53 protein-coding genes and 1 pseudogene (2 of these 54 running past the window's edge) are annotated in these 57,497 nt (G+C 64.2%); 10 read left to right on the top strand and 44 right to left on the bottom strand.

Annotated features, from left to right (window positions below; all coding sequences use genetic code 11):
• From ABID59_RS20690 to ABID59_RS20545, 30 genes are all read right to left on the bottom strand, one after another.
• A protein-coding gene (locus ABID59_RS20690; protein WP_354084567.1) for an ABC transporter permease crosses the window boundary here: on the bottom strand, positions 1–697 show its 5' portion. It extends 197 nt beyond the left edge of the window; only the first 697 of its 894 coding nucleotides appear in the window; it begins with the start codon at positions 695–697; its stop codon lies off the left edge, out of view.
• On the bottom strand, positions 694–1,644 hold the full coding sequence (locus tag ABID59_RS20685; protein WP_354084566.1) for an ABC transporter permease: 951 nt from the start codon (positions 1,642–1,644) through the stop codon (positions 694–696). Before ABID59_RS20685 ends, ABID59_RS20690 begins: the two co-directional genes overlap by 4 nt.
• Before the next feature lie 86 nt (positions 1,645–1,730).
• Complete coding sequence (locus ABID59_RS20680; RefSeq protein ID WP_354084565.1) at positions 1,731–3,152, bottom strand: amidase; 1,422 nt, start codon at positions 3,150–3,152, stop codon at positions 1,731–1,733.
• A gap of 107 nt (positions 3,153–3,259) precedes the next feature.
• Positions 3,260–4,195, bottom strand: coding sequence for a carbohydrate kinase family protein (locus ABID59_RS20675; RefSeq protein WP_354084564.1), 936 nt, complete (start codon positions 4,193–4,195; stop codon positions 3,260–3,262).
• Positions 4,196–4,200: 5 nt separating this feature from the next.
• The gene (locus tag ABID59_RS20670) at positions 4,201–5,847 is read right to left on the bottom strand and encodes an FGGY-family carbohydrate kinase (protein WP_354084563.1); all 1,647 of its coding nucleotides are present in this window, start codon (positions 5,845–5,847) and stop codon (positions 4,201–4,203) included.
• Between the two features lie 38 nt (positions 5,848–5,885).
• On the bottom strand, positions 5,886–6,659 hold the full coding sequence (locus ABID59_RS20665) for an SDR family NAD(P)-dependent oxidoreductase (protein ID WP_148755537.1): 774 nt from the start codon (positions 6,657–6,659) through the stop codon (positions 5,886–5,888).
• 20 nt (positions 6,660–6,679) lie between these two features.
• Entirely contained in the window at positions 6,680–7,687 is a 1,008-nt protein-coding gene (locus ABID59_RS20660; RefSeq protein ID WP_354084562.1) for an ABC transporter ATP-binding protein, read from the bottom strand.
• 15 nt (positions 7,688–7,702) lie between these two features.
• On the bottom strand, positions 7,703–8,533 hold the full coding sequence (locus ABID59_RS20655; protein ID WP_148774067.1) for a carbohydrate ABC transporter permease: 831 nt from the start codon (positions 8,531–8,533) through the stop codon (positions 7,703–7,705).
• A 4-nt stretch (positions 8,534–8,537) separates the two neighbouring features.
• Positions 8,538–9,410, bottom strand: coding sequence for a carbohydrate ABC transporter permease (locus ABID59_RS20650; protein WP_354031979.1), 873 nt, complete (start codon positions 9,408–9,410; stop codon positions 8,538–8,540).
• Positions 9,411–9,498: 88 nt separating this feature from the next.
• A complete protein-coding gene (locus ABID59_RS20645) occupies positions 9,499–10,809 on the bottom strand; it encodes an ABC transporter substrate-binding protein (RefSeq protein WP_354084561.1) in 1,311 nt (436 codons plus the stop codon).
• A 266-nt stretch (positions 10,810–11,075) separates the two neighbouring features.
• Positions 11,076–12,026 carry a sugar-binding transcriptional regulator gene (locus ABID59_RS20640; RefSeq protein WP_148754706.1) on the bottom strand — a complete coding sequence of 317 codons (951 nt, stop codon included), beginning with the start codon at positions 12,024–12,026 and terminating at the stop codon, positions 11,076–11,078.
• A 6-nt stretch (positions 12,027–12,032) separates the two neighbouring features.
• Positions 12,033–12,689, bottom strand: coding sequence for an HAD family hydrolase (locus tag ABID59_RS20635; protein ID WP_354084560.1), 657 nt, complete (start codon positions 12,687–12,689; stop codon positions 12,033–12,035).
• A gap of 208 nt (positions 12,690–12,897) precedes the next feature.
• Positions 12,898–14,262 carry an amidohydrolase family protein gene (locus ABID59_RS20630; protein ID WP_354084559.1) on the bottom strand — a complete coding sequence of 455 codons (1,365 nt, stop codon included), beginning with the start codon at positions 14,260–14,262 and terminating at the stop codon, positions 12,898–12,900.
• Between the two features lie 85 nt (positions 14,263–14,347).
• Positions 14,348–15,724, bottom strand: coding sequence for a uracil-xanthine permease family protein (locus ABID59_RS20625; RefSeq protein ID WP_354031975.1), 1,377 nt, complete (start codon positions 15,722–15,724; stop codon positions 14,348–14,350).
• Between the two features lie 156 nt (positions 15,725–15,880).
• Entirely contained in the window at positions 15,881–17,071 is a 1,191-nt protein-coding gene (mmsB, locus tag ABID59_RS20620; RefSeq protein WP_148754702.1) for a multiple monosaccharide ABC transporter permease, read from the bottom strand.
• On the bottom strand, positions 17,068–18,645 hold the full coding sequence (gene mmsA, locus ABID59_RS20615; protein WP_354031974.1) for a multiple monosaccharide ABC transporter ATP-binding protein: 1,578 nt from the start codon (positions 18,643–18,645) through the stop codon (positions 17,068–17,070). The genes mmsB and mmsA overlap by 4 nt, the downstream gene beginning before the upstream one ends.
• Before the next feature lie 63 nt (positions 18,646–18,708).
• Positions 18,709–19,782: a multiple monosaccharide ABC transporter substrate-binding protein gene (chvE, locus tag ABID59_RS20610; RefSeq protein ID WP_354084558.1), complete on the bottom strand. Its 1,074-nt coding sequence runs from the start codon at positions 19,780–19,782 to the stop codon at positions 18,709–18,711.
• Positions 19,783–19,856: 74 nt separating this feature from the next.
• Positions 19,857–20,735, bottom strand: a complete 879-nt coding sequence (locus ABID59_RS20605; RefSeq protein WP_354084589.1) for an SMP-30/gluconolactonase/LRE family protein — start codon at positions 20,733–20,735, stop codon at positions 19,857–19,859.
• Positions 20,735–21,811: an aldose epimerase family protein gene (locus ABID59_RS20600; RefSeq protein ID WP_354084557.1), complete on the bottom strand. Its 1,077-nt coding sequence runs from the start codon at positions 21,809–21,811 to the stop codon at positions 20,735–20,737. The genes ABID59_RS20605 and ABID59_RS20600 overlap by 1 nt, the downstream gene beginning before the upstream one ends.
• 2 nt (positions 21,812–21,813) lie before the next feature.
• Positions 21,814–22,740 carry a Gfo/Idh/MocA family protein gene (locus ABID59_RS20595; RefSeq protein WP_354084556.1) on the bottom strand — a complete coding sequence of 309 codons (927 nt, stop codon included), beginning with the start codon at positions 22,738–22,740 and terminating at the stop codon, positions 21,814–21,816.
• Positions 22,733–23,512 carry a FadR/GntR family transcriptional regulator gene (locus tag ABID59_RS20590; protein ID WP_354031971.1) on the bottom strand — a complete coding sequence of 260 codons (780 nt, stop codon included), beginning with the start codon at positions 23,510–23,512 and terminating at the stop codon, positions 22,733–22,735. Before ABID59_RS20590 ends, ABID59_RS20595 begins: the two co-directional genes overlap by 8 nt.
• Positions 23,509–24,489 (bottom strand): galactofuranose ABC transporter, permease protein YjfF, encoded by a 981-nt coding sequence (gene yjfF / locus ABID59_RS20585; RefSeq protein WP_354084555.1) that lies wholly within the window; start codon positions 24,487–24,489, stop codon positions 23,509–23,511. The genes ABID59_RS20590 and yjfF overlap by 4 nt, the downstream gene beginning before the upstream one ends.
• Complete coding sequence (locus tag ABID59_RS20580; protein WP_354084554.1) at positions 24,486–25,478, bottom strand: ABC transporter permease; 993 nt, start codon at positions 25,476–25,478, stop codon at positions 24,486–24,488. Before ABID59_RS20580 ends, yjfF begins: the two co-directional genes overlap by 4 nt.
• Positions 25,475–27,016 (bottom strand): sugar ABC transporter ATP-binding protein, encoded by a 1,542-nt coding sequence (locus tag ABID59_RS20575; protein WP_354084553.1) that lies wholly within the window; start codon positions 27,014–27,016, stop codon positions 25,475–25,477. The genes ABID59_RS20580 and ABID59_RS20575 overlap by 4 nt, the downstream gene beginning before the upstream one ends.
• 118 nt (positions 27,017–27,134) lie before the next feature.
• Positions 27,135–28,100 (bottom strand): galactofuranose ABC transporter, galactofuranose-binding protein YtfQ, encoded by a 966-nt coding sequence (ytfQ, locus tag ABID59_RS20570; protein WP_354031967.1) that lies wholly within the window; start codon positions 28,098–28,100, stop codon positions 27,135–27,137.
• Positions 28,101–28,389: 289 nt separating this feature from the next.
• The gene (locus tag ABID59_RS20565) at positions 28,390–29,562 is read right to left on the bottom strand and encodes a fumarylacetoacetate hydrolase family protein (RefSeq protein ID WP_354084552.1); all 1,173 of its coding nucleotides are present in this window, start codon (positions 29,560–29,562) and stop codon (positions 28,390–28,392) included.
• A 134-nt stretch (positions 29,563–29,696) separates the two neighbouring features.
• On the bottom strand, positions 29,697–30,674 hold the full coding sequence (locus ABID59_RS20560) for a HEAT repeat domain-containing protein (protein WP_187435257.1): 978 nt from the start codon (positions 30,672–30,674) through the stop codon (positions 29,697–29,699).
• 2 nt (positions 30,675–30,676) lie between these two features.
• Positions 30,677–30,910 carry a 4Fe-4S dicluster domain-containing protein gene (locus ABID59_RS20555; RefSeq protein ID WP_008141081.1) on the bottom strand — a complete coding sequence of 78 codons (234 nt, stop codon included), beginning with the start codon at positions 30,908–30,910 and terminating at the stop codon, positions 30,677–30,679.
• 31 nt (positions 30,911–30,941) lie between these two features.
• A complete protein-coding gene (locus ABID59_RS20550) occupies positions 30,942–32,684 on the bottom strand; it encodes a fumarate reductase/succinate dehydrogenase flavoprotein subunit (RefSeq protein ID WP_148754689.1) in 1,743 nt (580 codons plus the stop codon).
• A gap of 100 nt (positions 32,685–32,784) precedes the next feature.
• A complete protein-coding gene (locus ABID59_RS20545; RefSeq protein WP_354084551.1) occupies positions 32,785–33,558 on the bottom strand; it encodes a ferredoxin--NADP reductase in 774 nt (257 codons plus the stop codon).
• A 199-nt stretch (positions 33,559–33,757) separates the two neighbouring features.
• On the opposite strand from ABID59_RS20545, the gene ABID59_RS20540 reads away from it, so the two are divergent.
• From ABID59_RS20540 to ABID59_RS20520, 5 genes are all read left to right on the top strand, one after another.
• A complete protein-coding gene (locus ABID59_RS20540) occupies positions 33,758–34,060 on the top strand; it encodes a gamma-butyrobetaine hydroxylase-like domain-containing protein (protein ID WP_354084550.1) in 303 nt (100 codons plus the stop codon).
• A 190-nt stretch (positions 34,061–34,250) separates the two neighbouring features.
• Positions 34,251–35,024, top strand: a complete 774-nt coding sequence (locus ABID59_RS20535; RefSeq protein ID WP_354084549.1) for a Crp/Fnr family transcriptional regulator — start codon at positions 34,251–34,253, stop codon at positions 35,022–35,024.
• Between the two features lie 165 nt (positions 35,025–35,189).
• Entirely contained in the window at positions 35,190–36,611 is a 1,422-nt protein-coding gene (locus ABID59_RS20530) for an ABC transporter substrate-binding protein (protein ID WP_187435256.1), read from the top strand.
• Positions 36,608–37,519, top strand: coding sequence for an ABC transporter permease (locus ABID59_RS20525; protein ID WP_148754685.1), 912 nt, complete (start codon positions 36,608–36,610; stop codon positions 37,517–37,519). Before ABID59_RS20530 ends, ABID59_RS20525 begins: the two co-directional genes overlap by 4 nt.
• Positions 37,516–38,388, top strand: coding sequence for an ABC transporter ATP-binding protein (locus ABID59_RS20520; RefSeq protein ID WP_187435254.1), 873 nt, complete (start codon positions 37,516–37,518; stop codon positions 38,386–38,388). Before ABID59_RS20525 ends, ABID59_RS20520 begins: the two co-directional genes overlap by 4 nt.
• A gap of 143 nt (positions 38,389–38,531) precedes the next feature.
• Here the strand turns inward: ABID59_RS20520 and ABID59_RS20515 are convergent, their stop codons facing one another.
• The 3 genes from ABID59_RS20515 to ald form a co-directional block, all read right to left on the bottom strand.
• Positions 38,532–39,590: a YeiH family protein gene (locus ABID59_RS20515; RefSeq protein ID WP_354084548.1), complete on the bottom strand. Its 1,059-nt coding sequence runs from the start codon at positions 39,588–39,590 to the stop codon at positions 38,532–38,534.
• A 110-nt stretch (positions 39,591–39,700) separates the two neighbouring features.
• Complete coding sequence (locus ABID59_RS20510; protein WP_148754682.1) at positions 39,701–39,919, bottom strand: hypothetical protein; 219 nt, start codon at positions 39,917–39,919, stop codon at positions 39,701–39,703.
• A gap of 322 nt (positions 39,920–40,241) precedes the next feature.
• Entirely contained in the window at positions 40,242–41,357 is a 1,116-nt protein-coding gene (gene ald, locus ABID59_RS20505) for an alanine dehydrogenase (protein WP_354084547.1), read from the bottom strand.
• Between the two features lie 133 nt (positions 41,358–41,490).
• Between ald and ABID59_RS20500 the strand changes: the two genes are divergently transcribed.
• From ABID59_RS20500 to ABID59_RS20490, 3 genes are all read left to right on the top strand, one after another.
• A complete protein-coding gene (locus tag ABID59_RS20500) occupies positions 41,491–41,970 on the top strand; it encodes an Lrp/AsnC family transcriptional regulator (RefSeq protein ID WP_187435253.1) in 480 nt (159 codons plus the stop codon).
• Between the two features lie 107 nt (positions 41,971–42,077).
• Complete coding sequence (locus tag ABID59_RS20495; protein WP_354084546.1) at positions 42,078–44,435, top strand: Orn/Lys/Arg family decarboxylase; 2,358 nt, start codon at positions 42,078–42,080, stop codon at positions 44,433–44,435.
• Positions 44,436–44,441: 6 nt separating this feature from the next.
• Positions 44,442–45,032: a GNAT family N-acetyltransferase gene (locus tag ABID59_RS20490; protein WP_354084545.1), complete on the top strand. Its 591-nt coding sequence runs from the start codon at positions 44,442–44,444 to the stop codon at positions 45,030–45,032.
• Here the strand turns inward: ABID59_RS20490 and ABID59_RS20485 are convergent.
• The 3 genes and pseudogenes from ABID59_RS20485 to ABID59_RS20475 form a co-directional block, all read right to left on the bottom strand.
• Positions 45,022–45,234, bottom strand: a complete 213-nt coding sequence (locus ABID59_RS20485; protein WP_187435252.1) for a hypothetical protein — start codon at positions 45,232–45,234, stop codon at positions 45,022–45,024. The two genes, ABID59_RS20490 and ABID59_RS20485, sit on opposite strands and share 11 nt — an antisense overlap.
• Positions 45,235–45,363: 129 nt before the next feature.
• A pseudogene (locus ABID59_RS20480) lies at positions 45,364–45,788 on the bottom strand (flagellar basal body rod protein FlgC).
• A 118-nt stretch (positions 45,789–45,906) separates the two neighbouring features.
• On the bottom strand, positions 45,907–46,956 hold the full coding sequence (locus ABID59_RS20475; protein ID WP_354084544.1) for a hydroxyacid dehydrogenase: 1,050 nt from the start codon (positions 46,954–46,956) through the stop codon (positions 45,907–45,909).
• 243 nt (positions 46,957–47,199) lie between these two features.
• Here ABID59_RS20475 and ABID59_RS20470 point away from each other — a divergent pair, with 243 nt between their 5' ends.
• Both ABID59_RS20470 and ABID59_RS20465 read left to right on the top strand, forming a co-directional pair.
• Positions 47,200–47,757 (top strand): thiamine pyrophosphate-binding protein, encoded by a 558-nt coding sequence (locus ABID59_RS20470; RefSeq protein WP_187435251.1) that lies wholly within the window; start codon positions 47,200–47,202, stop codon positions 47,755–47,757.
• A 10-nt stretch (positions 47,758–47,767) separates the two neighbouring features.
• Positions 47,768–48,376, top strand: coding sequence for a thiamine pyrophosphate-dependent enzyme (locus tag ABID59_RS20465; RefSeq protein ID WP_354084543.1), 609 nt, complete (start codon positions 47,768–47,770; stop codon positions 48,374–48,376).
• Positions 48,377–48,450: 74 nt separating this feature from the next.
• On the opposite strand, the gene ABID59_RS20460 is transcribed toward ABID59_RS20465, so the two are convergent.
• The 8 genes from ABID59_RS20460 to ABID59_RS20425 form a co-directional block, all read right to left on the bottom strand.
• A complete protein-coding gene (locus tag ABID59_RS20460; protein ID WP_148754673.1) occupies positions 48,451–48,834 on the bottom strand; it encodes a DUF1236 domain-containing protein in 384 nt (127 codons plus the stop codon).
• Between the two features lie 114 nt (positions 48,835–48,948).
• Entirely contained in the window at positions 48,949–49,836 is an 888-nt protein-coding gene (locus ABID59_RS20455) for a 2-hydroxy-3-oxopropionate reductase (protein ID WP_354084542.1), read from the bottom strand.
• Positions 49,837–49,847: 11 nt separating this feature from the next.
• Entirely contained in the window at positions 49,848–50,633 is a 786-nt protein-coding gene (gene hyi / locus ABID59_RS20450; protein WP_354084541.1) for a hydroxypyruvate isomerase, read from the bottom strand.
• An 11-nt stretch (positions 50,634–50,644) separates the two neighbouring features.
• A complete protein-coding gene (gene gcl, locus ABID59_RS20445) occupies positions 50,645–52,435 on the bottom strand; it encodes a glyoxylate carboligase (RefSeq protein ID WP_354084540.1) in 1,791 nt (596 codons plus the stop codon).
• Between the two features lie 151 nt (positions 52,436–52,586).
• Positions 52,587–54,389, bottom strand: a complete 1,803-nt coding sequence (locus ABID59_RS20440; RefSeq protein ID WP_354084539.1) for an adenine deaminase C-terminal domain-containing protein — start codon at positions 54,387–54,389, stop codon at positions 52,587–52,589.
• An 85-nt stretch (positions 54,390–54,474) separates the two neighbouring features.
• Positions 54,475–55,275, bottom strand: a complete 801-nt coding sequence (locus ABID59_RS20435) for an NYN domain-containing protein (RefSeq protein WP_354084588.1) — start codon at positions 55,273–55,275, stop codon at positions 54,475–54,477.
• A gap of 105 nt (positions 55,276–55,380) precedes the next feature.
• On the bottom strand, positions 55,381–56,220 hold the full coding sequence (locus ABID59_RS20430) for an IclR family transcriptional regulator (RefSeq protein ID WP_354031950.1): 840 nt from the start codon (positions 56,218–56,220) through the stop codon (positions 55,381–55,383).
• Positions 56,221–56,417: 197 nt separating this feature from the next.
• Positions 56,418–57,497: the 3' portion of an acetate--CoA ligase family protein gene (locus ABID59_RS20425; RefSeq protein WP_354084538.1), read on the bottom strand. It continues 1,050 nt past the right edge of the window; 1,080 of the gene's 2,130 nt are visible here — the last part of the coding sequence; the start codon falls outside the window, past its right edge; it ends in the stop codon at positions 56,418–56,420.

Genomic DNA, 57,497 nt, shown 5'->3' with positions numbered 1-57,497 from the left:
ACAGCGCCGCTTCGGCGAGAATGGCCAGCGCAAACTGAATGGTCGCCTGCACGATCAGGATCGACAGGATGTTCGGCAGCACGTGCTCGATGGTGATGCGGAAGGCGCCCTTCCCCGAGGCGCGCGCCGCCAGCACGTATTCGCGCGCCCAGATCGCATTGGCCGAGCCGCGCGTCAGCCGGATCAGCGTCGGGATCTGGAAGATGCCGATCGCGATGATCGAGGTCAGCATGCCCGGCCCCGCGACCGTAGCGAGCATGATTGCGGAGAGCACGGCCGGAAAGGCGAAGGTGAAATCCGAGAATCGCATGATGATCTCTTCGGTCCAGCCGCGCTTGGCCGATGCGATCAGGCCGAGGCAGACGCCGAAGGTGAGACCGATGCTGACCGCGATGATGCCGACCAGGATGGTCGCACGCGCGCCGGCAAGCAGCAGCGAGACGATGTCGCGGCCGAAGGTATCGGTGCCGAGCCAGTGCGCGGCCGACGGCGGCCGGAGTTTCGAGGCGATGTCGATCTCGTAAGGAGACCACGGCGTCCACACCAGCGAGAGCAGCGCCGAGGCGACCACCAGCAGGCTGAGCGCACCGCCCAGCACGAAGCTGCGATGCCGCAGCGCGCGGCCCCAGAACGTCTTGGCCGGCAGAGGATGCGGTGCGATCGGCACGTCAACCGAACTTGTCAGCGGCGCGCTCACAGGTCGTGCACCTTGATGCGGGGATCGATGAAGGCATAGAGCACGTCGACCACGAAATTGACGATGACCACCATGGCCGCGAGCAGCATCACGCAATTGCGCACCACGATCAGGTCGCGGTTGGCGATCGACTGGAAGATCAGCCGGCCGAGGCCCGGCAGATAGAACACGTTCTCGATCACGATGGTGCCGGCGAGCAGATTGGCGAATTGCAGGCCCATCACGGTCATCACCGGGATCATGGCGTTGCGCAACACATGGCTCCACAGCACCTCGCGCTTGCCGAGCCCTTTTGCGCGCGCCGTGCGGACGAAGTCTTCGCGCAGCACCTCGAGCACGGCCGAGCGGGTGACGCGGGCGAGGATCGCGGCCTGCACCACCGCAAGCGAGATCGACGGCAGCAGCAGCGATTTGACGCCGGGCCAGATGCCGTCCTCCCAGCCGGCAAAGCCGCCTGCCGAGAGCCATTGCAGTCGCACGGCGAACAGCAGCACGAGCAGGATCGCGAACCAGAAGTTCGGCAGCGCGATGCCGATCTGGGTCAGCGACATCACGCCGACGTCGCCGAGCTTGTTGTGGTTGGCGGCGGTGTAGATGCCGGCCGAGAGCGCCAGCGTCACCGTGATCAGCATCGACATGATCGCGAGCGGAATGGTCAGCACCAGCCGCTCCGCAATCAGGCTGCCGACCGGCGTGCCGTAGACATAGGAATTGCCGAGATCGCCGACGACGAGGCCCTTGATCCATTGCAGATAACGGATCGCGAGCGGCTGATCGAGCCCAAGCTTGGCGGTGAGCGCGCGCACCGCATCGGCGGATGCGTCGGCGCCCATCAGCATTTGCGCGGCATTGCCCGGCAGCGCATCCAGCACCAGGAAAATGATCACGGATGCGCCGACCAGCGTCGCCAGCAAAGTCAGGACACGTCGGAGGACAAATACGCTCATGCGCGGTCGGTTTCAGGGCTCATCGGCGGCACGATCAACATGTCCGGACCCCGGACGCAAGCCTTTTGCGGCCCATCGTGGACCCCTCAAGCCGGCCGGCGGGCGAGAAGGTCGTGCGAGGCCTCGAACAGCGCGCTGACGCGGAGCAATTCGGCGTCGGCCCGGAAGCGGCCCACAAGCTGGAGCCCGATCGGCAGGCCGTCGCGACCAAAACCGCAGGGCAGACTGATCGCGGGGTGACCGGTCATGTTGAACGGCATGGTCCAGGGGAACCAGTGCGGCCGGACGCTGTCAAACTGCTGGCCGTCGATCTCGATGGTGCCGAACAGGTCCTGGTCGATCGGCAGCGCGGTGCGGGTGATGGTCGGCATCGCCAGAAGGTGTCCATGCGCAAGCAGGGATTGCACGCGACGAAACAACGCCGTGCGCGCGAACATCGCCTCTTGATAGTCAACGCCGCTCACATTCGTCGCCAGCGCAATCTGCCTGACGAAGGTCTCGCTGAGGACGTCGCCATGCTCCGCCACCAGCTTCGAGAAGCGCGAGCGCCAGACGGTGTGGTTGATGGCGCGCCAGACCGGCTCGACGTCGTATCCCTCGCCGGAGAATTCCTCAAGCTCGGCACCCAGGCTCGCGAGCCGATCGAGGCTCGCCTTGAACGCTGTGGCAACATCCGCCGACACCGGGCGGCCGGGTGGCGAGGCGCAGAACAGGATTTTCTGCCCGCGCAGATCACCGCGCGGGGCAGCGGAGCCTATGAAATCGGCCACAGGCACACCGATCGACCAGGGATCGCAGGCATCCTCGCCGGCCATCGCCTGCATCATCAATGCCGTGTCGGCGATAGTGCGCGTGGTCGGTGTGACATAGGTCTGGTTGCCGAACGCATCGAGCGCCTGGCTGTGCGCGATCACGCCGTTACTCTGCTTCAAGCCAACGACGCCGTTGCAGGCGGCCGGAATCCGCGTCGAGCCGCCGCCATCGGTGGCAATCGCCAGCGGCGCGATGCCGCTCGCCACCGCAACGGCCGCCCCGCCGCTGGAGCCGCCGGACGAACGCTCCGCACTCCACGCATTGCGGGTGCGCCCGAACAGCGGTGAATCGGTCAGGCACTTGCTGCCGAACTCCGGCGTCGTGGTCTTGCCGATCAGGATCGCACCTTCCGCGCGTAGCTTTGCGACCGCGACGGCATCCTCGGTGGGGACGTTATCCTTGTAGGGAACGGCGCCAAAAGTCGTCTTCACGCCGCGTGTGTTGACGATGTCCTTGACGGTGACGGGAAGCCCATGCAGCAGGCCGAGCGGCTCGCCGGCCATCACCTTGCGCTCGGCTTCGCGCGCCGCTGCCATCGCCTCATCGCCACAGAGCGTGATGAAGCAGTTCAATTCGCCCTGTAATGCCTCGGCGCGCGCGAGCACGGCGCGGGTGATCTCGACCGGCGAGATCTGCTTGCTGTTGATGCGTTCGCGCAGTTCGGTGGCAGAGAGGAAACAGAGATCGTCGCTCATCAGGGCAGGCTCGCGTCAGGACGCGCGGACCTTGCCACTGCGGACTTGCCCTGTCCATTTCGGCTGGCGCATGGCCGCAGTCCGCCCGGACATCGGCCTTTGCGTGCCTACCAGCTCCAGCTGATCTCGTGGCTCCAGGGCGGATCGGCACCCGGACGGGTGCAGGTCAGGCCGGCGCAATTGGCGGCAAAGGACAGCGCGCGGCGGAGCTCGTCTGCGCCGATGTTCTTCAATTGTTGCCGGGCGAGGCGCCCCTGCTTGTGCAGGGCGAACAGCAATGCGGCCTGAAAGCTGTCGCCGGCGCCGATCGTGTCGGCGACCTCGATCTGCGGCGCCTCAACCTCGATCTGCCCTGCCTTTGCATGCCAGGCGATGGCGCCATTGTTGCCGCGGGTGACGACGACGAGACTTGTGCCCTGCGCCAAGAGCGCACTCGCGCGTTGCTGATGAGGCTCCTCGCCGAAGAGATAGGCGAAGTCAACGTCCGACATCTTGACAAGATCGGCGCTCGCGGCGAACTTGGCCATGCGCGCAAGATAGGCCGGCTTGTCCTTGACCAGATTGGGCCGGCAGTTCGGATCGAAGGAAATCGTTGATGAGGCCCGCGCATCTGTGATCAGGGCCTTGGTCTCGGCAGCGCCCCGGTCGTTGACCAGCGTGGTCGAGCCGACATGGACGGCCTCGACCGTATCGAACGGGATGGTGCCGCGCCGAAACGTCCAGTTCCGCGTCGCAGTCCCGGCGTCGTAGAAAGCGTAATGCGACTCGCCGGCGACGATGCGGACGAAGGCGAGCGTGGTCTGATGATCGCTGCGGGTGGCGAGACCAAGCTCGACGTTCGAGGCGGCGGCGTGTTCCGCGATCATGCGCCCGAACAGATCGGTCGAGACGCCGCCGACGAAACCGGTCGGTGCGCCGAGCCGCGCGATGCCGATTGCGACGTTGAGGCAGGAGCCGCCGACCGCCGGCATCACCGCTTCGCGGCCATCGGCGTTTTTCGTCGGCACAAAATCGATCAGCGCATCGCCGCAGGAAATCAGCATGTCTCTTAACCCTTGGCGATGTCGCGCATCGCCGCGCGGCTGCCGCGATCGACCTCGCGCAGCAGCTTGTAGACCTCGCGCTTCCTGGTGTGAAACGCGGCCATGTCGGGCGCGGTCGGCTCACTCTTGCGTCCAAGCGCCGACATTTTGGCCATGGTCTCGCCGATCGAGGCATAGGCCCCACCGGCAACCGCACCCAGCATCGCGGCACCCAGCAGCACCGGCTCGCTGGTTTGCGGCAGCGCGACAGTAAGGCCGGTGGTATCGGCCATGATCTGGCGCACCAGCGGACTGCGGCTGGCGCCGCCGCCCATGATCATGATGCCTGCATGCACGCCATGTGCGGCAAAGGCCTCGATCACCTCGGCGAGCCCGTAGGCCAGCCCGCAGAGACCTGCAATAAACAACCGCTCCATCGAGCTGACGTCGGTGTCGAGGTCGAGGCCTGTGATCACGGCGCGCGTGTCGGGGTCAGCGTAAGGCGAGCGGTTGCCGATGAATTCAGGAAGCACATGAACGTCGCGGGCGAGCAGCGCGGCGCGGCTGGCATCGCCGGCGCGCGCGATGATGCGGCGCTCGAGAAACTCGATGAGGTCGACGCCCTCGCCGCGCGCTGCCGCGCTCGCTTCCGCGTGGCCGGGATGCGATTTGAGGAGATGGTCGATCGCCGCGCCTGCCGCCGACTGGCCGCCTTCATTGAGCCAGAAGTCCGGCACCATGCCGGAGTAATATGGACCCCAGACGCCGGGCACAAAGCACGGCTCCTTCGTCGTCGCCATGATGCAGGCCGACGTTCCCATGATGTAAGCCAGGCGATCGCCGACGTCGGTCGTTCCGCCCGATCCGTCACGCCCGCCGATCGCGCCGATGCCGCCGGCATGGGCGTCAATCAAGGAGGCACCGACCGGCGTGCCAACGGACAGGCCGAGATCGGTGGCGGCCACGCGGGTGAGCCCGGCGCCGAGCCGCGTGCCGGGGGCGACGATCTCGGTGCCGATGCGGGCGTATTTCTCGCTGACGAAGTCAGACAGGCCAATGCGCTGAAAGAACGGCGCACTCCAGCCGCCGCCGTCATGCGCGAGGTAGTTCCATTTGCAGGTGACTGTGCAGGTCGAGCGCTGCAGCGAACCGGTCGCGCGCCAGGTCAGATAGTCCGCCAGATCGAAGAAATGCCCGGCGGCGTCAAAACTCGCGCGCAGATGCCGCTTCAGCCACAACAGTTTTGGCATCTCCATCTCGGGCGAGATCGAGCCGCCGACATAGCGCAGCACTGAGTCGCCGGTCTCGTTGATCAGCCGCGCCTCAGCGATGGCACGGTGATCCATCCAGACGATGACGTTGCGGTGCTTGTCGCCGGAGGCACTCACCGTGACCGGCTCGCCCTGGCGGTCGAGCACCACCAGGGAACAGGTCGCGTCGAAACCGATGCCGCCGATGCTGTCGGGCGCGATTGCCGCCTCCGCCAACGCCGCCCGCACCGATTTGACGCAGGCCTCCCAGATGTCCTGGGACGACTGCTCGACGACGTCGCCAGCCTCTTGCCAGATCCGGATCGGATGCTTGGCGGTCGCCAACAGCGAGCCGGCCTCGTCAAACACCCCTGCCCGCGTGCTCGTGGTCCCCACGTCGACGCCGATATACGCTTGCGGCATAGTCGCTCCTGGTCGCTCTCGTCAGTTTTGACGCAAGCCTACCAGCAAGTATAGCCGCCATCCACCAGCACGATGCTGCCAGTCATGAGGCTCGCAGCCTCGGATGCCAGGAATAGGACCACCGAGGCGATCTCCTCGACCTGCCCCATCCGCCCCATCGGGGTTCCACCGATCCAGGCGTCGTACATTCTCGGGGTGCTCTTCACGAAAGCGTTGAGCGGCGTGTCGATATAGGTTGGCGCCACCGCATTGACGCGGATGCCGCGCGCGCCCCATTCGGCCGCCAGCGACTTGGTCAGATGGTGTACGCCGGCCTTGGAGGCGTTGTAGAAGCACTGCTCCTGCGGCTTGTTGACGATGAAACCGGACATCGAGCCGACATTGACGATGGCGCCGCTCCTGGCCTTGAGCATGTGCTTGCCGAACTCGCGGCAACACCAGAAGGTGCCGTTGAGATTGACGTCGATGACGTTGAGCCAGTGCTCGTCGGTGACGGTCTCGGCCGGCGTTTCGCTGCGCGCAATGCCGGCATTGTTGACGAGGATGTCGACCTTGCCGTGCCGAGCGACGAGATCATTGGCGACCTCCGCCACGCGCTTGGTGTCGGTGACGTCCATGATCGCGGTCTCGATGTCAAAACCCTTCGCCTTCAGGCTGGCCTTGGCGTCTCCGGCGACCTTGCTGTCGCGGTCACCGATAATGACCTTGGCGCCGGCCTCGGCCAGCGCCTCCGCGCAGGCAAGCCCAATGCCCTGCCCGCCGCCGGTGATGAACGCGGTCTTGCCGCTCAGCTTGAATTTTTCCAGGTACATGGTCGTATTCCCGTTTCTTGTTAGTTCCGAAGCGCGTTGCCGCTTGCGTCGAAGCGGTGAATGCGCGCGGGGTCCGGCACCAGCGACACGCGGTCGCCGGCATGCAGGCTCAATTCGCCGATGTAGCGTGCCGTCAGCATGCCGAGCGGTCCGGCGTCGACGTAGAGAAAGGTGTCGCTGCCGAGGTGTTCGGCGACCGCGATCGTGCCCGGCCAGCCACCGGCGCCGTCGCGCTCGATCTTGATGTGCTCGGGCCTTACACCGATGGTCGCCGCCCCCTTCTGCGCGGCATTTTCGCCGGTGACGAAATTCATCTTGGGCGAGCCGATGAAGCCGGCAACGAAGAGATTCGCGGGCCGCTCATAGAGCTCCAGCGGCGAGCCGTATTGCTCGATCTTGCCACCGTTGAGCACGACGATCTTGTCGGCCATGGTCATGGCCTCGACCTGGTCGTGGGTGACGTAAATCGCGGTGGTGCCGAGCTGCTTCTGCAGCCGCGTGACCTCGATACGCATCTGCACGCGCAGCGCGGCGTCGAGGTTCGACAGCGGCTCGTCGAACAGGAACGCCTTGGGCTCGCGGACGATGGCACGGCCGATCGCGACGCGCTGGCGCTGGCCGCCGGAGAGTTCGCGAGGCTTGCGGTCAAGATAGGGCGTGAGGTTGAGCGTCGCGGCGGCGGCCTCCACCTTGCGGTTGGTTTCGTCTTTGGAGAGGCCCGCCATCTTCAGGCCGAAACCGATATTGCCGCGCACGCTCATATGCGGATAGAGCGCGTAGGACTGGAACACCATCGAGAGCCCACGCTTCGCGGGGGGCGTATCGACGACGTTCTTGCCGTCGATCAAAATCTTGCCGCCGCTGACGTCCTCGAGCCCGGCGATCAGCCGCAGCAGCGTGGTCTTGCCGCAGCCGGACGGTCCCACGAACACCACGAATGAGCCGTCCGCGATCTCGAGATCGGCGCCCTTGATGATGTGCACGGGGCCGAACGATTTCTGCACGTCCTGAAGCGTAATCTGACCCATGATCCGGCAGCCCCTTTACTTTACCGCGCCGAAGGTGAGCCCGCGCACGAGCTGCTTCTGGCTGAACCAACCGAGGATGATGATGGGCGCGATCGCCAGCGTGGAAGCCGCCGACAGCTTGGCCCAGAACAGTCCTTCCGGACTGGAATAGGACGCGATGAACACCGTGAGCGGCGCGGCATTCGAGGTCGACAGATTGAGCGTCCAGAACGCCTCGTTCCAGGCGAGGATCAGATTGAGCAGCATGGTCGACGCCAACCCCGGGATCGCCATCGGCGTCAGCACATAGACGAGCTCGCGGCCGATGGTGGCGCCGTCCATGCGCGCGGCTTCGAGGATGTCGCGCGGGATTTCCTTGAAATAGGTGAACAGCATCCAGATCACGATCGGCAAGTTTCCGAGACAGAGGATGAAGACAAGACCGATGCGGGAATCGAGCAGGCCAAAGCTCTTGTAGATCAGGTAGATCGGCACCAGCACGCCGACCGGCGGCATCATCTTGGTCGAAAGCATCCAGAGCAGAATGTCCTTGGTGCGCTTCGTCGGCGAGAACGCCATCGACCAGGCTGCGGGGATCGCGATCAGCAGCGCGATCAGCGTCGAGCCGCCGGCGATGATGATCGAGTTCATGGCATGGAGCAGATAGTCGCTGCGCTCCTGCACGGTCGCATAGTTTTCCGTGGTCCAGTGGAAGAACAGGAAGGACGGCGGAATGGCGAAGGCCTCGAGCTCGGTCTTGAAGCTCGCCAGCACCATCCACAGGATCGGAAAGAAGATCAGGAAGCCAAAGAACCACGCCCCGATCGTCGAGACCACCACCCGTTGCGTCGTTGACTTGCGCGCCATGATTTCAGGCTTCCAGGTTGCGGCCGACTATGCGGACGAGGAAGAAGGCGACGACATTGGCGATGACCACAGCCACGAGGCCACCCGCCGAGGCGCTGCCGACGTCGAACTGGATCAGCGCCTGCGAGTAGATCAGGAAGGCGATGTTGGTGGTTTGCAGACCCGGTCCGCCGCCGGTGGTGACGAAGATCTCGGCGAACACGGTCAGCAGGAAAATGGTCTCGATCAGGATCACCACCGTGATCGGGCGTGCCAGATGCGGCAGCGTGATGTAGATGAAGGTCGAGACGGCGCTGGCGCCATCCATCTCGGCCGCCTCCTTCTGCTCCTCGTCGAGCGATTGCAGCGCGGTGAGCAGGATCAGCGTCGCGAACGGCAGCCATTGCCAGGCCACGATCAGGATCACGGCAAACAGCGGCGCGTCGGTGAACCAGTCGATCGGCGTCGCCCCGACCAATCTTGCGAGCCAGGCAAACAGGCCGGATACCGGATGCATCAGCAAGTTTTTCCAGACCAGCGCGCTCACGGTCGGCATCACGAAGAACGGCGCGATCACCATCAGCCGCACGATGTTGCGGCCGATCACCGGCTGATCCATCAGCAGCGCCAGCGGAATGCCGAGTAGGATCGTCAGCGCCAGCACCGAGCCGACCAGCACCAGCGTGTTCTGGAGTGAGGCGAGGAAGGCGGGATCGGTGAGGAAGTAGCGGAAATTCTCAAGCCCGACGAATGATTCCGAACCAGGATCGAGCAGGCTGTAATGCAGCGTGGAGAAATAGAGCGTCAGCGCGAGCGGGACGATCATCCAGATGAACAAGAGCCCGACGGCCGGGGTCAGGAGCGACCGCGCAAGGAGCTGCGTCTGCCGGGTTGCCATCCTCAGGCTCTCCGCTTGGAGGAAGAAGGCGGCCATCCATCCGGGGTTGGAGGATGGCCGCAAGTTTGAGCTCAGGGAGAGCTCGGGTTCATTTGATGTAGCCGGCGCGCTTCATCTCGCGCTCGGTGACGGATTGCGCGGCGGTCAGCGCCGCATCGACAGTCATCGAGCCCGCAAGTGCTGCAGAGAATTGCTGCCCCACCTGCGTGCCGATGCCCTGGAATTCGGGGATCGCGGCATATTGCACGCCGACGTAAGGCACGGGCTTCACGGTCGGCTTGTTCGGATCAGCCGCGTCGATCGAGGCCAGCGTCAGCTTCGCGAAGGGAGCGACCTTCAGATACTCTTCGTTCTTGTAGAGCGAGGTGCGCGTGCCGGGCGGCACGTTGGCCCAGCCCTCCCTCGAGGCCACGAGCTTGGTGTAGTCCTTGTTCGTCGCCCAGGCGATGAACTTCTCGGCCGCCTCGGTCTTCTTCGAGCCGGCCGGGATCGCGAGGCTCCAGGCCCACAGCCAGTTGGCGTTCTTGCCAAGCCCGGTGTTGGGCGCGAGCGCGAAGCCGACCCTGTCGGCAACCGTGGACTGACTCGGGTTGGTGACGAAGGACGCCGCCACCGTCGCATCGATCCACATGCCGCACTTGCCGGCGTTGAACAGCGCCAGATTTTCATTGAAGCCGTTCGAGCTCGCGCCGGGAGGGCCAGCGTCCTTCATCAGATTGACGTAGGTCGTGAGCGTCGTCTTCCATTCCGGCGTGTTGAACTGCGGCTCCCACTTCTCATCGAACCAGCGTGCGCCGTAGGAATTGGCCATTGCCGAGAGGAAGGCCATGTTCTCGCCCCAGCCGGCCTTGCCGCGCAGGCAGATGCCGTAGACGCCGCCGTTCTTGTCGGTGAGCTTCTTGGCAGCATCGATCACGAACTCCCAGGTCGGCTTTTCCGGCATCTTCAGGCCGGCCTTCTCGAACAGATCGGTCCGGTACATGATCATCGAGCTCTCGCCGTAGAACGGCGCGGCATAGAGCTTGCCGTCGACGGAGACAGCATCCTTGATCTTCGGCAGGAGATCGGCGACGTCGTAATCGGCGCCGAGATTGGAGAGCGGCACCAGCCAGCCCTTCTTGGCCCAGATCGGCACCTCGTAGGTGCCGATGGTCAGCACGTCGAACTGGCCGCCCTTGGTGGCGATGTCGGTGGTGACGCGCTGGCGCAGCACGTTTTCCTCGAGCGTCACCCATTTCACCGAAATGTCGGGGTTCGCCTTGGTGAATTCGCCGGTCAGGCCCTGCATGCGGATCATGTCGCCATTGTTGACGGTGGCGATCGTCAGGGTCGTTTCGGCCATCGCGGGGACGGCAAGCAGTACGGACGCGCCGCAGACGGCGCCCAAAAATTGTTTCACGGTGACCTCCCTAGCCCGCGCTTTTGAGCATATGCCCACGCGTTGAGCGTATGTTCGGACGAGGGGCGGCGCTTGTCAAGCAGGCTCGCAGCCTTCCCCGCAACTTATGAGTGCTGCGGTGCGGCAACCTTTCCGTCATGCCCCGCGAAGGCGGGGCATCCAGTAATCCGTGCAGTCAGTTGGTTTGCCCCAAGCTGGGCCGCGGCGTACTGGATCATCCGCTTTCGCGGATGATGACAGCGGCTCAAGCGGCGAGACAGCCCGCCCTACCGCTCCAGGATCGCCCTTGCGGTGGCTTCGTCGGTGATCAGGCCGTTGATCAGACCCCCGTTCAACGCAGCCGCGATCGCCGGCACCTTGGCCGCACCGACCGCGGCGCCGATGGTCGTGGTCTTGGCCGGGACCTCCGGCGGAATGCTGGTGAGGCGCTTGTTGGTGCCGGCCTTGAGCACGCGCCCCTTGGAATCATAGGCCCAGCCGGTGATCTCGCCGATGGCGCCCTGCCGCATCATCTCGAACAATTCATCGCGCGTGACGAAGCCGTCGACATGGACCTGCGCCTTCTGGTCCATCTGGCCGATGCCGACGAGGCGTAAGTCCGCCTTGGCCGCCACCGCCTTGACCTTCGCGATCGGCTCGATCCGCACCATCTTGTTGCGCTCGTCCTCCGACGACATCAGGAACGGCAGCGGCATCGGGTAATGCCGCGCACCGGTGCGGTCGGCGAGCCGGCCGACGGTGTCATAGAAGCTCGCGGAACCGTCGGCGGAGATGTTGCCGACCAGCGAGACGATCTGGTGGTTGGGCCGGTCGATCGGCGTGACGCGCTCGACGGCGGCGCGCACCGCCCGCCCCGTGCCGAGCGCGACGATGACAGGCGTCTCCGAGCGCAGCGTCGCGTCCAGCAGATTGGCGCAGCGCTCGGCGATGCCGGCGGTGGCCTGAGGCGCCGCAGGATCGGCCGGCACCACCTCGCAATAGCTAAGGTCAAACCGCTCCTTCAGCTGCGCGGCCAATTCCATGCAGGCAGCGATCGGATGTTCGAGCCGGAACGTGATCAGCCGCTCGGCGAGGCACAGCGACACCAGCCGCTGCGCCGAGGCGCGCGACACCTGGAGCATCTTTGCGATCTCGTCCTGGGTGTGGCCGGCAATGAAATAGAGCCAGCCGGCACGCGCGGCGTCGTCGAGCCTGGATTTTTCGTTCTCGACGGCCATGCGGCCTCACGCCTCCCAGAATTCGCTCATGCGCGCGAAGACCCGATCGGCTCCGGCGGCGGACAATATAGCGCGGCCATCGCGCGCGCGATAATGGTCACCGCCGACAAATCCCCAGACCATCATGCCTGCCGCCTTGGCAGCCTGCACGCCGCTGACACTGTCCTCGATCACCAGCGTGCGCGCGGGATCGGCCTGCATTTTCCCGGCAGCGTGAAGAAAGAGATCCGGCGCCGGCTTCCCGCGCCTGACCATCTCTGCGGTGTAGAGCCGGTCGCCGAAATGCCGCGCGAGGCCGGTGACGTCCAGCGACAGCGAGACGCGGTCGAGGTCGCTCGACGACGCCACACAGCGCGGCGTCTCCAATTCGGACAGAACCGCGCCGACGCCGGGGATCGGCTGGAGCGCTCCCGCAAAGGTCTCGAGCACGCGCGCCTTCAGGCCCGGAAAGAAATCGTCAGGCAGGGTGTGCCCGAGATCGCGATAGTGCTGCTCGATCGCCTTGGTGCTGCGCCCGAGGAAGAGTTCGAGCGCCTGCTCCACACTGAGCTGAAGGCCGAACTCCGCCAGAACCTCGGAGAGGCAGCGGCAGCTCAACAACTCGCTGTCGACGAGCACGCCGTCGCAATCGAAGATGATCAGATCGGGCTTGCCTGGATCCATCGCCGCATTCGATCATATACTCACTCACTGGGCAATAGCTCAGCCACTGGCCGATCTGTCGAGGACTATCAGGGTACGTCAAGCGACGCGCGCCCATTTCCTCCGCGCAACATCGAGCAAGCGAGAATGGGCACGGCGCAAATGCACCTTTGTCCGGCAGACGCGCACCGCCGGTATCGATCATCGGCGACTATGCCTGAAGACCGCCCTAACGCTTCCGTTCGAGCTTGGCGGCCCGATGCTTCTGCGAAACCGGATGAATGCGCTGGATCGGAGCGCGAGCGACCGCATCGCGGGCGCGGCGCGCGATCTCATGCATCAGGGCGCGGCCGTCCCAATCGACCGGCCATCCCCGCCAGAGCCGCAAGCGGCCTGCGACAAACACTGCCACGATCTGGTCGCGGTTGCCGAGCCGCACCAGTTCCCACGTCAGATCCCAGGACGGGCTGAACTCCGGCACATCGATGTCGACGAGCAGAAAATCCGCGGCAAGGCCGGGCGCGATCGCGCCGGTGACACCGGCGAGTCCCGATGCGTCCGCGCCTCGCTGGGTCGCGTGCTCGAGCCAGGTCCAACCACCGCCACAGGATGAGTCGCCGTTGGCAAGCCCGAACGCAAGCCTCTGCGCAGCCTCGGCCGCATCGACCAGACGGAAGGCGTCGCTGCGCGTGCCGTCGGTACCGATGCCGAAGCGAATGCCGAGGGTCGCCATCAGCGTCGCCGGCGCCACCGCATTGCCCTTCCATTGCGAGGCAACGGGATTATAGGCGACCGCCGTATTGGTTTCCCGCAGCATTGCGAGTTCCGTGGGCGTGACCAATGTGCCGTGGGCGATCAAAACATGCGGGCCGAGCACGCCCAGATCGTAGAGGTATTCGAGCGGACGTCGTCCCACCTGCGTCAGCGAACGCTCGACGGCAGCAAGATGCTCGTTGACATGACTCTGGAATACTGCGCGAGAACGCGCAGCCAGGAACGACGTCTCGCGCAGCATGTCGGCGGTGGCGGCCTCGGGAATCGAGATTGCCAGCGATGGATGCACCAGACTGTCGGCGCGCCAGCGTGCGAGATGCGCTTCAGCGCGAGCCAAGATCGTGTCGCGATCTGCGGCGGCCCCGCCGCCACCAAGATCGTTGCAAATGAAGCCGAGGACACAGCGCAGGCCGGCTTCTTTGGCGGCCTTTGCGACCGCCGCAACGCTCCCCTCGGCGCGCGTCCCGGCATCGACCACCGCGGTGAAACCACCACGCAGCGACTCCAATGCCGCGGCCTTGGCGGTGAGGTAGACGAGCTCGTCGTCGAGCACGCCTTCGAGCGGCACCCAGATGCGCCGGAAAATCTCCGACGGTTCGCCGAAGGCCAGCGCCTTGCCAAAGGTCTGGGTCAGATGGTGGTGCGCATCGACGAAGCCGGGCATCAAGAGCTTGCCCGGCAGCGGCAGCTCGGCGAGACCGGGATGACGCGCGCGGACCTGCATCCGCGGGCCGACGTCTGCGAACTTGCCGCCGCTGACGACGACCGCATGGTCCGGGACGGGCCCGTCGCCGAGCATCAACTGGTCCGGGGCCAGCATCAGTTCTCCGGCGGTCAACTGGTCCGGACTGAGATCGGGAGGCATGACTGAACCTAGACTGGTTTGGAGCGGCGAGCGGAAATCGTTACTCGGCCGCCACTTGCGTGTCGGGCGCAATTGGATCGGCAAGTTCGCCGGCGGGCTCTGCGTGGCCGAAGGCAAATTTCGGGCGGACATGATGGAACAGGATGTTGAGGAGCACCGCGACGACGGTTCCGGCGGCAAGCCCGTTGCCAAGGATCATCTGCACACCGGCGGGAAATTTGCTGTAAATGCCGGGCACCAGGATCGGCAGCAAACCGACTGCGAGCGCAGCAGCGAGCGTGAATAGGTTGCCGTGCTCGCGCAGATCCACCTTGCGCAGCATATCGATGCCCATCACCGCGATGATGCAGAATACGATGATCGCGGTGCCGCCGACGACGGCGCCGGGGATCGCATTGACCAGCCGGCCGAGCGGCGCGAGCAGGGCGATGACGAGCAGGATGATCCCGCTCGTCGCGGTCACGTAGCGCGAGCGCACGCCGGTGGCGCGGACGATACCGATATTTTCGCCGCTGGTGATGATGAGCGACGTCCCGAAGCATCCCCCCAACAATGAGATCAGCGCGTCGCCGCGAATTGTCTTCGACACATCGTCACGCGGCACGATCTCCTTGCCGACCACATCCGCTATCGCCACCGTCTGTCCCGTAGCTTCCGCCATAGAGATGATGCTGAAGACGATCAGCGGCACTGCCGAAACGAGGTCGAAGTGCGGCACTCCAAACGGAAACGGCTGCGGCAAGGCAATGACGGGACCCGACAGGATGCCGTCGAAACTCATATTGCCGGTCAACGCGGCAGCGATCGTCCCGATCAACAGGCCAAACAGGACGGACAACTGCCCTGCGATGCCGGTGAACAAGCGCGCGAATATCAGCGTGAAGCCGACCGTGCATAGCGCCAGGAGGACGCCCTTCGGAGCTGCGAAATCCGGTGAACCAGGCGTGCCGGTGATGATGCCGCCATATACCTTGACAAGGTTGATGGCGACGAGCAGCAGCATCGTACCGATGACAAGCCTCGGGAAGTAGATCACGCAACGCGCGAACACGGGCAGAAACACAAAATAGAATAGCGCCGTGAGGATGACCGCGCCCGACGCGGTCTGGATGTCGGTCTGCTGCGCGATCGTAAGAAAGATCACGATCGGAGCACCGCCCGGCACCATGATGAACGGCAACCGCGCACCAAACCTAAACGGGCCGATGCTCTGCAACAGCGAGCCGAGCCCGCACATCAGAAACGTGGCGCTGATCAGGTTGACGGTGAGGTCAGATGACAGATGGAGCGCCCTGCCGACCAGAAACACGGCGGTGATCGGCGAGGCCGCCATCACAAGCACATGCTGCAGCCCGAGCAGGATGAGCCGAGACACCGGCAGGACTTCGTCGACGGGATCGGTAACGGCAGCGGGCATCTCACGGGTCCTTGCAATCCCGTAAAACGAAGCAAATGTTGTGCCGCCACTCGGTGGTATTGCCGTGTTCTGGCCGAAGCGTGACCTAGGCCCCGCATGGCTGGCGGACGTCAGCCGACGACCCGTCCGACATCCATCGCCACCCGATACCGCCCCTCACCGTCGCTGATTATACACGTCGATGCACACCGCCCCGAGCAACACCAGTCCTTTGATCACCTGCTGGTAATCGATGCCGATGCCGAGGATGGACATGCCGTTGTTCATCACGCCCATGATCATGGCGCCGACCACGGCGCCGCCGACGCGCCCGACGCCGCCATAGGCCGAGGCGCCGCCGATGAAGCAGGCGGCGATGACGTCGAGCTCGAAGCCAAGGCCCGCTTTCGGGGTTGCGGTGTTGAGGCGCGCGGCAAAAACCAGGCCGGCGAGCGCGGCCAGCGCGCCCATGTTGACAAAGGTGAAGAAGGTCAGCCGCTCGGTCTTGATACCCGACAGGCCTGCAGCCTTGGCGTTGCCGCCGACGGCATAAATCTGCCGGCCGATCACGGTGCGGCGGGTGACGAAGCCATAGAGCGCGATCAGGGCGCTCATGATGACCAGCACGTTGGGCAGGCCGCGATAGGTCGCGATCAGATAGGTGAAATAGAGCACCGCACAGGCGAGGACGACGCTCTTGCCGAGGAAGAACGCGTAGGGCTCAACTTCGATGCCGTGTGAGACCTCACGCGTGCGGCTCTTGGCGCTGGCATAGACCAGCCCCAATGCCAGTACCGCGCCGATCAGCATCGAGGTCGGATGCAGCGTGCCGGCCTCGGGCAGCACCTCCGGAATGAAGCCCGACGACAGCTTCTGGAAGGTCGACGGAAACGGCCCCAGCGACTGGCCCTGCAAAACGGCAAGCGCAAGGCCCTTGAACACCAGCATGCCGGCCAGGGTCACGATGAAGGACGGGATCTTGAAATAGGCGACCCAATAGCCCTGCGCGGCGCCGATGGCCGCGCCGACAGCGAGGCAGATGATGAAGGCGAGCGTGTAGTCGACCTTGTAGGTCACCATGAGGAGAGCGGCGACCGCACCGACGAAACCCGCCACCGAACCGACCGACAGGTCGATATGGCCGGTGACGATCACCAGCAGCATGCCCAGCGCCATGATGACGATGTAGCTGTTCTGCAACACCAGGTTGGTCAGGTTGAGCGGCTGCAGCAGCGTGCCGCCGGTCATGACCTGGAAGAACAGCATGATCGCGATCAGCGACATCAGCATGCCGTAGTTGCGCAGATTGTTCTTGATGAAGCTGCCGTGCCGGCGCTCTTCGGGCAGCGAAACCGTCTTGTCGGTCATGGCTGCGATCCTCCCATCTCCGCGGCCTCGACCGCGCCGTTTCCATTGCTTCGTTCGTTGCGCATGATGGCGCGCATGATCTTTTCCTGTGTCGCCTCAGCGCCCGGGAACTCGCCCACAAAGGCGCCGTCGTTCATGACGCAGATGCGGTCGCAGATGCCGAGCAGCTCTGGCATCTCCGAGGAGATCACAACCACGCCGCGGCCGGCTTCCGCAAGCTCGTTGATGATACAGTAAATCTCGTATTTGGCACCGACGTCGATGCCCCTCGTCGGCTCGTCCAGAATCAGGACCTTGGGGTCGGTCATCAGCCATTTCGACAGCACGACCTTCTGCTGGTTCCCGCCGGAGAGCTGGCCGGTCTCCTGGTAGACGTCGGAACAGCGGATCCGCATGCGGGTACGGTAGTCGCTGGCGACCTTCAGCTCGGCGATGTCGTCGATCACCCGCCCCGGCGCGACCTGCTTGAGGCTTGCCAGCGTGATGTTCTTGCGGACGTCGTCGGCCAGGATCAGCCCGAGTTGCTTGCGGTCCTCGGTGACATAGGCAAGGCCGGCGTCGATCGCGGCGGCAACGCTCGTCAGCGCGATCTCGTGGCCTTCGAGGGCGATGCGGCCGCTGACATTGGTGCCCCAAGACCGGCCGAACAGGCTCATGGCGAACTCGGTGCGGCCGGCGCCCATCAGCCCGGCGATGCCGACGACCTCGCCGCGCTTGACGCCGAAATTGACGTTCTTGATCACCTGCCGATCGGGATGAATGGGGTGATAGACCGACCAGTTCGAAACCTCGAGAACGGGCTCGCCGATCTTGGCGCTGCGCTCGGGGAAGCGATGGGCGAGATCGCGATTGACCATGCTGCGGATGATGCGGTCTTCCTGGATCGGCTCGGCCCGGCAGTCGATGCCGTCGACGGTGCGGCCGTCGCGCAGCACGGTGATGTGGTCGGCGACGCGGGCGACCTCGTTGAGCTTGTGCGAGATCAGGATCGAGCCGATGCCCTGCTCGCGGAATTTCATAAGGCGTTCCAGCAAGGCGGCGCTGTCAGCCTCGTTCAGGCTCGCGGTCGGCTCGTCCAGGATCAGCATCCGGACGCGCTTGGACAGCGCCTTCGCAATCTCGACCAGCTGCTGCTTGCCGACGCCGAGATCGGTGATCAGCGTATCCGGCGATTCCTTCAGCCCGACCTGCGCAAGCAGCTCGCGCGTCCGCCGGTACACCTCGTCGCGATCGATCACGCCGAGCTTCGACGGCGGATGCGACAGGAAGATGTTTTCCGCGATCGACATCAGCGGGATCAGCGCCAGTTCCTGGTGGATGATGATGATGCCGAGCGCTTCGGAATCGTTGATGTCGCGGAAGCGGCGCTCTTCGCCTTCGAAGACGATGGTGCCTTCGTAGCTGCCCGCCGGGTAGACGCCGCTCAGCACCTTCATCAGCGTCGATTTGCCGGCGCCGTTCTCGCCGACAAGGGCGTGGATCTGGCCGGCCTCGACCGAGAAGTTGACGTCGCGCAGCGCCTGAACACCGGCAAAGCTCTTGCTGACGTTGCGCATCTCCAGCATGGCGGTCATGATTTTCGTCCTCGATCGATGCTAGTTCCCTCTCCCCGCAAGCGGGGAGAGGGAACAGGTCTCTTACTGGAACTGCGCCTTCTTGTAGTAGCCGCTGTCAACCAGGGTCTTCTCCCAATTGTCCTTGTACACCACGACCGGCTTCAGGAGATAGGACGGGATGGTCTTGACACCGTTCTCATAGGTTTTGGTGTCGTTGACCGTCACCTGCTTGCCGGCGAGCGCGGCGTCGACCATGTCGGCGGTCACCTTGGCGAGATCGCGGGTGTCCTTGAAGATGGTCGAGTACTGATCGCCGCGCAGCATGGCCTTGATCGAGGGCACCTCGGCGTCCTGGCCCGAGATGATCGGCATCGGCTGATCGGCGCTGCCGTAGCCGACACCTTTCAGCGAGGAGATGATGCCGATCGAGAGGCCGTCATAAGGCGACAGCACCGCGCTGACCTTCTTGTTGCCGTAGTAGGCACTGAGCAGATTGTCCATGCGGGACTGGGCGGTGGCGCCGTCCCAGCGCAAGGTCGCGACCTTGTCCATGCCCATCTGACCGGAGGCGACTACGAGCTTGCCGCTATCGATATAGGGCTTCAGCACGCTCATCGCGCCGTTGTAGAAGAAGTAGGCGTTGTTGTCGTCCGGCGAGCCGCCGAACAGCTCGATGTTGAACGGACCCTTGCCTTCCCTGAGACCAAGCCCCTTCTCGATCGATTCCGCCTGGAGCACGCCGACCTGGAAATTGTCGAAGGTCGCATAATAGTCGACATTCGGCGTGCCGCGGATCAGGCGGTCATAGGCGATCACGGTGATGCCCTTGGCCTTGGCCTGCTTGAGCACGTCAGACAGCGTGGTGCCGTCGATCGCGGCGATCACCAGCGCCTTCGCGCCCTTGGTCACCATGTTCTCGACCTGCGAGAGCTGGTTCGGGATGTCGTCCTCGGCATATTGCAGGTCGGTGTTGTAGCCGCGCTCCTTCAGTACCTTGACCATGTTGTTGCCGTCGTCGATCCAGCGCGCCGAGGATTTCGTCGGCATCGAGATGCCCACGGTCGCCTTCTCCTGTGCGGAGGCGGTGACGCCTGCGGCCATCGTTGCGGCGCCGGCCAGCGCCAATGCGAGAAATGTCGTCTTCAATTTCAACATGCTTCACTCCCTTTGGGTGTCAGACTGATTCTTAGTGTCGTCGAGAACAGAGGTAAAGGTCGGCTTCGGATCTCCTATGCGAGCTTGACATCGGGCTCCGCGCGACCGCGCGCGGAGGCTTGTAGCAGAAAGGTGCAGCCGGCCTGCGGATCGGCGGCGCGCGCCTCGGCATCCATATCCTGCCACGCCGAGGTGACGAGCAGGCGCGACAGATCGGCGCCGACGAAAGCGGGACAGCTCGCCTGCCTGGCCGGCACGCGCAGCGAGCGCAGGCGCTCGCCTTGTGGTGAGTAGACGTCGACGCGGCCCGCCCCCCAGCAGGCGTTCCAGATTTGCCCGTCGGCGTCGCATACCGAGCCGTCGAGGCCGCCAATGCCAGTGTGATGCAGCAGCACCTCCGGTTCGCCGCGCGGCAGGCCGGTGGCGGGATCGAGCGGCACCGCATAGAGCACGGCGCGCGCGGTGTCGGTGAAATAGCCGGTGGTGCCGTCCGGCGAAAAGCAGATCGAGTTGGGAATGCTGATGCCGGAAAACAGCGTCGAGATCTTGCCGCGGTGGAGCGCGTAGATCGCTCCCAGCTCCCGCTCGGCTTTGCGCCCCATGGTGCCGATCCAGAACGTGCCTGATTGATGCACGCGGCAATCGTTGGAGCGCGTGGCGGGGTTGTCCGCTTCGAGCGGGCAGAACAGCGTCATCGCGCCGTCGGCCACGCTGCGGATGTAACAACCATCTTCCGCGACGATCAGCTGGTGTTCGGCATCGATCCGCCCAAGCGCGCTCGCCATCCGGCCAAGCGCATGGATGCGGATCGTGCCGCTGCCAAGATGCGCCTCGAACAGGCGCCCCTCGCGAATATCAAACCACCACGCTGTATCGGTGGTGACATCATAGGTCGGGCCTTCGCCGAGGTGACAGTGGTCGGCGGAGAGAACAGAGGTCAGCACCTCCTCCATCATGGCGTCCTCACGGCGAAGCGATAGACGGTGTGATGCCGATAGACGCCACCGGGATCGAGGCGCGGGCTCGGGAAATCAGGCCGGTTCGGTGAATTGGGCCACATGTGGGGCTCCAGGCACAACGCGTCCGACTGCCGGATCAGCTTGCCGCCCTTGCCCAAGATCGTGCCGTCGAGATAGTTGCCGGAATAGACCTGGAGGCCGGGCTGATCGGTCAACAGCTCCATGATGCGACCCGAGCGCGGCGCCTCCAGCCGGGCCGCGAGCGCGAGCTTGCCGTCGCGCGCGAGACAATAGGTGTGGTCGTAGCCCCTGCCGTTGCGCAATTGCTGATCGCTCTCGCGAATGCGCGCGCCGACGGCGTGTGCCTCACGGAAATCGAACGGCGTGCCGGCCACGGCGCGCGGCGGCTCCGGCAGCGGAATCGCGGTGGGATCGATGGCCAGGAAATGCTCGGCCTTAACCGTCAGCCTGTGATCGAGGGTGGGCGTGCCTGAGGTCGCGCCTTCCAGATTGAAGAAACTGTGGTTGGTCAGGTTGACGATGGTCGGACGGTCGGTCCGTGCCTCCATCGTCAACGACAGCTCGGCCGGCCCGGTGACGCGATAGGTCAGGCGCACATCGAGCTTGCCGGGATAATTCTCCTCGCCATGCGGGCTGCTGTAGGTCAGCGTGACCGCAGGACTAGCGCCATCGTCGAGCTCGGCAATGTCCCAGAGCTTGCGGTCAAAGCCGTCGAGGCCGCCATGCAGCGCATTCGGGCCGTTGTTGATTGGAAGCTGGAAGGTCTCGCCATCGAGCGAGAACTGCCCGTTGGCGATGCGGTTGGCGTAGCGGCCGACGGTCGCGCCAAAAAACTTCCGTTCGGCGAGATAGCCGGCAAAGGCATCATGGCCGAGCACGACGTCGTCGTAACCGCCCTTAGCGTCCGACGCGATCAGCGCCTGGATCACCGCGCCATGAGTGATGATGCGAGCCTCAAACCCGCCCTCGCCGCACAGCACAATGCGCTCGACCTTGCGTCCGTCTGGCAGCGTTCCAAAAACGTCTTTTGTTATTTTCGAGCCAGCCATCTCTAGTCCACAAATGGTTCGACGATGTTGCGCTTGCCGAGCAGGAAAGCGTCGGCAACGAGGCGAAGCGGTGCCAGATCGACGTCGCTCGTGCCGCTCGCGGCAAGCTTGACGAAGCGCCGATACAACTCGCGATATTCCTCATCGGGCGCGTCGGCAACAACCTTGCCGTCGACCGCCATGATCCTGCCGCCGCGGGACAAGGTCATCCGGCCCTCGTCGGTTTCGACCAGGATATCCCAGCTCTGCGGCCCGGTCTGGCGGAAGTCGAATTCGGCCGTGATCGGCAAGCCGCCGATGTCGGTCAGCGTCAAATTGGCGGCAATCGGCGACTGGCAATTGGCCGGAAAAGCGAGCTCAGCCGCGATGACAAACACCGGCCTCGGCAGGATGCGGGTCAGGATCGATAGCGCGTTGATACCGGGGTCGAACACGCCGAGCCCGCCCGGCTCCCAGATCCAGGCCTGGCCGGGATGCCAGACGCGGACGTCTTCCTTCCAATTGATGTGCACCGATTTGATCCGGCGCGCAGCCAGCCATTCGCGGGCCGGCTCGACCGCGGGTGCATGGCGCGAATGCCAGGTCGCAAACAGGGTCCGCTTTGCCTCCGACGCCATCGCGATCAACGGATCGAGCTCGGCAACGCCGATGCCGGGCGGCTTCTCCAGCATGACATGCTTGCCGGCGGCGAGAGCCGCGGCGGCCTGGCCACGACGCACCTGCGGCGGCGTGCAGAGCGACACCGCGTCGATCTGCGGTCCCTTATCCAGCAGTTCCTCGACGGTCGCGAAATGCGGCAGGCCCGGCAGCGAGGCGTTGCGGCTCGCAATTGCGGCGAGCATCGCGCCTGGCACTGCGGCAATTGCGCCGACATGCTGGTCGCGCGCAATCTTGCCGAAGCCGACGATGGCGATGCGAAGTTCAGTCACGCTTATTCTCCACTTTCGCGGACGGCAGCGGCTCGGCAGGGGCCGTCTCGATCACAGTGCCCTCATGGCGGCGCATGCCGTTGTGAATGACATAGACCATCGCCTCCGACGCCATCCCGGCATCGCCGCACGTGATCGCATCGACGATCTTCTGATGCCAGAGCAGCACGGTGTCGCGGTCCTCCGGCTCGACCGGGGCACTGAGCAGGAACGAGGCGCGCAAGGCGGCCTCGATCACATGTCCGATCGAGCGCATGAACAGATTACCCGATGCCCGCGCCACCGCAACGTGCAGCGCGAGATCGGCATCGGCAAAGCTGACGGAATCGGAAGCCTCGAGCCGCATCCGTTCCATGCTGCGGCGAAGCTCTGCGATATCCTCCTCGGACCGGTGCGCCGCCGCCAGCGCTGCGGCGCGCGGCTCGACCGCGAGGCGGATCTCGGCAAGGTCGTCGAGGAAGCGCTTGTCGATGCCGGCGTCGAGATGCCAGGCCAGCACGTCGGCATCGAACATGTTCCAGGCGGCGCGCTCGCGCACGACGGTGCCGACCCGCGCCTTGGTGGTCAAAAGCCCCTTGGCGACGAGCGTCTTCACGCTCTCGCGCAGCACCGGCCGCGACACGCCGAACATCGCAATCAGCTCGGCATCGCCCGGAAGCCGCGCCCCTTCCGCATAGCGGCCAGCGATGATATCGACGCCGATCGAGCGAGCCACTTCCGCGTGGTTGGAATGAGCCCGCCGTGTCGGGATGATGACGATGCGCGAGGTCATGAGACGGCTCCCGTGCGTTTCGCCACCGGCCGTCGCGCCAGTGCGACCAGCCCCTGCTGCAGGGCGATGAAGGCGAACAGCAAGATGCCGGTCGCGATCTTGGTCCACCAGCTCGACAGCGTCCCGTCGAAATTGATGTAGGTCTGGATCATGCCCTGGATCAGCACGCCGAGGAAGGTGCCGATCACCGAGCCCTGCCCGCCGGTGAGCAGCGTGCCGCCGATGACCACGGCCGCGATGCTATCGAGCTCGACGCCGACGGCGGAGAGAGAATAGCCGGCGCTGGTGTAGAAGGAGAACACGATGCCGGCTAACCCTGCGAGCACGCTCGACAGCATGTAGACCTTCACTGTCATCCTGCCGACCGCGACGCCCATCAGGCTTGCGGTGGCCCGGCCGCCGCCGAGTGCATAGACATTGGCGCCGAACCGGGTGAGACGCAGCAGCAGAACGCCGCCGATCACGATCGCGAGCATGATGATCGCGATCGTGGTCAACCGCCCGCCCCCGGGCATGCGCAACGCGAAATCCGACACGGTCGAATAGACCGGCGCCGTGATTGGCACAGATTCCGTCGAGAGCAGGAAGCTCGCGCCGCGCGCCAGGAACATGCCGGCAAGCGTGACGATGAACGGCGGCAGGTCGAACACGTGAATGATCGCGCCCATCGCGGCGCCAAAGGCCGCCGAGAGCACGATGATGGCGACGAAAGCGACCAGCGGCGGCACTCCCCAGCGCTCGATTGCGAGCGCCACGAACACGGTGGTGAAGCCGATCACCGAGCCGACCGACAGATCGATGCCGCCGGAGATGATGACGAAGGTCATGCCGGTTGCGACGATGCCAAGAAAGGCGTTGTCGGTCAGGAGATTGCCGACCACGCGGGTCGAGGCGATGTTGGGAAACTGCAGCGCGCAGAGGGCGAAGCCTGCGACGAGGACGAGGGCCGTGATCAGGACGGGCGGCAGGCCTTTCATGGTTTCGTCCCCCGCAGCCACGCCATGATACCGGCAAAGGCGGACAGTTTTGGCGATTGCAGCAGCAGCACCGCGAGCACCACCATGGCCTTGACCAGCAGGTTGAACTCCGGCGGATAGCCTGACAGCAAAATGCCGGTGTTCATGGTCTGAATGATCAGCGCACCGAGCACCGCCAGGACAAGGCTGAAGCGGCCGCCGAACAGCGAGGTGCCGCCGATCACCACCGCGAGGATGGCGTCGAGCTCGAGCCAAAGGCCGGCATTGTTGGCATCCGCGCCCATGATGTCGGCCGCGGCGATCACGCCGGCGAGCGCGGCGCAAACGCCGCACCAGACATAGACCGCCAAGATCATCGCGCGCGTGCCGACGCCGGCAAGCTCGCTCGCCCGCGCATTGCCGCCGGTCGCCTCGATGAGGAGCCCGAGCGCCGAGCCGCGCACCACTGCGCCGGTGAGGAGCAGCATGCCGAGCGCAATCGCGATCGGCACCGGCACGCCGAGAATGGCGCCGTTGCCGAGCCAGACCAGATCCGGCGACGTGAAGGTCACGATGCGACCTTCGGTGATGAGCTGGGCGATGCCGCGACCGGCGACCATCAGGATCAGCGTCGCCACGATCGGCTGCATGCCAAGCACCGCGACGAGGAAGCCGTTCCACAATCCGCAGACGAGCCCCGCGCCGAGCGCCGCCGCCAGCACCACCGGCAGGCCGTGGCTGTCGGCGAGGCTCGCCGCGATCGCGCCGCAGATCGCCATCACCGCGCCGACGGAGAGATCGATGCCGCGCGTCGCGATCACCAGCACCATGCCGAGCGAGAGCAGCGCCACCGGCGTGCCGCGGTTGAGCACGTCGATGATGCTGCCGAACAGACGGCCGTCCTGGAGACGCAAGTCGAAGAATTGCGGCGACACTACGCGGTCGACCGCGAGGATGACGACCAGCGCGAGGATCTGGGCAAGGCCGCGGCGCGGCAATAGCGCTGTCATGCCCGCGCCTCTTGCATCGCTGCGCCATCGGCGGCGATGGCCGCGAGAATGTTGGTGACGTCGATGGCCTCGCCCGAGAGCTCCTCGACATGGGCACGATCGCGCAGCACGACCACACGGTCGGAATAGGTCACGATCTCGTCGAGTTCCGAGGAGATCACGAGCAACGCCAGCCCATCGTCGCAGAGCTCGCGGATCAGGCGGATGATCTCGGCATGCGCGCCGACATCGATACCGCGCGTGGGTTCATCCAGCACGAGGAGCCGCGGCGAAGTCGCGAGCCAGCGCGCCAGCAGAACCTTTTGCTGATTGCCGCCGGAGAGCAGGCCGACGGGCCGCTCGGCATCGGGCGGGCGGATATCGAGCATCTTGACGTAACGGCGCGCGATCTCGTCCTGCTCGCGACGCGACAGCGGCCGATGCAGCCCGCGCTTGGCCTGAAGCGCCAGCACGATATTCTCGCGCACGGTGAGCTCGGCGACGATGCCGTCGGTCTTGCGCTCCTCCGGGCAATAGCCAAAGCCGTGGCGCACGCCATCTCGCGGCGACTGCAGCCGCACGGAAGCGCCTTCCACCCTCGCCTGCCCGCCATCGGCGCGCTCGGCGCCGAACACCAGCCGCGCCGTCTCGGTGCGACCCGAGCCGAGGAGGCCAGCGAGGCCAACGACCTCGCCATGGCGCAGCTCGAGATTGAATGGGGCGACATAGCCGGCCTTGCCGTAGTTCTCGAAACTCGCACAGATCTCGCGAACCTTGTGCTCGCCGACTGCCGCCCGCGCGCTGGTGGTCTCGGCCAGCTCGCGGCCGAGCATCATCCGGATCAGCTCGAGCCGTGGCAGCGAAGCGGTCTCGCGCTCGCCGACCAGGCGACCGTTGCGCAAGACGGTGATGCGGTCGGAGATCTCGTAGACCTGATCGAGGAAATGACTGACGAAGACGATGCCGATGCCGCGCTTGGCCAACTGGCGCATGATGCCGAACAATATCTCGACCTCATGACGGTCGAGGCTCGCGGTCGGCTCGTCCAGGATCAGCACGCGTGCGGACAGATCGACGGCCCGCGCGATCGCGGTGACATGCTGCACGGCCACCGAATAATGGCCGAGTGGCGCTGCGACATCGATATCGAGGCCGAACTCCGTGAGCAGCGCTTTGGCGCGGCGACGCATCTCGCCTTCGCGCACGATGCCGAAGCGCATCGGCTGGCGGTCGAGAAACAGGTTCTGCGCCACCGACAGGTTCGGCAGCAGGTTGACCTCCTGGTAAACGGTGGCAATACCGGCCTGCAGCGCGGCCTTGGCAGAACGCGGCGCGACCTCTTCGCCGCCCAGACGGACGACACCGGCATCGCGCGGGAACACGCCGGTGATGACCTTGATCAGCGTGGATTTTCCGGCGCCGTTCTCGCCGAGCAGAGCATGGATCTCGCCAGGACGAAGCGTGAAGTCGACCTCCTGCAACGCGCGCACCGCACCGAAGCTCTTGCTGATCCCGCGCGCCTCCAGCAGGCAAGGAGCAGGATCAAGGCTGTTCTCCATAACGACGTCACTCCCACCGGCGCCCGCTTATGCTGCGGACACCCAGCCTATTCGTTCGTGCGGCGGATGCGAAGGGGGGTTGCCGGACCGCAAAGCGCGATCCGGCAAGGTGCCCGCCTCAGTAACCGAGGCCCTTCTTGCTGTCGTATTCCTTCTGCGGATCGTCGGCGACGGTGAGAAGCCTGGATTCGGTCTGGATCCACTTCGGCGGAACAGTGCCCTTCTCCTTGAACGCCGCGACGGCATCGAAGGCCGGGCCCGCCATGTTCGGCGTCAGCTCGACCGTCGCGTTGGCCTCGCCCGCCACCATCGCCTTGAAGATATCGGGAACCGCGTCGATCGAGACGGTGAGGATGTCCTTGCCCGGCTTGAGGCCGGCTTCCTTCATCGCCTGGATCGCGCCGACCATCATGTCGTCGTTGTGAGCATAGACCGCGCAGATCGTCTTGCCGCCGCCTTCGGCCTTGATGAAGCTCTCCATGACTTCCTTGCCCTTGGCGCGGGTGAAGTCGCCGGTCTGGCTGCGCACCACCTTCAAATTGGCGTGCTTGGCGATGGCGGTGTCAAAACCCTTCTTGCGGTTGGCGGCGACGCTGGCGCCGACCGTGCCCTGCAATTCGACGACGTTGCAGGCCTTCTCGCCTACGGTCTTGGCCAGCCATTCGCCGGCGACGGCGCCTTCATGCACGCTGTCCGAGGTGACGGCGGTGAGATAGAGGTCCTTGCCGGACGGATCGATGTCGCGGTCCAGCAGCACGACCGGGATCTTGGCTTCCTTGGCTTCCTTCAGCACCGAATCCCAGCCGGTCGAGACCACGGGCGCGAGGAAGATCGCATCGACATTCTGCGCGATGAAGGAGCGGATCGCCTTGATCTGGTTCTCCTGCTTCTGCTGTGCATCGGCGATCTTGAGATTGACCTTGCGCTTGGTGGCCTCCTGCTTGGAGACCGAAGTCTCGGCCGCGCGCCAGCCGGATTCCGATCCGATCTGCGAGAAGCCGATGGTGAGCTCGGCCGCATTGGCCGGCAGCGCGAGCAACAACGCGGCCGTGGCGCTGGCCGCAAAAAGGGCTTTGAAGGTCATCAGGCGTGTCTCCCAAAATGTTGTCCGGGGCGCCGATTGGTAGCATGGCACCCTCAAGCCGGCCTTTGAGGGCGGCGGGAGGCACTATTTCACGGAAGTTTACGTCCGTATAGTCATATTATCTGACTATTTAGGCGAATGAGGAGAGATGCCGAGTTGGCTGAGCAGATGACACGCCAAGCGGGACCTTCCTCCACTGATGCAACGTGGAGATGACGGAGTTAGTGTGGGGCCACGGTGCGCCCTCCGGATGGCGACCAAGTCGACGCGCGGAGACGCGAAGCGCTAGCTAGAGCAGCTTCCGCTGCGCCAGGTTCTTCATCAGTGCGCCGATGCCGAACGTCCAGGGCTCGCACACGTCGCTGGTGCGCATGCGGTTGACGAGCTTGCCGAGCTGAGGTGCGGCGATGGTGACGATGTCGTCGCGCTTGTGGGTGAAGCCCTGCCCCGGCGCGTCGCGATCCTTGACCGGCGCGAACATCGTGCCGAGGAACAGAACGAAGCCATCAGGATATTGATGCACCTTGCCGATGGTCTGCGCGACGAGATCGGTCGGATCGCGGCTGATCATGCTGATCGAGGAATGGCCATCGAGAACGAAACCGTCCGCGCCCCTCACGTTCAGGCTGATATTGAGCTTGCGCGCGTCGTCGAGCGTGAACGTGTTGTCGAACAGGCGTAGCAGCGGTCCGATCGAGCACGAGGCGTTGTTGTCCTTGGCCTTCGACAACAGCAGCGCCGAGCGGCCCTCGAAGTCACGCAGATTCACGTCATTGCCGAGCGCGCCACCGACGATCTTGCCGCGGCTGGAGACGAACAGCACCAGCTCCGGCTCGGGGTTGTTCCAGGTCGACTTCGGATGCAGCCCGGCGTCCATGCCGGTGCCGACCGAGGACAGGGTCGGCGCCTTGGTGAAGACCTCGGCATCGGGGCCAATGCCGACCTCGAGATACTGGCTCCAGGCGTTCTGGTCGATCAGCACCTGCTTTAGATGCATCGCCTGGTCCGAGCCCGGCTTGAGCTTTGACAGATCGTCGCCGATCAATCGTGTCACTTCCTTCCGGATCGCGTCGGCCGAGGCCGGATTGCCCTTGGCCCGCTCCTCGATCACGCGTTCCAGCATCGAGATGGCGAAGGTGACGCCGGCAGCCTTCAAGGTCTGGAGATCGACCGGCGCGAGCAGCCAGGGCTTTTTCGTATCGCGCCCATCCGGCGCCGTGTTGGCGACAATGGCTTCGAGATCGCCGATACGCTCGCCCTTGGTCGCGGCAAGCGACTTGGCCGGATTGTCCTCCTCGCAGAGGGCGCTGACGGTCGGGAATTTCGCGGTGACGTCGAAGACGCCGTCGCTGCGCACGGCGACCACCGCCGGACCGTTCGCCTGCGGCAGCCAGACGCGACCGACCAGCGTCCCCTTGGTTCCATCCTCGGGGAGAAGGTCTTTAACGGACAGTGTCGTCATGGCCGGCGTCCTCGCTGTTTTTCGGACCGGCCGCGTTCAATCAGAAGCCGGTCACGTTGGCGAAGACAAATAAACGTCTGGCGGGGGAAGTCCAGACCGGCAGCGATGAGCCGCTATGCCCCTGCCCTCGCCTTTTATGTGCCTGCTCGCGCCTTCCGGGCCGCGATCTGCTGCAAGGCCCAGCGTGCGTTCTTGCGGACATCCGGATCGGCATCGTCGGCGATGACGGCCAGGAATGCTTCACCGTCGGGATGGGCGATCTCACCGAGCGCGGCGGCCGCCTCTTTCCGCAAATTCGCCTGATCGTGGTTGATGCAATTGCCGATCGGCCGCACTGCGCGTTCGATCTTCATCTTGCCGAGGCTGCGGATCGCCTTCAGCCTCACCTGCCAGAACCCATCAGCGAGCGCACCGACGAGCTGGTCGGCGGCGATCGAACCGTTGACGTTGAGACCGAGCGTTTCCGCCGCCATCTCGCGGACCATCCAGTCGGCGTCCTTCAAGGCTCGCGTAATCGTCTCAGCCGCGGGCTTCATCTGCGAAAAGGCGAGCGCGCTCACGGCGGCGCGGCGGACATGCGCATCGGGATCGTTGATCAGCGCGGTCAGCGCGGGGATGGATTCCTCCAGCTTCAGGAAGCCGATCACGCCGATCGCCTGCACCCGCACGGCGGCATCGGAATCCTGCAGCGCTTCCAGCGCGGGCTTGAGCGTATCCTTGCACCGTAACTCCTTGAGCGCGCGCAGCGCGCCCATGCGGACGAAGGCGTGGGCGTGCATGACCAGCGGCAGAATGATTTCAGCACAAGCCGGATCCTTGAACTCGGCCATGCTGTCGGCCGCGGCCGATGCCACGATCCTTTCCGGATCGACCAGCAGCTTCACCAGCGCGCCTGCCGCTTCCGGCCCGTCGAACTCGCCCAGCGCCATCGCGACCTGCTGGCGCACGCCGGCATCGGGATCGGTTACGATACTGGCGAGATGACCGACCGCGGCGGGGTCGCCGGAATGACCGAGCGCGATGATCGCGACGCGGCGCTCGGCGGGATCGGCGGCCTGAAGCCGCTCGTCGGCGTCTTCGAGATCGTCGTAGGATTCGAACGGGCTCGACATGCTCACCTCAACAGATAGGGAATGTTGACCGTGACGGCGCCGGTCGGGCAATCGGCCTCGCAGGGCATGCAGTACCAGCACTCGTCATAGGCCATGTAGGCCTTGCCGGTCATGTCGCTGATGCGCAGCACGTCGAGCGGGCAGACGTCGACGCATACGGTGCAGCCCTTATCGGCAATGCATTTGGCGTCGTCGACGACCACCGGAACCGATGTCTGATAGGACGCGAGAGGCATTTTATGTCTCCTGTTGCTATGATGCGGTGGATCAGGCAGTGGCGCGGATGCGCTGCTTGTCGTAGAGGTCCTTCTCGTCGTCGGCGATCGGCACGACATAGGGCTCTACCGCGCGCTTCTCGCTGGTCATCTTGCCGTTCTGCTTGGACAGCAGCGTATGGCAGAACCAGTTCTCGTTGTCCTTCTCCGGAAAATCCGTGCGCCAGTGATAGAGGCCCCAGCGGCTTTCCTCGCGATACAGCGAGGCATGCACCGCCATGTCGGCGCAATCCATGATCGACTGCACTTCGAGGGCGCGGAGCAGCTCGTGCGCGTTGCGTGCGATCATATGCTCCTGCATGTCCTGCCGCGTCTCGGCGAGACGGCGCATGCCGAGCTCGTATTTGCGCGTGACCTTTGGCGGCTGGAGATAGTCGTTGACAAGGCGGCGGGTCTTGTACTCGACCTGGTTCGGCGGAATGCCGTCCTCGCGCCTGGTCGGCGCCAGCACACGGTCACGCTCCTTTGCGACGTCCTGCGCATCGAACTCCGCAAAGTCGTGATTGTCGGCAAACTCCATCGCATCGATGCCGGCGACCGAACCGTTGGTGAAGGCGCCGAGCATGTAATTGTGCGGCACGCTCGCCATGTCGCCGGCGGCGTAGAGGCCGGGCACGGTGGTGCGGGCATTGTCGTCGACGAACACGCCCGAGGCGCTGTGGCCGGAGCAGAAGCCGATCTCGGAGATATGCATCTCGATCGAGTCATTGCGATAGTCGACCCCGCGCCCCTGCTGGAACAGGCCGCGCGTCGGCCGCTCCACCTTGTGCAGCGTGGACTCGATCTCAGAGATCGTGTCAGGATGCAGATGCTTGAGCTGGAGGAACACCGGGCCCTTGCCGGACAACAGCTCGTTGTAGAACTCCAGCATCATCTGGCCGGACCAGTAGTCGCATTCAATGAAGCGCGAGCCCTCGTTATTGGCTGTAAATGCGCCGAACGGACCGGCGACATAGGCGCAGGCCGGGCCGTTATAATCCTTGATCAGCGGATTGATCTGGTAGCATTCGAGGTTCGCGAGCGCCGCACCCGCGTGATACGCCATCGCATAGCCGTCGCCGGAATTGGCGGCGTTCTCATAGGTGCCGAACATGTAGCCCGAGGTCGGCAGACCGAGCCGGCCGGCGGCGCCCATGCAGAGGATCACGGCCTTGGCCTTGATCACCAGGATCTCGGCCGTGCGGGTGTTGACGGAGATCGCACCGGCAATGCGACCGTCGGACGATTTGAGCAGCCGCGTCGCCATGTAGCGATTCGAGATCAGGATGCGGGCGCGGCGGAGCTGGCGGTAGAGCGCCTTCTTCACGGTCTCGCCGTTCGGCATCGGCAGAACATAGGTGCCGATATGGTGCACCTTCTTGACGGCGTAATCGCCGTTCTCGTTCTTCAGGAAGCGGATGCCGAAACTGTCGAGCTCCTCGATGATCTCAAAGCAGTTCTGGGCATATTTATAGACCGCCTTCTGATCGACGATGCCGTCATTGGCGATGGTGATTTCCTTGGTGTACTGCTCCGGCGTCGCATAGCCAGGGATGACGGCGTTGTTGAGCCCATCCATGCCCATCGAGATCGCGCCGGAGCGCTTGACGTTGGCCTTTTCGAGCAGGACGACATTGGCCTTCGGGTTCTTCAGCTTCGCCTTCAGCGCCGCCATCGGGCCGGCTGTGCCGCCGCCGATCACGAGCACATCGCAGGAAACTTCCGAAAGTCCGTCGACGATCTGATCTAGTGCCATCGCTTGCTCCTGGTCCGCCGATCCGGCGCCTTTGCATCAGATTTGTTCAGGTGACGTGCCGGCGATAGCAATTAGTTGTCGCCGGGCTGCGATTTGCGCCTCAGCGCTCGACAAAAGCCTTCTCGATCAGGAAATGGCCGGGCTGGCTGTGATTGCCCTCGACGAAGCCGCGCGCGGCAAACATCGCGGGGAGTTCCTCCAGCATTGCCGGGCTGCCGCAGAGCATGATGCGGTCGGTCTCGATATCAAGGCCGGACTGCCCGATGTCGTCGAACATCTGGTTGGAGGCGATCAGGTCGGTGATGCGGCCCCGATTCCGGAACGGCTCGCGGGTCACGGTCGGGTAGTAGACCAGCTTGTCGCGGATCAGAGGGCCGAAGAATTCGTGATCTCGCAGACCGCAGACAAGGTGCTCGCCATAGGCGAGCTCCGAGACCTGCCGGCAGCCATGGGCGAGCACGATGGTCTCGTAATTCTCATAGACGTCAGGATCCTTGATCAGGCTGGCGAACGGCGCGAGGCCGGTACCGGTCGAGAGCAGCAGGAGGCGCTTGCCGGGAATGAGATTCCCGGTGATCAGCGTGCCGGTCGCCTTGCGGCCGACCAGGATGATGTCGCCTTCCCTGATCTTCTGCAGACGCGAGGTCAGCGGACCGTCCTGCACCTTGATCGAGAAGAACTCGAGCTCTTCCTCATGATTGGCGCTCGCCATGCTGTAAGCGCGCATCAGCGGCTTGCCCTCGACTTCGAGCCCGATCATGGCGAACTGGCCATTCTGGAAACGGAAGCCGGGATCGCGCGTCGCGGTGAAGCTGAACAGGGAGTCGGTCCAGTGCCTGACCGACAAAATCGTTTCCTTCTGAAATGCGCTCATGGTCTCTCCTTGCCGTCGATGGCGCACAAAGTTTCGGAGAGACGGGATTCCGGCAACGCGGAATTGAAAATCCCGGTCGATTAGTTTCACAATTCGCGAGCGGTGATTGAAGAGATGGCACGTGGGCCACGTCCGCGCCGGCAATTAGTTGCTATTCGCGCTCGTCGGCATCGACGTAAAAGAGAGCCGGAGATACCTCATGACCATAGCCCTGGTGGCACCGACCGTGGCCGACTATGAAGCCAGCGCCGATCTCGCGACGCTCCTTGTCCACACCACCGAGGGCGATGCGCTGAGCGTCCCTGCCGAAAAACTCCGCCTCTCCTGCAAATGCGCCCACTGCACCCGCGCCCGCTTCGACGGCCGCTTCCCCGAAGCTTTTCCTGGGATTGCGATTACCGAGATCGGCGATCTCGGCTACGGTCTGAACATCTCGTTTTCAGACGGACACAATCGGGGGATTTACCCCAAGCCGTATTTGCTGAGCTTGGCGGGGCGTTAAGGGCTCGATCTCCCCCGCACTCCGCTGTCATTCCCCGCGAAGGCGGGGAATCCAGTACGCCGCGGCCTCTCCGTATCCCTTTAACGTCTCTGGAATACTGGATCGCCTGCCTTCGCGGGCGATGACAGCCGAGTGATTGGCACGGACATTGCTCCTCTTTAGAACGATTTGAACGTTCCGGAGGCAGACGATGTTGCAGGCAGCGAATGCGGTTCGCGGGACTGTTTCCCCGACAATCCGGCCTGCGGGCAGTTCCTCGCTGCTGCTGACCGAGAACCAGCAATGGATCGGCGGGCCGCCGCCGCTGATGGACAAGCTCAGCCAGCGCGAGCGGGAGCTCGTGCTGAAGCAGGGGCGCCGCAAGGTGCTCAACCGCGGTCAGACGCTGTTCAGCCAGGGCGGCAAGCACGACGGCATCTGGCTGATCGAGAGCGGCCGCATTCGCGTATTCTATACCTCTCCGCTCGGACGCGAGATTACCCTCGCCTACTGGCATGTCGGCAATTTCGTCGGCGGGCCCGAAGTGTTCGAAGGCACCGTGCATCAATGGTCCGGCGTCGCATCCAGCAATTGCAGCGTGGTGCACCTGCCCGGAAAGGAGCTGCGGTCGCTTGCCGTCGAGATCCCGAACCTCGCGATTGGTCTGATCGAGGGCCTCACTTTCAAGGGCAAATGCTATTCCGCGCTGGCCCAGATGCTCGGAACACGCTCGATCACGCAGCGCCTTGCGCATCTGTTGCTGCATCTGGTCGATCTCTACGGTGTCGAGGATGCCGACGGCCGGGTGATCGCCGCCGCCTTCACCCATGCCGACATCGCCCACATGGTCGGCGCCACCAGGCAATGGGTCACGATCAGCCTGAAACGCATGCAGGAGAAGGGAATCGTGGTGACGAAGCGCTCGCAGATCGTGGTCTGCCGGCCCGACGTGCTGGAAGAGATGCGCGGCCAAGGCGCCGAATGACGCCGGTGCACAGGCAAGCGGCTTTATAGTGCAGGACTGCCCAAGGAGTATGCAATCAGCTTTTCCCGGCAACTAATCGACTGCGGCGTTCATTCCGGATTTGCCCTGTCCACGCCCTCACCCAATCATGGCAACCACAGCACATCCAACCGAATGAGGATGAGAATGGTCCGCCATCTTCCCACGCTCTCGATCGCGATGTCGGTGACGTCGCTGGCGTTACTCCTCGCGCAGCCGGCTTCGGCGGAAACCGTTACCCTCGGCATCGGAACACAGGACACCACGACCAACACCGTGACCGCGGGCGTCGTCATCCGCCAGCTGCATCTCGTCGAAAAATACCTGCCGAAGGACGGCAAATACGCCAACATCAAGTTCGAGCTGGAGTGGCAGAATTTCACGTCCGGCCCACCCGTCACCAACGCGATGATGGCGAACAAGCTGCAGATCGGCATGATGGGCGACTACCCGCTGATCGTGAACGGCTTCACCTTCGACAGCAATCCCGAGAGCAAGAGCCGCCTGATCGGCATCGCCGCCTACAGTCTCTCCGGTTCCGGCAACGGCATCGTCGTTCACAAAGACTCGCCCTATTACGATCTGGCCGATCTCAAGGGCAAGCTTGTCAGCGTGCCCTTCGGCTCCGCCGCGCACGGCATGGTACTGAAGGCGATGCAGGACCGCGGCTATTCGTCCGATTTCTTCCAGCTCGTCAGCCAGAGCCCCGAGGTCGGCTCGACCAACCTGCAAGAGAAGAAGATCGACGCGCATGCCGACTTCGTACCCTTTGCCGAGCTGTTGCCGTTCCGCGGTTTTGCACGAAAGATCTTTGACGGCGTCGAGACCAACCTGCCGACCTTCCACGGCATCGTGGTTCGCACGGACTTTGCCGAAAAATATCCGGAAGTCGTCATCGCCTACATGAAGGCGCTGATTGCCGCCAACCAGTGGCTGCACGACGATCCCAAGCTTGCCGCCGAGAAGATCCAGGAGTGGACCGGCATCAACAAGGAGGTCGTCTATATCTTCCTCGGTCCCAGCGGCAACATGACCACCGACCCGACGGTCAAGCCGGCGCTGGTCGATGCAGCCGCCAGCGACGTCAAGGTGCTGCAGAATCTCGGCCGCATGAAGGAGTTCGATCCGAAAAAATGGGTCGACGACAGCTACATCCGCAAGGCCTATGCCGAGATGAAGCTCGACTACGACGCGCAGCTTGCGAGCACCAAGAACTACGAAATTTCCGGTGAGGACAGCTTCTGCAAGAAGCCGATCACCGATCCGCGCAAGGCCGGCGAGGTCTGGGTCGACGACGCCGGCATCCTGCCGTTCTCGTCGGCGAGCTGCACGTTAGGGGCCTATGCCGACTTCAAGGCCAAGGGCAAGAAGATCAACGTCACCTACGTCTTCGACACCACGCGCGGCATCAAGCTGTTCGCCGACCAGGCCTTCTTCGCGGTCGGCAATGGCGATGTCGCGCCCTTCCTGCTGAAGAAGGATGCGGAAGCCTATGCCGCCAACATCAGCGGCAAGGTGCTCGGCTTCGAGGACGCGGTCAAGGCGGCGGTCAGCGGAGGCAAGACGTGAGCAGTCCCGCCATCCTCAGACATTCAGAGGACAGCAGCATGCCAACAGCCGTTGCCGAGGCGGCCCCAACGCCCGCCGTCACGTCCCCCGCAACACCGCCCTCCTTCAGTACACTGGCACTGCGCTGGTACCGGCTGAACCAGGGCCGTCTGCGCGCCACCGCGGTCGGCATCATCTCGCTGCTCGCTTTCCTGCTGGTCTGGCACCTGCTCACGACCTATCGCGTCGTGTTCTTCGTGCGCTTCACCAACGTGCCCTCGCCGCTCGCGGTCTATGCGAGCTTCACCAAGGCGATCCACGATCCCAAATTCCTGCTGCACATCGCGCTGAGCTGCCGGCGCATCTTCATCGGCTTTTCGCTGGCAGCGATCGCCGGCGTGCCGCTCGGCCTGGTCATGGGCCGCTTCAAGCTGGTGCATGAGATCATCTTCCCGATCGCGGAGGTGCTGCGGCCGATCCCGGCGATCGCCTGGGTGCCGATGGCGATCATGCTGTGGCCGACCAACGAGCAGAGCATCGTCTTCATCACCTTCCTCGGCTCGTTCTTCCCGATCCTGGTCAACACGCTGCACGGGATGTCCTTGGTCGATCCCGTGCTGGTGCGCGCCGCGCAATGTCTCGGCGCGCGCGAGCGCTCGATCTTCCGCGAGGTGTACTTTCCGGCCTCGCTGCCACACATCTTCACCGGCCTCACCGTCGGCATGGGCGTCGCCTGGGTATCGTTGATCGCGGCCGAGATGATCTCGGGCCAGTACGGCATCGGCTATTTCACATGGGAGGCCTATTCGCTGGTCCAGTATCCCGACATCGCGCTCGGCATGATCGCGATCGGCGTGCTCGGGCTGGGATCGAGCCTGCTCATCAGAGGCGCGGGACACCTGGTAATGCCGTGGAGGTCAACGAGGTGAGCGAGATTCGGACGAGCGAACCGAAAGGTCATATCGAGGTCAGAAACTTCTCCCTCAGCTATGACAGCATCGAGGGGCCGGTTCAGGCCGTCACGGACACGCAGATTCATGTGAAGCCGGGCGAGTTTGTCTCCATCGTCGGCCCCTCCGGCTGCGGAAAGTCGACGCTGCTCAATGCGGTCGCGGGATTCCTTAAACCCACCACCGGCATCGTCACCGTCGATGGCGAACGCGTGAACGGCCCCGGTGCCGAGCGCGGCATGGTGTTTCAGCAATATTCGCTGTTTCCATGGAAGACTGTGCGGGAGAATGTCGAGTTCGGCCTGAAGATGCGCGGCATGGCGCGTTCGCAGCGCGAACGCGCCGCGCGCACCCTGCTCGGACTCGCCGGCCTCGAGGCCTTCGAGAAGCATTATCCGGAAAAGCTCTCGGGCGGCATGAAGCAGCGCGTCGGTATCGTCCGCGCACTCGCGACGGGACCGAAGGTGCTGCTGCTCGACGAACCCTTCGGCGCGCTGGACGCGCAGACCCGGGTCATCATGCAGCAGATCCTCACCAATATGTGGCAGCGGCTAAAGATCTCGGTGCTGTTCGTCACCCACGATATCGACGAGGCCATCTTCCTCTCCGACCGCGTCTACTGCATGACCGCACGTCCGGGCTCGATCAAGGCCGAGATCCCGATTCCCTTAGAGCGGCCGCGGCAGCAATCGATGATGATGTCGTCGGAGTTTTTGGCGCTACGCCGCGGGCTGATGTCGCTGATCCGCGAGGAAAGCCTGAAAGCCATGGGCGGCGAGATCAACGACATGGGCATGCAGGGGCTCAGCATCGAGCTGCATGGCCATTCGCTGGCGGATGTGATCTAATTTAACCTCGCCCCGCTTGCGGGATGACAGGTTTCGTAGGGTGGGCAAAGTGAAGCGTGCCCACCATTTCTTTTCCGATCGCGGTGAGAACGGTGGGCACAGCGCTACGCGCTTTTGCCCACCCTACGGCAGTTTCGCTCGCCTCACTTAAACCAGTGCACCAGCGCGATGCTAATCCCTAGAAGTAGCATCAGCGACAGCGTCACCGCGGCCGTCACCCTGCCGCCGACATTGGCGAGCACGCGGACGTCGACGCCGAGGCCGAGCGCAGCCATTGAGACCACCGTGAGGAAGCTCGTGATCTTCGTCACGGGCCCTACGACTGTTACCGGCACGATCTCGAGCGAGCGCAGGGTCGCAAGTACAAGGAAGCCGAGGATGAACCACGGGACCAGGCGGAAGAAGCCGACATTGGTCTTCCTGGCATCGGTCTGCCAGCGCGAGGCGACCAGTGAGAGGCCGACGACCACGGGCCCCAGCATCAGCACGCGCATCAGCTTGACCAGCGTGCCGATCTGCGTCGAGACGAGTCCGGCCGGCACCGTCGCCGCGAGCACCTGCGGCACGGCATAGACGGTCAGGCCCGCGAGGATGCCGTATTGCGTGGCGGTGAGCTGCAATAGCGGGATCAGCAGCGGCAGGCCCAGCACCATCATCACGCCGAGGATGGCGGTGAAGGAGATCGAGGATGCGATCTCATCGCTGTTGGCGCCGATGATTGGCGCCACCGCCGCGATGGCAGAATTGCCGCAGATGGAATTGCCGCAGGCAATCAGGATCGAGAGCCGCGTCGACAGACCAAGCAGGCGGCTGAGGCCGAAGGAGACGGAGAGCGCCACGACGACGACAGCGGCGATCGATGCCAAAAGGGCGATGCCCGAAGCTGCGATAGCGGCGAAGCTGATGGAGGCGCCCAGCAGCATGACGGCGACCTCGAGCAGCTGCTTGGCGCTGAAAGCGATGCCGGCCTGCCAGCGCGTCGCCGGCTTCCAGAAGCTGCGCAGCGCCATGCCGAGCAGGATCGCCATCACCAGCGCCTCGACATAGGGGTGCTCGAAGACGCCCAGTTCGGCCCGCTCAAGAGAGGCCGAAACGCCGGCCACGGCGATGCAGAGGAGAATGCCGGGAATCAGCGCCGCAATACGGCTCGCGACGGTCGCCGGCTTGGCATCGGCCGGGCTGGATGCTTGATTCTGCGGCACAAATCTCTCCCTAGGGAGAAGGATTTATACGCAGGGTCGCTGGACTGGGAAATAAGTTTTCGACATATCAGGGCCGAGAGAAGTTATATCCTCAGCCCGGAATAACCGGCTTAGAACAGCAGGTTCTTGGCGATCGAAGCCACGTGGCTGAAGCTGTCGTAGACGCCGGGCTCGAAGAAGGCCGCACGCGCCAGGACGATGGCGGCGACCAGCGACCAGAACAGGCCGGTGCCGGCCCGCAACACGAGCTTTGCGGCGCGCGACTTCGGCTGGGTGTCCGTCGCGGACACCAGCTGCTCGCCGAACGGCTCAAATCCAGTGCGTTCCATAATGGGCCAATCCATCAATCCTTGACCGAAATGTCGTCGTTTCGGCCTCAAACAGCAATGGAAGCGATTGGCGTTTTTGCCCCCCGGCGGGGAAACTCCTTCCGCCGGACTAGCCTGAGGCAATAGTTTTCTTCTTTTGCCGGGTTGGAGGGCCCATGGCGTCCACCCGGACCTGCTCGACGACTACCATGAGCACTTACTACCGCAACTCGAGCGGCCGCGCGTTTTCGGCGATGCCGTGGCGTTTGGCGGACTAATCGCGCATGACGCACAATCCGGACCTCGGGCCGCACAGGTCGACGAAGGCGTAGGTCTGGCGACTCTATGCCGCCAGCCCGCTTCCCAGCGGCGCAAAATCCATCCCGAGACTTTCCGCCACCGCTTTGTTGGTGATGCGGCCGCGATGGACGTTGAGCCCATTGCGCAGATGCTGATTCTCCAGCACGGCAGCAAAGCCCTTGTTGGCGAGCATCAGACCGAACGGCAGCGTCGCATTGTTCAGCGCCTGGCTCGACGTCACCGGCACCGCGCCCGGCATGTTCGCTACACAATAATGCACGACGCCGTCGACCTCGTAGGTCGGCTCCGCATGCGTCGTCGCGTGCGAGGTCTCGAAGCAGCCGCCCTGGTCGATCGCGACGTCGACCAGCACAGCACCCGGCCGCATCGATTTGAGCATCGCACGCGTCACGAGCTTTGGCGCGCTCGCGCCCGGCACCAGCACCGCACCGATCACGACGTCGGCGGCAAACACCTCCTCCTCGACGGCCTCGATGGTCGAAAAGCGGGTGCGCACCCGCCCGAGGAAGACATCATCTAGCTCGCGCAGACGAGGAATTGAGCGGTCGATCACGGTGACTTCAGCACCGAGGCCTGCGGCGATGCGCGCGGCCTGCGTTCCTACCACACCGCCGCCGAGCACGACGACGCGCGCCGGCTGCACCCCGGGCACGCCGCCGAGCAGCAGCCCGCGACCGCCGGCCGATCGCCTGAGCGCGGCGCCAGCGGCCTCGATGGCGAGGCGGCCGGCGACTTCGCTCATCGGCGCGAGCAGCGGGAGGTGACCGGCCGCGTCGGTGACGGTTTCATAGGCGATCGCTGTGCAGCCGGACGCGAGCAAGCCCTTGGCCTGTTCGGGATCGGGCGCGAGATGGAGATAGGTAAACAGGATCTGGCCTTCGCGGAGCTGGGCCCATTCGCTTTTCTGCGGCTCCTTCACCTTCACGATCATGTCGGACTTGGCGAAGATGTCGCGCGCACCGGCGGCAATGGAGGCCCCCGCCCGCTGATAGACCTCGTCGGACGCACCGATGCCGCTGCCGGCTCCAGTCTCAACCGTGACCTGATGCCCAGCCGCGATATATTCACGGACAGCGCCCGGGGTGAGCCCGACGCGATATTCCTGCACCTTGATCTCCTTGGGCACACCGACACGCATCCTGGGCTCCTTTTGATTCACCCCATGATCGTAGCGGCGCAGGCAGTTTGGTTTCGTGCAAATATCCGGTAGTTTTGGCCGTCCCGCGCCGGTTTCGGTCGCGGAAGTGTCCTTTCACGCTGGAAACAAAACCTTGGCCCTCGACCGGAAAGATCTCGCGATTCTCGCGGAACTTACGACCAATGCGCGCGCCAGCCACACCGAGCTCGCCAACAAGGTCGGCCTCTCCAGCACCGCGCTGGCACGGCGGCAGAAGACGCTGGAGGATGACGGCTACATCCAGGCCTACCAGGCCGCGCTCGATCTGGCGCAGTTCGGCCTGACCACGACGGTGCTGGTGCGCATTGCGCTGGAGAGCCAGAGCGACGAGGCGCTGAAGGCGTTCGAGGCGGAGGTGGTGAAGTGCCCCTCCGTCGTGCGCTGCTTCCTGATGTCGGGGACCGACGACTACATCCTGATCGTGCTCGCCCGCGACATCCAGGATTTCGAGCGCATCCACCGCACCGAACTGTCGCGCCTGCCGCGCGTGGCGCGGGTACAATCGAGCTTTGCGCTGCGCGAGGTCGTCAATCGCGCGGTGCCGACGGTGGTGTTCGGCGAGGCGAAGCGGTAGCGTTTCCCTCGCCCCGCAAGCGCGGGCTGGGGCCATCCCGCGCACCGTCATAGAACTGTCATCGAATGTGCCGAGACCTGTCAGTCTCTGCACATTCGGGACACGTCATGGACTATTTCAAGCGCTTCAACTTCCTGTTCGCCGCACCTGTATTCGACGCCGACGACCTCGAAGGCGTCCGTTTCAACCAGATCATCGAGGAGATCCAGCGCTCCGGCTTCGAGGTGGTCCGGGCCCGCAAGCTGGAGGACGCCGAGATGGCGGTGCAGACCGACGCCGCGATCGGCTGCATGGTGGTGGATTGGGGCAAGAAAGGCCTGGAGGGCAAGACATCGGCGCTGATCAATCTGATGCGGCGCCGCGGCCTCGACTTCCCGATCATCCTCCTGATCCGGCGCAAGCGGTTCGAGGATCTCCCGGTCGAGGTGCTCGACTTCATCGATGGCTATGTCTTCCTGTCGGAGGAGACGCCGACCTTCATCGCCAAGAACCTGATCAGCCGGCTCAAGCAATATGCCGAGACGCTGAAGACGCCGTTCTTCGGCGCGCTGGTCGATTATGCCGAGGAAGGCAACCAGCTCTGGACCTGTCCGGGCCACAATGGCGGCGTGTTCTACAACCGAAGCCCGATCGGCCGGGTCTTCGTCGAGCATCTCGGCGAGTCCGTCTTCCGCGACGACCTCGACAATTCCGTGCTCGATCTTGGCGACCTCCTCACCCATGAGGGTCCGGCGCTGAAGGCGCAGAAGGAGGCCGCCGCGATTTTCGGCGCGGAGAAAACCTACTTCGTGCTCAACGGCACCTCGACCTCGAACAAGGTCGCGCTCGGCGCGCTCGTCACAGACGGCGACCTCGTGCTGTTCGACCGCAACAACCACAAGGCCGCCCATCACGGCGCGTTGATGATCAATGGCGGAATTCCGGTCTATGTCCCGACCATCCGCAATGCCTGGGGCCTGATCGGTCCGATGCGCTGGGACGCGCTCGACGAACGGGCCCTGCGCGAGACGATCCGCAACCATCCGCTGGTCACGGACAAGGACGCCTGGCGCAAGGAACGGCCGTTCCGCGTCGCCGTGGTCGAGCAATGCACCTATGACGGCACGATTCACAATGCCGAAATGATCCTGAAGCGCATCGGCCACCTCTGCGAATACATCCTGTTCGACGAGGCCTGGGCCGGCTTCATGAAGTTCCACCCGCTCTACGTCGGCCGCTTCGCGATGGGGCTTGCCAATCTCCCGCCGGACGCACCGGGCATCATCGCGACGCAGTCGACCCACAAGCAGCTTGCCAGCTTCTCGCAGGCCTCGCAGATCCATATCAAGGACCGCCACATCCGCGGCCAGAAGCGGCGCGTCGAGCACCGCCGCTTCAACGAAAGCTTCATGCAGCACGCCTCGACCTCGCCGTTTTATCCGCTGTTCGCCTCGCTCGACGTTGGCGCGCAGATGATGAAGGGCCGCTCCGGCGAAGTGCTATGGGACGACACCATCCGCCTCGGCATCGAGCTGCGCAAGAAGATCCGCGCCATGCGCCGGGAGTTCGAGGAGAAGGAACAGAACCCGGACCGGCGCTGGTTCTTCGAGCCGTTCGTACCCGATCGCGTTGCCATCCCCGACGTCAGCCGCCCCGGCGCCGCGCATAACGTTGCCTGGGAGACGCTGTCGACCGACGAGCTCGCGACCAATCCCGCGCTGTGGCAGCTCGGCCCTGACAGCAACTGGCACGGCTTCCCCGGCACGGCCGAGGGTTTTGCCATGACCGATCCGAACAAGCTGACGTTACTCACGCCCGGCTTCGACCGCACCACCGGCGCCTATGCCGAGCACGGCATCCCCGCCCCGGTCGTCGCGCAGTACTTGCGCGAAAACCGCATCGTGCCTGAGAAGAACGACCTCAACTCCCTGCTCTTTCTGCTCACCCCCGGCGTCGAGGCCAGCAAGGCCGGCACGCTGATCTCCGGCCTCGTTGCCTTCAAGAGACTGCACGACGACAATGCGCTGCTGGCCGACGCGATCCCGGAATTCCATCAGCGGCGGCAGGCGCGCTATGCTGGCGTGCGACTGCGCGACCTCTGCGGCGAGATGCACCGCTTCTTCCGTACCGCCGATGTCAGCGCGCTTCAGGCGCGACAGTTCATGCCGGAACACATTCCTGATATTGCCATGTCGCCGCGCGATGCCGCGCGCTTCCTGTTCAAGAACGACGTCGACTATCTGCCGATCGAGGCGATCGCCGGCCGCATCGCGACCACGCCCTTTGTGGTCTATCCGCCCGGCATCGCCACCATCGTCCCCGGCGAGCGGCTGACGGAACGAGCCAAGCCCATGGTGGATTACCTCAGGATGTTCGAGACCTGCTTCAATACGTTTCCGGGCTTCGATGTGGAAATCCAGGGCGTCTACAAGGAGGTCGATGCGCACGGCCGGATCGGGCTCTATACTTACGTCGTTGCCGAGTAGGGGCCGATGAACGAAACAGCGATTGCACGCGCCGATGACGAGCCGGTTCTGGTCCGGCCGTCACGCGAGAGCGATATCGAGGCGATGCTGCGGATCTACCGCCATCACGTCCGCAATGGCGTGCCGTGCGATGTCGAGGGAACCGGCGCGCCAGAACCGGACGACCTGCGCGACCGGCGCAAGAACCTGAAACAGACCCGCCTGCCGCATCTGGTCGCGACCTATCGTGGCGAGGTGGTCGGCTACGCCTATGCGGTGCTGTTCCGCAAGCGTCCGGCCTATCGCTACACGGCCAAGCACTCGATCTATGTCCACCACGGGCATCTCGGCCGCGGCGTCGGACGGCTGCTGCTCCAGGAGCTGATCGATGCCTGTGCGGCGGCCGGCTTCCGCCAGATGATCGGCTATATCGATGCCGACAACGCCCCTTCGCTGGCGCTGCACGAAAAATTCGCCTTCGCGCGCGTCGGCCTGTTGTGCGGCGTCGCTTACCGCCACGGCGGCTGGTCCGATACCGTCATGGTGCAGCGTTCGCTCGGCGCCGGCGTCACCGCGCCGCCGCCGATCGCGGCGCCCGGGCTGGGCTCTACGAGGTAAAGTCAGCTGGTCTGACCTGGATGCGATCGGCATGCAGCGACCAGTGACGCAACGCCTGGTCCTTGCAAAACCTCGCCTTCGCCCGCTCCTTGGCTTCGTCCTCGTCGGCGGCGTCGATCTCGAGCGCGCCCTGACAGACCTCGATCTGCCGGCCGTACTCGCCGAGCACGTCCTTCATGAACCTGACGACATAAGTTGACATGGGACCTCCCTGCTGCCCCGGCGGCAATCTAATCCCATTTACCGGGTTGCGGGGAGACAGATTTTGACGGAGATCAAGCCGGCGCTGGTTCCAGCCGCCAATTGAGGCGTCGGTACGATCGGTCAGCCATCAAGTCTTGATATCGAGGAGTGATTCCGTCGTTTCGGAGTAGGCTTGAATGACCTTCGCATTGCAGCCGCCATTTGAACGAGCTCATTGGCGAGATCGACATTCGGCGCGGCGACCAGGCCGTCCTGGTCGGCGAAGGCAGCGCTTGGGTCGGATTGTGCGGTATAACTTGGCGACACTGTCGACACCGTCGCGATCGTACCGCCGGGCGTCGAGCCGCTCGACTGGTCGACCTGATCGACTCGCAACGGCACATAAGCCGCGGGATAAGTCGAGCTCGTGCTCGAACTGCCGGCCGAGGTGCTCGATCGGCCCGACGCAGGTAGCGGGCCGGTGGTGCGGACATTGGCGATGTTGCTCGCGGCCACGCTCACACGCAAGCTCGCCGCAGAAAGTCCGGATGTCGCAATCGAAAGTATGCTCATGGAACCTGATCTACAGGACAAGTCATACGCGTTCATTCACGCCAACGATAAGATGCGCCGCATTGTATTTTTACCGTGGTAACCAATGATCAGCGCGCGCAACAGTCCCTCGCGCGCGCTACCCAGGCGCAACGCCAAAGGCCTGCTTGAAGCGCGCGGCATAAACAGGCCAGACCTCGGGATTGATCATGCGCGGCGGCCGCTTGCCATCGAGCGTCTCCAGCACCTGCTCGGCCGCGATACGGCCCATGTTCTGGCGCGCCTCGATCGTGACGCCGGCCGTATGCGGGCTCGCCAGCACATTGTCGAACTGGAGCAGCGGATGCTCCGGCGGCGGCGGCTCCTTGGACCAGACGTCGAGGCCGGCACCAGCGATACGCTTGTCGCGCAACGCCCCAAGCAAGGCGTCCTCGTCATGGATGAAGCCGCGCGCGGTGGTGATGAAATAGGCGTGCGGCTGCATCAGGCCGAACTCGCGTACGCTGATCATGTTGCGGCTGCCCTTGTTGAGCGGACAGGAGATCGAGACGAAATCGGCGCGGCGCAGCAACTCGTCGAGCTCGACCTTCTCGCCGCCCCGCTCGGCCATCACTTCGGGCGAAAGGTACGGGTCGTAAGCCAGCACCTTCATGCCGAGCAGGCCCTTGCACAACGCGGCGATGCGGCGGCCGACATTGCCGAGGCCAATGATGCCGACGGTCTTGTGCTCGACCTCATTGCCGACGAGCTCGTTGCGGTTGACATTGGGCTCACGGCGCAAGCGACGATCGGACTGAATGATGCGCTTGGACAAGGTCAGCATCATCGCCAGCGCGTGCTCGGCCACCGAATGCGCGTTGCCGCCGGACTGGTTGACGACCAGCACGCCTGCATCCGTGCAGGCCTCGACGTCGACGGGATCAAAGCCCGCGCCATTGCTGGAGACCAGCAGCAGGTTCGGCGTGCGCTTGAGGAAGGTGGCATCGACATGGAAGTGCGGCGCCAGCTCGTCGCGGGCGGCGCCGATCTGGTAAACATGGGCCGCGCTCAGGATCGGAGCGTAAAAGTCCGCGGGGCTCTCGTTCTCGATGCGGTCGAGCCGGACGTCGGGCCGCGCCTTCAGGATGTCGATGTAGATCGGGTTGGCAAGATATTTGACGTAGAAGACGCGCTTGCTGTTGACCGACATCAGGACCTTCCGGCTCTCTCGTGGAGACCCGCAAGGTCAGCGCAATACGCGTCCCGTCCATGCGTCCTCCCGTTTCTCGTTATCCCGCTTATGACATGGCGGTGCCGGCCATGGCAGTCCGTCTGGCGCAGATCACGGTGCCGGCCCGGGCATGTTGACAATCCCGCCCGCTCCGTCAAGTTCGGTAGAACGCCGCGACATTGGCCAAGACCAAGAAACATGCGCGGCTCAAGGGAGAACGCAATGGCGATTGCGGAGCAGCAGACTTCGACGCAGGCGTCCAGCGACAAGAGCTGGCACGGGATAGTCCTGCAAACCCTGAAGCGGAACGAGATCAGCCTCATCCCCTACGTGCCCGACCGCGTGCTGACCCCGCTGATCAAGAACCTCCACGCCGATCCATTCTTCACGACCTTCGCCACCGCCCGCGAGGAAGAGGCCGTCGGCATCGTCTCCGGCGCCTGGATGGGCGGGCGGCGCGGCGCGGTGCTGATGCAGACCTCGGGCTTTGCCACGCTCGCCAACACGCTCGCCTCGCTCGCGGTGCCCTACCAGATCCCGCTGATCATGTTCGTCTCCGAGCGCGGCACGCTCGGCGAGTTCAATTACGGCCAGTCGCTGGTCTGCCGCACCATGCGCCCGGTGCTGGATTCGCTGGCGCTCGAGCACCACACCATCACCCGGCTCGACGAGCTCGAATTCATCGCCGACCGCTCGATCAAGCAGGCCGTCACGACGCAGGCGCCGGTAGCGCTGATCCTCAACCCGCTGCTCACCGGCGGCAAGGTCTTCGACAAGTGAGTGCCGCCAAATGAGTTCAAAAGCGAACACGCGCAATACCAAGGTGATGAACCGGTTCGATCTGACCTCGCGCCTGATCGCAAAGCTCAAGCACGAGGAAGCGGTAATCGGCGGCATCGGCAACACCAATTTCGACCTCTGGGCCGCCGGCCACCGCCCACAGAATTTCTACATGCTCGGCAGCATGGGTCTCGCCTTCCCGATCGCGCTCGGCGTGGCGCTGGCGCAGCCCGACCGCCGCGTCTTCGCGCTCGAAGGTGACGGCTCGCTGCTGATGCAGCTCGGCGCGCTCTCGACCATCGCGGCCTTGAAGCCGAAGAACCTGATCATGATCGTGATGGATAACGGCATCTACCAGATCACCGGCGCGCAGCCGACGCCGGCCGCCGGTGTCGCCGATCTCGTCGCCATCGCCCTGGGCTCGGGGCTCACCAACAGCGCCTGGGCCGCGGACGAGGAAGATTTCGAACGCCTCGTCGACGAGGCCATGTCGGCTGACGAGCCGAGCCTGATCGCGCTGCGCATCGACGATAAGCCCGGTGTCGGCACCACCCGCAGGGATCCCGTACAGATCCGAGAGCGCTTCATGCACGGCCTCGGCGTGCGCGACCCGCTTTAGGGTTTCGTCACTGACGATAGCGCCCCGCGGAGCGTCGCTCCGCGGGGCGCAATGTTCCAACTCTTACGCGTCGATCAATCGATGATCTTGACGACGCGGCGCGTGCGCGGCTCGACGATCACGCGGCGATCGTTCACGACCGCATAGCGGTACTCGGTGTAGTTCGGCACGGGGCGCAGCACCACGGTCGGGGGCAGCGGCTCGCCGACCACGACGCGCTCGTGAACCACGACGGAATCATCGCGCGGGAGTCCGCCGAGGATCGCATTCGGAATTTCCAGTCCAGCGCCAACGGCCGCACCGACGGTGCCGCCGACCATCGCGCCGACCGGGCCGCCGACGTCTCCGCCCGCACGTGCGCCATTCCTGGCGCCCTCTTCGGTTGTCGACTGGGCGAAGGCTGCACTCGACGCCAGCAGCGACGCGGCAACCAACGAAATCGCAAGACGGGTTTTCATGTCCACACCCTCCAGTGCTTGTTGATGCGCCTTCAACCGCCGGGCCGGGACAATTGTTCCGGTTCCCCCGCGGCGAAAGACGCGCCAAATCTGGAGAGTGTCACTGCGTAACACTTACGCCGCGGCGATCTCGTGCCCGGCCATCAGTTCCAGCGCCCGCAACATCGCCGAATGATCCCAGCCCTTGCCGCCATGCGCGGTGCAGGACGAGAACAATTGCTGCGCCACCGCCGTGCTCGGCAGTGAAAGACCCAGAGCGCGCGCGCCTTCGAGCGCAAGATTGAGGTCCTTCTGGTGCAGCTCGATACGGAAGCCCGGATCGAAATTGCGCTTCACCATGCGTTCGCCATGCACCTCGAGAATCCGCGACGAGGCAAACCCGCCCATCAGCGCCTTGCGCACCAGCGCGGGATCGGCACCGGCCTTGGAGGCGAACAGCAGCGCTTCGCTCACCGCCTCGATCGTCAGCGCGACGATGATCTGGTTGGCGACCTTCGTCGTCTGGCCGTCACCATTGGCCCCGACATGCGTGACGTTCTTGCCCATCTTGTCGAAGACCGGCTTCATGGTGTTGAAAGCGCGCTCGGGACCACCGACCATGATGGTGATGCTCGCAGCCTTGGCGCCGACCTCCCCGCCCGACACCGGCGCGTCGAGATAGTCCGCGCCGAGCGCCTCGATCCGCTTCGCGAACTCCTTGGTCGCCAGCGGCGAGATCGAGCTCATGTCGACCACGATCTTGCCCTTGGAGATGCCGCCGGCAACGCCGTCCTTGCCGAACAGCACGGCGTCCACATGTGGCGTATCCGGCACCATGATGATGACCGCATCCGCCTCCTCCGCGACCTCCTGGGCCGATTTGCAGGCGATGCCACCCGCCGCGATCAAGTCGGGCGCGACCGGCGCAAGGTCATGCAGGAGGACGCGATGGCCCGCGGCCAGAAGGTGGCCGGCCATCGGCCGTCCCATGGTGCCAAGTCCGATGAAGCCGATGTCGATCATGTCTTGAATCCTCAGGTCTCAAACGTCTGCGCGGCGTGCCAGGACAGGCCTTCCAGCGTTGTGGTGCGCGGCTTGTATTCGCACCCGATCCAGCCGCGATAGCCGATCGCGTCGAGATGGCGGAACAGAAAGGGATAGTTGATCTCGCCAGTACCCGGCTCATGCCGGCCAGGATTGTCGGCGAGCTGGATGTGGGCGATCTGCGGCAGATACTCCTGCATGGTGCGGGCGAGATCGCCCTCCATGATCTGCATGTGATAGATGTCGTACTGGATGAACAGATTGTTCGACCGCACCTCGGCGATCAGCTGCACCGCCTGCTCGGTGCCATTGAGAAAGAAGCCGGGCATGTCGAGCGTGTTGATCGGCTCGACCAGCAGCTTGATGTTCTCGCGTGACAGCGTCGACGCCGCGAAGCGCAAGTTTCCGACCAGCGTCTCCTGCAGCTCGCGCGGATCGGCATCGACTGGCGCGATCCCGACGAGACAGTTGAGCTGGTCGCAATCGAGCGCCTTGGCATAGTCGATGGCGCGGAACACGCCGTCGCGGAATTCGGCGGTGCGCTCAGGCAAAATTGCGATGCCGCGCTCGCCGGCAGCCCAGTTGCCAGCGGGCAGATTGTGCAGAACTTGCGTCAGCCCGTGGGCCTCGAGCTGCTCGCGCAGGAGCGCCTTATCGAGATCATAGGGGAAGAGATACTCGACCCCGGCAAAGCCTGCCGCCTTCGCCGCGGCGAAGCGGTCGATGAACGGCATCTCGTTGAAGAGCATGGTGAGGTTGGCGGCGAATTTCGGCATGGCGCTCTCCCCTATTCCGCCGGCTGAAGCACGCCGGGGCGCGTGGTCCCGACCTCGTCGAGGGCTAAGTCCAGCACCTCCTCGAACTCGACGATATTGTCGATCTCGGTCCCCATCGCGATATTGGTGACGCGCTCGAGGATGAATTCGACCACCACGGGCACGCGGTGCTTCTTCATCAATTCGCGCGCCGTGGCGAAGGCCGCTTGCGTGTCCCTGGGATCGGTGACGCGGATCGCCTTGCAGCCAAGACCTTCGGCAACGGCAACATGGTCGACACCGTAGCCGCCCAGCTCAGGCGCGTTGATGTTCTCGAAGGAGAGCTGGACGTGATAGTCCATGTCAAATCCGCGCTGGGCCTGGCGGATCAGGCCGAGATAGGAATTGTTCACGACGACGTGGATGTAGGGCAGATTGAACTGCGCCCCGACCGCGAGCTCCTCGATCAGGAACTGAAAGTCGTAGTCACCGGACAGCGCCACGATGTCTCGATCCGGGCATGCCGCGCGCACGCCGAGCGCGGCCGGCAGCGTCCAGCCGAGCGGCCCCGCCTGCCCCGCATTGATCCAGTTGCGCGGCTTGTAGACGCCGAGGAATTGCGCGCCGGCGATCTGCGACAGACCGATCACGGTGACATAGGTGGTGTCGCGGCCGAACGCCTTGTTCATTTCCTCATAGACCCGCTGCGGCTTGATCGGGACGTTGTCGAAATGGCTCTTGCGCAGCATGGTCTTCTTGCGGTCGCGGCAGGCCGCGGGCCAGGCCTGGCGCTCGCGGAGCCTGCCGGAACGTCGCCATTCTCTGGCGACGCTAACGAAGAGCTCGAGCGCAGCTTTCGCGTCCGAGACGATGCCGAGATCGGGATTGAACACGCGCCCGATCTGGGTCGGCTCGATATCGACATGCACGAAGGTGCGGCCCTTGGTGTAGGTCTCGACCGAGCCGGTGTGACGATTGGCCCAGCGATTGCCGATACCGAGCACGAAATCGGATTCCAGCAGCGTGGCGTTGCCGTAGCGGTGGCTGGTCTGGAGGCCAACCATGCCGGCCATCAGGACGTGATCGTCGGGGATCGCGCCCCATCCCATCAGCGTCGGCACCACAGGCACGTTGGCGATTTCGGCGAATTCCACTAGCAGATCCGAGGCATCGGCATTGATGATGCCGCCGCCCGCCACGATCAGGGGACGTTCGGATGCATTGAGCATCTCCAGCGCCTTCTCGACCTGCTTTCGCGAGGCGGTCGGCTTGTAGACCGGCAGCGGCTCATAGGTCTCGTCGTCGAACTCGATTTCGGCGAGCTGCACGTCGAGTGGCATGTCGATCAGCACAGGCCCGGGCCGGCCCGAGCGCATCACATGAAACGCCTGGCTGAACACGCGCGGCACCAGCGCCGGCTCGCGCACGGTGACCGCCCATTTGGTCACCGGCTTTGCGATCGATTCGATGTCGACCGCCTGGAAATCCTCCTTGTAGAGTCGCGCCCGCGGCGCCTGCCCGGTGATGCAGAGGATCGGGATGGAATCGGCGATCGCCGAATAGAGCCCGGTGATCATGTCGGTGCCGGCCGGCCCCGAAGTGCCGATGCAAACGCCGATATTGCCGGCCGTGGCCCGGGTGTAGCCTTCGGCCATATGCGAAGCGCCCTCGACATGGCGCGCGAGGATATGGCGGATCGAGCCGCGCTTCTTCAGCGCCGAATAAAGCGGATTGATCGCAGCCCCGGGAACGCCGAAGGCGGTCGAGATGCCCTCCTTCTCCAGAATACGGACAGCTGCATCGATGGCTCGCATCTTCGCCATATCGGACCTCGCTTGGTTAAAGTCAGCGAGCGAGATCATCGGGTGCGCGAGATGCGATCTCAACGAGATCGATTTTATTTTCCACGATGCGGCAGCCGTGGGAAAAACGCGGCAGTCTCAATCAGTTACATTGAGAAACGGATGAAAGCAATCACTCGAACAGCGGCGCAAGCTCCATCTGCGGCACGAGCACGAGGCCCTTGTCGGTGATGCGAATTTCCGGAATGACCGATAGCGGAATCAAATTGAAGCCCATGTAGGGGATGGTGCAGCCGGCCTCCGCCCATTCCTTCTTCAGCACTTTGACTTCTTCAGCGACTTCGGTGACGCGCTTGTCAGAGAGCAGGCCAGCGATCGGCAGCGGCACCAGCGCCCTCACCTTGCCATCGGCGACGACGCAGACGCCGCCCTGCTGCGCCTTGATGGCTGCGATCGCGACCTGCATGTCCCCCTCGTTGGTGCCGGCGACAATGATGTTGTGGCTGTCGTGGCCGACGCTGGAGGCGACCGCGCCGCGCTTCAAACCAAAGTCCTTCAGCAAGCCGTATGCGACGTTGCCGGCCGATTTGCCGTGACGCTCGACCACGGTGACGAAGCACAGGCTGTAGCGCGCGAACAGCGACGGCCAGTCATTGGCCGGCTCGATCGCGACCTTTTCATGGATCAGCGTGATGCCGGGCAGCGCAGTCTTGATCGCGTTGACGGTGCAGGCCTTCGCCGGCAATTCCGGCGTCAGCTTCAGGTTCTCTGGTAGCTTCACGGTGACATAGGCCGCCTTCGGATATTGATAGCGCTGCGACAGCGCCTGATCGAGCCGCGGCGTGATCTTGCGGTTTTCGACGACCAGCTCGCCGCCATACCAGGTCGATTGCGGCTTGAGATTGTCGTCCATCAGCACGAGATCGGCGCGGCGGCCACCGCCGAGGCCGCCGATGTCGCCGTCCGTGCCGAAGCGAGTGGCGCCATGCAGCGAGCCCATCGACCAGGCCTGCTCCGGCGACATCCCCGCCTTGACGGCTTCGCGCACCACCCAGTCGAGACCGAACAGCAGGAGATCATCGGCGTCGCGGTCGTCGGTGCACACCGCGGTCCGCTTGTGCGAAGCCCCTAACTCGGTGACGGTGCGGATCGCCTGCGGCAGCGAATGCCAGGGCGTGGTCGGCGGTCCGCCGCGAAGAAAAACCCAAACGCCGGCATCGAGCAGATCATCGGCGATGTCGCGGTCGATCGCCTCATGGGTGTCGGTCACGCCGCTTGCCGCATAGGCGGCGACGAATTCGCGGCCATAGACATGGCCGGAGACTGGCCGTCCGCGCTTCAAGGCCGCCGCGAGGATGGCGTGGCTTCGCTCGTCGCCCATCGTTACAGGCACGAAATCCATCTTTTCGCCGAGCGCCACCGCTTCGGGCCAGCGGTCGAACAGACCGGCGATCTTGTCGGGCGTGAGGTCGCCGCCGGCCGTCTCCAGTGCGGCCGAGGTCGCCGGCACTGTCGACGGCACCGTCAAGAAGATCGAGAGCGGCGCTTCGCGGGCGTCCTCAAGCATCGCCTCGACGCCGGCGACATCCATGACATTGCCGATTTCATGGCTGTCGCAGAAGATCGTGGTGGTGCCGTTCAGCAGCGCGGCCTCGGCATAGGCGCAGGCCGTCACCATCGAGGATTCGATATGGATGTGCGGATCGACCAGCCCCGGCGCGATGATGCCGCCGGCGGCATCATACACCGCAACATCGCTCCAAGCTTTCCTGGCCGTGCCGGCGGCCTTCACCGCGGCGATGCGGCCGCCGGTGATCCACAGTTCCCGACCGGGATGGATCCGCTCGGAATAGGTCGAGAGCACCCGCGCGCCCGTGATGACGAGATCGGGCGCGAGGCGCGCCGAAGCGACGTCGGCAAGGCGCCGGGTCATTGCATGCAGCGGAGCGACGGCGAAGCGGGTAAGTTTGGTCATCTGGACCCTCGCGTGGCGTTACGGCCGCACGATGGTTACGCCCTGCTCCAAACCGGGCAAGCTCAAATATAACGGCACACCCTGCTTACGCCTTAGGCGCCGACCCGCCTGCCGCCCCCGAGCTTGCTGGTCTGCGCGGGTTCCGCCTTCTCGGCGGTCGTGCAGCAGTGGGCTTGATCCGAATCCGCATCGACCGGCCCTTTGGCTCATCAATTTCGAACGAATTCGTCTTTCGCACAAGATCGCTCAGCTTGCGGGAGCCGTAGGTTCTCGAATCGAAATCGGGGGCAAGGTTGGTAAGCCCTTTTCCGACTTCCCCGAGAGAAACCCATCCGTCTTCGCTTTCCATCTGGGCGATGACTTTCTTGATCATGGGGACGGCTGCGTCAGGCGGCTGAAGCGAGGCCGACCTCGAGGCGGCATCCTGGGTGTTCGCCGGGGCGGCAAGCAGGTTCTCGGTGTAGACGAACTTTCGGCAGGCCTGCCGAAAACTTTCCGGCGTCTTCTGCTCGCCGAACCCGAAGACGTCGACGCCCTGCTCCCGGATGCGGGCGGCGAGACGGGTAAAGTCGCTGTCGGACGAGACCAGGCAAAAGCCGTCGAACCGGCCGCTGTGAAGCAGGTCCATGGCGTCGATGACCAGCGTGATGTCGGAGGCATTCTTTCCCGTCGTATAGGCGAACTGCTGCTGCGGGATGATGGCGTGCTTCGACAGAATGTCGGCCCAGCCCCTGGATCGCGCATTGGAGAAGTCGCCATAGATGCGACGGACGCTGGCCTCGCCGATCTTGGCAATCTCCTCGAACAGTCCATCCGCGATCTTTGCGGAAGCGTTGTCAGCGTCGATCAGGACGGCGAGACGGGGCGAACGAAGTTCGGAAGGCATGATATTCCCCACGAAGGACGCGACAACGGTGGACGGATATACCGATGTCGGGGCTCTTAGCGCCAGGGCTGATTTCGCAGGGGGCACGGCCGACCGAATCTGGACTCAGGCTGTTTTCGGCTCCGGCACGACGCCGCCGAGCGCAGCCGTGAGCTCTGCGGCCACTTCGCGCACCATCCGGCCGACCTCAGGCAATCGATCGTCCGTGATTCGGCTGGTCATGCCGGACACCGAGATCGCGGCGAGCGGCTCGGCGAGCGCGTTGTAGACCACGGCGGCGACGCAGCGCAGGCCCATCTGCGCCTCCTCGTCATCGATCGCAAACCCCTGCTTGCGGACCGCCGCCAGCTCCTTGAACAGGTCGCTTGGCCGCACGATGGATTTTTCCGTCAACCTGGGCATGCCGTGATGGCGGATGACAGCGCCGACATCCTCGTCGGAATAGGTCGCAAGCACGGCCTTGCCGACGCCTGAGGTGACCATCGGGACGCGGCCGCCGACCTTGGTCAGCGAGCGCATGATCTCGCGGCTCTCCATGCGGGTCAGCACGATGATGAATTCGTCGTCAACCACGGCGAGATTTGCGGTCTCGCGGGTGAGATCGCGCAGCTTGCGCAAATAGGGAATCGCCTGCGCGGTGAAATTGCGCCGCCGCGCGAAGCTCGCGCCCACGGTAAAGCTGCGCACGCCGACATGCCATTTGGATTCGGCGCGGTCGAACTGTACGAAGCGGCGGCTCTCCAGCGTCGCCAGTAGGCGGTGCACGGTCGAGGCCGACAGCCCGGTGCGAACGGCGAGATCGCTGAGGCGATAGCCTTCGTCGTCCTCGGCCAAAGTCTCGAGGATCGACAGCGCCCGGTCGACGGACTGCACGCCGCCGTCGCGATCGACCTCCGATGCCGATCGGGTTTCGAGCGATTTGCGCCGGATCACGTTCCTGCTCATCGCGACCTGCACGTTCTCCCTCGCCCCGTTCTTACGGGGAGAGGGTTGGGGTGAGGGGCTGCTTCCACGATCACGGTGACAAAGAGACTCGCGGAGAGTCCCCCTCACCCGGATTTCTTCGCAATCCGACCTCTCCCCGCACGCGGGGAGAGGTGAACAACTACCCGCTTCGGATCATGCCGAAGCGGCGTCTCTTCTCAGAGCAGCCCTGCGCCGCGCGCCCATTTGTACTTGGCGCCGAGCACCTCGACCGGCAGTTCGGTCGAATAGGCATAGGCCGGGATGCCGTTCTGGTAGAGGTATTCGGCGGCTTCCTCGACCTCGACGTCGCCGGCGAGCGAGGCAACGATCGGCTTCACAAAACCCTTGGCCTCCATCTCCTTCTTCACCTCGACCATATTGCGGGCGAACACCATCGGCGGCGTAACGATGGTGTGCCAGTAGCCGAGGATCAGCGAGTGGATTCGCTCGTCCGACAGACCGAGCTTCACCGTGTTGACATAGGTGATCGGCGGCTCGCCACCGGTGATATCCACAGGATTTCCGGCCGCACCGAACGGCGGGATGAACTTGCGGAAGGCCGCATCGAGATCCGGCGGCATCGACATCAGCGACAGGCCGTTGTCGACGCAGGAGTCCGACAGCAGCACGCCCGAGCCACCCGCACCGGTGATGATCAGCACGTTCTCGCCCTTCGGCGTCGGCAGCACCGGCACGCCACGGGCGAATTCGAGCAGCTGCCGCAGGCTGCGGGCGCGGATCACGCCGGACTGCGCCAGCACGTCCTCATAGATCTTGTCGTTACCGGCGAGCGCGCCGGTGTGCGACGAGGCCGCCTTCGCGCCGGCCGAGGTGCGGCCGGCCTTGAGCACGACGACCGGCTTCTTCTTGGAGACGCGCTTGGCGGCTTCCGCGAAGGCGCGGCCGTCCTTGAGGTCTTCGCAGTGCTGGGCAATGATCGAGGTGTTCGGATCCTGCTCGAAGAAGGCGAGCAGATCGTCTTCGTCGATATCAGATTTGTTGCCGAGGCCGACGATCGCGGAGACGCCCATCTTGGCCGAGCGCGAGAAGCCGATAATCGCCATGCCGATGCCGCCCGACTGCGACGACAGCGCCGCGTGGCCCTTCACGTCGTAAGCCGTGCAGAAGGTGGCGCAGAGGTTCGCCGGCGTATAATAAAAGCCGTAGATATTCGGCCCCATCAGGCGAATGTCGTACTTCTTGCCGACCTCGACGATCTCGGCCTGCAGCTCCGGCGCGCCGGCTTCAGCGAAGCC

Source organism: Bradyrhizobium sp. S3.3.6 (genome assembly GCF_040546905.1).
Lineage (GTDB): Bacteria > Pseudomonadota > Alphaproteobacteria > Rhizobiales > Xanthobacteraceae > Bradyrhizobium > Bradyrhizobium cytisi.
The sequence above is the reverse complement of the archived record's forward strand: the minus strand, read 5'-3'. Positions and strand labels throughout refer to the sequence as shown.

Excerpts from the sequence above, each read along its gene's own strand:
- ABID59_RS20575 (WP_354084553.1), bottom strand. The coding sequence starts at position 27,016 with ATGGAGAACAGCCTTGATCCTGCTCCTTGCCTGCTGGAGGCGCGCGGG.
- ABID59_RS20675 (WP_354084564.1), bottom strand. The coding sequence starts at position 4,195 with ATGCTGATTTCCTGCGGCGATGCGCTGATCGATTTTGTGCCGACGAAA.
- ABID59_RS20625 (WP_354031975.1), bottom strand. The coding sequence starts at position 15,724 with ATGCCCGCTGCCGTTACCGATCCCGTCGACGAAGTCCTGCCGGTGTCT.
- ABID59_RS20540 (WP_354084550.1), top strand. The coding sequence starts at position 33,758 with ATGACCATAGCCCTGGTGGCACCGACCGTGGCCGACTATGAAGCCAGC.
- ald (WP_354084547.1), bottom strand. The coding sequence starts at position 41,357 with ATGCGTGTCGGTGTGCCCAAGGAGATCAAGGTGCAGGAATATCGCGTC.
- chvE (WP_354084558.1), bottom strand. The coding sequence starts at position 19,782 with ATGTTGAAATTGAAGACGACATTTCTCGCATTGGCGCTGGCCGGCGCC.
- ABID59_RS20600 (WP_354084557.1), bottom strand. The coding sequence starts at position 21,811 with ATGGCTGGCTCGAAAATAACAAAAGACGTTTTTGGAACGCTGCCAGAC.
- ABID59_RS20560 (WP_187435257.1), bottom strand. The coding sequence starts at position 30,674 with ATGTCGAGCCCGTTCGAATCCTACGACGATCTCGAAGACGCCGACGAG.
- ABID59_RS20685 (WP_354084566.1), bottom strand. The coding sequence starts at position 1,644 with ATGAGCGTATTTGTCCTCCGACGTGTCCTGACTTTGCTGGCGACGCTG.
- ABID59_RS20635 (WP_354084560.1), bottom strand. The coding sequence starts at position 12,689 with ATGGATCCAGGCAAGCCCGATCTGATCATCTTCGATTGCGACGGCGTG.
- gcl (WP_354084540.1), bottom strand. The coding sequence starts at position 52,435 with ATGGCGAAGATGCGAGCCATCGATGCAGCTGTCCGTATTCTGGAGAAG.
- ABID59_RS20435 (WP_354084588.1), bottom strand. The coding sequence starts at position 55,275 with ATGCCTTCCGAACTTCGTTCGCCCCGTCTCGCCGTCCTGATCGACGCT.
- ABID59_RS20485 (WP_187435252.1), bottom strand. The coding sequence starts at position 45,234 with ATGTCAACTTATGTCGTCAGGTTCATGAAGGACGTGCTCGGCGAGTAC.
- ABID59_RS20555 (WP_008141081.1), bottom strand. The coding sequence starts at position 30,910 with ATGCCTCTCGCGTCCTATCAGACATCGGTTCCGGTGGTCGTCGACGAC.
- ABID59_RS20545 (WP_354084551.1), bottom strand. The coding sequence starts at position 33,558 with ATGAGCGCATTTCAGAAGGAAACGATTTTGTCGGTCAGGCACTGGACC.
- ABID59_RS20440 (WP_354084539.1), bottom strand. The coding sequence starts at position 54,389 with ATGACCAAACTTACCCGCTTCGCCGTCGCTCCGCTGCATGCAATGACC.
- hyi (WP_354084541.1), bottom strand. The coding sequence starts at position 50,633 with ATGCCGAAATTCGCCGCCAACCTCACCATGCTCTTCAACGAGATGCCG.
- ABID59_RS20455 (WP_354084542.1), bottom strand. The coding sequence starts at position 49,836 with ATGATCGACATCGGCTTCATCGGACTTGGCACCATGGGACGGCCGATG.
- ABID59_RS20605 (WP_354084589.1), bottom strand. The coding sequence starts at position 20,735 with ATGGAGGAGGTGCTGACCTCTGTTCTCTCCGCCGACCACTGTCACCTC.
- ABID59_RS20495 (WP_354084546.1), top strand. The coding sequence starts at position 42,078 with ATGGACTATTTCAAGCGCTTCAACTTCCTGTTCGCCGCACCTGTATTC.
- ytfQ (WP_354031967.1), bottom strand. The coding sequence starts at position 28,100 with ATGACCTTCAAAGCCCTTTTTGCGGCCAGCGCCACGGCCGCGTTGTTG.
- ABID59_RS20580 (WP_354084554.1), bottom strand. The coding sequence starts at position 25,478 with ATGACAGCGCTATTGCCGCGCCGCGGCCTTGCCCAGATCCTCGCGCTG.
- mmsB (WP_148754702.1), bottom strand. The coding sequence starts at position 17,071 with ATGACCGACAAGACGGTTTCGCTGCCCGAAGAGCGCCGGCACGGCAGC.
- ABID59_RS20430 (WP_354031950.1), bottom strand. The coding sequence starts at position 56,220 with ATGAGCAGGAACGTGATCCGGCGCAAATCGCTCGAAACCCGATCGGCA.
- ABID59_RS20665 (WP_148755537.1), bottom strand. The coding sequence starts at position 6,659 with ATGTACCTGGAAAAATTCAAGCTGAGCGGCAAGACCGCGTTCATCACC.
- ABID59_RS20670 (WP_354084563.1), bottom strand. The coding sequence starts at position 5,847 with ATGCCGCAAGCGTATATCGGCGTCGACGTGGGGACCACGAGCACGCGG.
- ABID59_RS20550 (WP_148754689.1), bottom strand. The coding sequence starts at position 32,684 with ATGGCACTAGATCAGATCGTCGACGGACTTTCGGAAGTTTCCTGCGAT.
- ABID59_RS20460 (WP_148754673.1), bottom strand. The coding sequence starts at position 48,834 with ATGAAAACCCGTCTTGCGATTTCGTTGGTTGCCGCGTCGCTGCTGGCG.
- ABID59_RS20465 (WP_354084543.1), top strand. The coding sequence starts at position 47,768 with ATGAGTTCAAAAGCGAACACGCGCAATACCAAGGTGATGAACCGGTTC.
- ABID59_RS20490 (WP_354084545.1), top strand. The coding sequence starts at position 44,442 with ATGAACGAAACAGCGATTGCACGCGCCGATGACGAGCCGGTTCTGGTC.
- ABID59_RS20510 (WP_148754682.1), bottom strand. The coding sequence starts at position 39,919 with ATGGAACGCACTGGATTTGAGCCGTTCGGCGAGCAGCTGGTGTCCGCG.
- mmsA (WP_354031974.1), bottom strand. The coding sequence starts at position 18,645 with ATGACCGCCATGCTGGAGATGCGCAACGTCAGCAAGAGCTTTGCCGGT.
- ABID59_RS20475 (WP_354084544.1), bottom strand. The coding sequence starts at position 46,956 with ATGTCGGTCAACAGCAAGCGCGTCTTCTACGTCAAATATCTTGCCAAC.
- ABID59_RS20660 (WP_354084562.1), bottom strand. The coding sequence starts at position 7,687 with ATGGGTCAGATTACGCTTCAGGACGTGCAGAAATCGTTCGGCCCCGTG.
- ABID59_RS20655 (WP_148774067.1), bottom strand. The coding sequence starts at position 8,533 with ATGGCGCGCAAGTCAACGACGCAACGGGTGGTGGTCTCGACGATCGGG.
- ABID59_RS20680 (WP_354084565.1), bottom strand. The coding sequence starts at position 3,152 with ATGAGCGACGATCTCTGTTTCCTCTCTGCCACCGAACTGCGCGAACGC.
- ABID59_RS20470 (WP_187435251.1), top strand. The coding sequence starts at position 47,200 with ATGGCGATTGCGGAGCAGCAGACTTCGACGCAGGCGTCCAGCGACAAG.
- ABID59_RS20565 (WP_354084552.1), bottom strand. The coding sequence starts at position 29,562 with ATGACGACACTGTCCGTTAAAGACCTTCTCCCCGAGGATGGAACCAAG.
- ABID59_RS20640 (WP_148754706.1), bottom strand. The coding sequence starts at position 12,026 with ATGGCCGTCGAGAACGAAAAATCCAGGCTCGACGACGCCGCGCGTGCC.
- ABID59_RS20590 (WP_354031971.1), bottom strand. The coding sequence starts at position 23,512 with ATGACCTCGCGCATCGTCATCATCCCGACACGGCGGGCTCATTCCAAC.
- ABID59_RS20650 (WP_354031979.1), bottom strand. The coding sequence starts at position 9,410 with ATGGCAACCCGGCAGACGCAGCTCCTTGCGCGGTCGCTCCTGACCCCG.
- ABID59_RS20530 (WP_187435256.1), top strand. The coding sequence starts at position 35,190 with ATGGTCCGCCATCTTCCCACGCTCTCGATCGCGATGTCGGTGACGTCG.
- ABID59_RS20630 (WP_354084559.1), bottom strand. The coding sequence starts at position 14,262 with ATGCTGGCCCCGGACCAGTTGATGCTCGGCGACGGGCCCGTCCCGGAC.
- ABID59_RS20535 (WP_354084549.1), top strand. The coding sequence starts at position 34,251 with ATGTTGCAGGCAGCGAATGCGGTTCGCGGGACTGTTTCCCCGACAATC.
- yjfF (WP_354084555.1), bottom strand. The coding sequence starts at position 24,489 with ATGAAAGGCCTGCCGCCCGTCCTGATCACGGCCCTCGTCCTCGTCGCA.